Genomic DNA, 57,671 nt, shown 5'->3' with positions numbered 1-57,671 from the left:
GGATAAAAAGATCACAGCCATCTTTCAACCTCATTTGTACACACGCACACGCGATTTCTACGAGGATTTCGCAGATAGTTTATCTCTGCTTGACGAGGTCATCCTCACAGATATTTATCCGGCACGCGAAACTCCCATACCGGGTGTAAGCAGCCGCCTTATCTACGACAACCTTCGCCCGGGAATTGAAAAGAGCTTGTGTAAGAAAGAAGAGATACCGGGTCTGCTAAGAACAAAACAGATTGAAGTTTTGATTACTTTGGGAGCCGGAGACATAGACAATTATGTACCCGAAATAGTAAATGAACTGACAAAGGGACAAGAAAATAAAGAAGTGAGTTCATAAGACGAAGGAAGAATGAAGAGTCCGGAAACAAATGGTGCAACTTGTACTCGCAGCCAACTCTTCAGAACGCATTAGCTTATTGAAAAAACAAAAACGAGAAAAATAATGGTCAAGAGAATCCTTCTATTCATTGTCATATTAGCGCTTATGGCTTATTTAGGTATAGCCGTGACTGCTTTCAACCGCAAACCTGTCCATCAGACCTGCCGCGATATGGAGTTGGTCATCAAGGATACGGCCTATGCTGGTTTTATAACAAAAGGAGAGTTACAAGGAATCCTTGAACGCAAAGGCATTTATCCCATCGGGAAACAGATGAAAAGCATTTCCACCAAATCGCTGGAGCGCGAATTGGGCAAACACCCGTTAATTGACGAAGCGGAATGCTATAAAACCCCCAGCGGAAAGGTATGTGTGGAAGTAACGCAACGAATCCCCATCCTTCGTGTAATGAGCGCGAACGGCGAAAATTACTACATAGACAACAAAGGAAAAATCATGCCGTTGGAAGCGAAATGCGTCGCCCATTTGGCAATTGTGACCGGAAATGTAGAAAAGTCGTTTGCAATGAGGGATTTATATAAGTTTGGTGTATTTTTGCAAAACAATAAGTTCTGGGATGCACAGATAGAACAAATAAATGTTCTGCCCAACCACGGAATCGAATTGGTGCCCCGTGTAGGCGACCATCTAATTTATCTCGGAAAAATGGAGAACTTTGAGAACAAACTGGACAGGCTGAAGATATTCTATGAAAAAGGTCTCAACCAAGTAGGGTGGAACAAGTATTCACGCATCAATCTGGAGTTTGGCAATCAAATCATTTGCACCAAAAGAGAATGATTAACAACCGGCGAGAAGCATCAGCGACAGGATGTATCGCCGCAATGAGCTTATTTGAATATTATAAAAAATAAATATAGACATGGCAACAACAGAATTTATCGCCGCCATTGAGCTGGGTTCATCGAAGATAGCCGGTGTGGCTGGAAAAAAGAACAGCGACGGAAGCATGCAAGTGCTGGCTTATGCTCAGGAAGATTCTTCAACTTTTATCCGCAAAGGCATAATCTTCAACTTAGATAAGACGGCGCAGAGCCTTACTTCCATCATCAACAGGCTGGAAAGCGAGTTGAAGAACTCGATTGCCAAAGTGTATGTAGGCATTGGAGGACAGTCTATCCGCACCGTTCGCAATGTGGTAAGCCGCGATCTGGAAGAAGAAACGGTCATTTCGGAAAAGATTATAAGCGGTATAGGTGATGAGAATATTTCGGTTCCGTTAGTGGATATGGAGGTGCTGGAAGTGGCTCCGCAAGAATATAAAATAGGGAATAATCTTCAAGCCAATCCTGTCGGCGTAGTGGGAAGCCATATCGAAGGGCGTTTCCTCAATATTGTTGCCCGCGCTTCTTTGCGAAAGAATTTAGAACATTGCTTCCGGCAGGCGAAGATAGAAATCGCCGAACAGCTCGTATCGCCTCTGGTTACCGCCAACGCGGTGTTGACCGAAAGCGAACGCCGTTCGGGCTGCGCCCTTGTCGATTTCGGAGCGGATACCACTACGATCTCCGTGTACAAGAACAACATTCTCCGTTTTCTCACCGTATTGCCTTTGGGAGGAAACAGTATTACGAGGGACATCACAACCTTACAGATAGAGGAAGAGGAAGCCGAACGGTTGAAAAAGACTTACGGAGACGCTCTATACGAAGAAGAGAATGAAGAGCAGCCGGCTGTTTGCAAGCTGGAAGACGAAAGCCGGACAATCACGGTGAGCCAACTGAACGAAATCATCGGGGCGCGGGCTGAAGAAATCATCTCGAATGTCTGGAATCAAATCCAGCTTTCCGGCTACGAAGACAAGCTGTTGGCAGGACTTGTTATCACAGGAGGCGCCATAAATCTGAAGAATCTTGACGAAATGCTGCGCAAGCGTAGCAAGATAGATAAAATACGCGTAGCCAAACTTCCACGCAACACGGTTCATGCGTATGGCGAAATCTTGAAAAAAGACGGTTCGCAAAACACCTTGTTCGGTCTTCTGTTCGAAGGAAACCAAAACTGCTGCCTTATGGAAACCGTACAGCCCGAAGCGGTCAGGGCAAACACTCACCCTGGTCTGAAAATCGATGGACAAGCCGGCAAAGAACAAACCGGCGACATGTTTGAAGACGATCTGGAACTACAAGAGCAAACCAGACAAGCCAAATTGAAGCGCGAACAAGAAGAGAAAGCCGCTAAAGCTGCTGCTAAAGAAGAGGAGAGAAAGCGCAAAGAGAGAGAGAGAGAGGAGAAAGAAGCCAGAAAAAAAGCGGCAGGCCCAAGCTGGATTCAGCGCAAAATAGACGCCATCACCAAAGACTTCTTTGAAGATGATAAAATGAACTAAATGTGATAAAACAATAACAAATTAAGATATGGACGAGATAGTACAATTCGATTTCCCGACCGATTCACCTAAAATCATCAAAGTAATCGGTGTAGGTGGAGGTGGAGGTAATGCCGTAAACCACATGTACCGGGAAGGCATACACGACGTAACGTTCGTTCTCTGCAATACCGACAATCAGGCATTGGCGGAATCGCCCGTTCCGGTGAAACTACAACTGGGACGCAACATAACGCAAGGATTAGGAGCGGGCAACCGCCCCGAACGTGCGCGCGACGCTGCCGAAGAAAGCATCGAAGATATCAGGGCATTACTGAACGACGGTACTAAAATGGTATTCATCACTGCCGGTATGGGAGGCGGGACCGGTACGGGAGCGGCTCCTGTCATCGCACGTGTAGCCAAAGAAATGGATATTCTCACCGTAGGCATCGTAACCATACCCTTTATCTTCGAGGGTGAAAAGAAAATCATTCAGGCTTTGGACGGAGTGGAACGCATCGCCCGGCACGTCGACGCCTTGTTGGTAATCAACAACGAGCGTCTGCGCGAAATCTATGCCGACCTTACCTTTATGAACGCGTTCGGCAAGGCGGATGACACACTTTCTATCGCCGCCAAAAGCATTGCCGAAATCATTACCATGCGCGGTACGGTGAATCTCGACTTCGCCGATGTGAAAACGATTCTCAAAGACGGTGGCGTAGCCATCATGAGCACCGGATTCGGAGAAGGCGAAAACCGGGTGACGAAAGCCATCGACGATGCTTTGCATTCGCCGCTGCTGAACAATAACGACATCTTCAACGCAAAGAAAGTGATGCTCAACGTATCGTTCTGTCCGTCGTCGGAATTGATGATGGAGGAAATGAACGAGATACACGAATTCATGAGCAAATTCCGAGAGGGTGTGGAAGTGATATGGGGTGTGGCCATGGACAATGCGCTGGAGACGAAAGTAAAGATTACCGTACTGGCTACCGGGTTCGGCGTAGAAGACGTGCCCGGTATGGACAGCCTGCACGAAGCGCGCAGTCAGGAAGAAGAGGAACGCCAAATGCAACTCGAAGAGGAGAAAGAGAAGAACAAAGAGCGCATTCGCAGAGCCTACGGTGAAAGCGCCGGCGGTATCGGAAGCAGAAACATCCGCAAGCGCCGCCACGTTTATCTGTTCAACAGCGAGGATATGGACAATGAAGACATCATCGCCATGGTGGAAGATTCGCCCGCTTATCTGCGCGACAAAACGACACTCACCAAAATAAAGACGAAAGCAGCCATCGAAGAAGAAGCGGCTGCCGAAGATGCTGTAGATAATGATGGAATCATAACGTTCTAACAAAACCGATACAAATATGGACTTATTCGACCGAGTCAGCGAAGACATTAAAAACGCAATGAAAGCTAAGGACAAAGTAGCTTTGGAAACTTTGAGAAATGTAAAGAAGTTCTTCATCGAAGCGAAAACCGCTCCGGGAGCAAACGATTCGTTGACAGACGATGCTGCCTTGAAGATTATCCAGAAACTGGTTAAGCAAGGAAAAGATGCCGCCGAAATCTACAAAGGGCAGGCTCGCCAGGATCTGGCAGACGCCGAATTGGCGCAAGTGGCCGTTATGGAAGCCTATCTGCCCAAACAGCTTTCGGCAGAAGAGTTGGAAGCCGCACTGAAAGAAATCATTGCCGAAACCGGCGCCATCGGCGGCAAAGATATGGGGAAAGTGATGGGAGTGGCTTCGAAGAAACTCGCAGGCATAGCCGAAGGCCGTGCCATATCCGCCAAAGTAAAAGAACTGTTGGGATAACTGAAACTCCTTATCTATAAAGCTTTAAAAGTGAAGCGATGTGAAATCGCCCTGCTGTTGGGGTAACCGAGACTTCTTATTTATAAAGCCGCTTCAGCGTCAGGAATTTGTTCCATACGCATAATTGGAACTGCTTCATGCTTATTTATAAAGCCGTTTCAGCGAATGCTCCTGACGCTGAAACGACTTTTATGCTTCTTTCATCTCACAAGCCTGTTTATTCTTATAGCTTTCAGCTAAAGCCTCAATATCTTATCATATTGCAATCCGGCAGGTTTCTTATCTGATTCCACAGATGTTTTTTCTCACCGTGGTATACATATATACTCAGCATGGTAGGCATATATAGTCATCATGGGTAACCATATATAGCCACCACGGTAGCCATATATAGCCACCACGGTAGCCATATATAGCCACCACGGTAGCCATATATAGCCACCACGGTGGGCATATATAGTCAGCGCGGTGGGCATACATTAATAGATACGACGGTCTCTGCTTCATCCCGGAAGTGGAAAGAACTATCGTTCACAATAGGTCTGCAATCAGGAACAGTATCCCATGATAAAGCATTGATACTGAGCAATCCGTTTCTTATGTATCAAAGGGCGGAGGAATTAACGGAACCATATAATCATTGCCTTTAGGCGCTCTTATAAGAACTTGGTTAGGTATGATGGTAGCACCTGTATATATCGACAACGATTGTTCGGCGGATAAACACCACTCATTGCCGTAGCGTTCATCGGCATACCGGGCGATAAAATTCCAAAACGAAGCATACCATGCCGTACTGTCACCCGGCATTACTCTTGGGTCGGTAACCACGTACCAGCCTTTTATGATGGGTTTGAGAAAATGATTATCAACCAATCTTTTTATGTGTGTCCGGGATAAGTCACTATTTCTAATTATCGTAAAATCATTACCCTGTTGCACTTGTTTCAGCGCATCCAAAGAAGATGCTGACAGTTCTGCTATCGTTGCCATAATCTTGATCCTTTTATGTGTTACACGAATACTCGGCTGCTGTGAAACACGAATAAAACACATTTGTATTACACGAATATTATGGAAATATAGTCAGATATAATTGGAAAACAAATAAAGTAAACTTAAATGAGGAATAGCAATTAACTGAGTCAACTTTAAACAGGCATTGTAATAACAGCAGTCAACTAAAATCAGGATAACGGAACAAGTGAAAAAGTAGGGCAAGATATATGTATATATAGCTTGCAACTAAATTGTAGAACTAAACAAGGCTCTTGCAGCAATATTATAAAAGATGAAGCGAACTCATCGCCTTGTCAGAAGAAACGCATGGTACTTTTTACCTCATGCGGCCAAACCATAATTGGCGCGTAGGGAGGGATCTGCGACCAAGCGGGAAAGCATCGCCCGTCAAATATCCGCCGGGCGGTTCAATCAAACAGTTCTTTAAGGATACAGCTATAATTAGACCTATAGAAGAAACGACATGTTCTACTAATATAGATAAGTGCGATCATCTCTTACCATAATTATACATATAGAAAAACTATCAAAGGCGGTTCAATCAAACAGCTCTTTAAGCACCTATCTCCGTCAAATGCGCTTAGAGCCGAGATTCGAACCGGTTCAATCGAACAGCTCTTTAAGCACCTCCAGCGATTTCAATACGGGAAAATCTGGCAGATGTAACCGATAATAGTCATTGATGATAGTCAGACAGCGGGTTCTTTCAACGCGGTTCATGGCGAAAAGGTGCATCGTGTCGTAATTCATACGCATCAGCCGCAACACGCGTGCCGACTCTTCGGGAGATATGTACGACGCATGCAAACGGGGGCGGGTGGATGTGAAACAAGCATTCAGCAGGTCGAAATAATCGCCCGGACGATAGTTTTCCAAATTCGGATAAAACCCCAAAAAGCGTGAAAGCCGCATAAGAAACACCAGATGGAAGTTGGCAAAGCCTTGCCTGCACTCATCCAACCAAACCACCGAATGCTGCAAGTAGGCGAACAACGGTTTATTTTCCGCCTCCTCACGCACCGCCCTATAAAGGAATTCGGCAAGAAAGAGGGCGATGGAGGATTTATACGGATCATAAGGAAGCGACGAAAAAGGATAGAAAGACTTGGCTTCTTTCATCCGGTACAAGGTAGCGTTGGGACGATAGTCGGCTTCGAACTCGATAAGAGACAAAGGCTGGAACAACACCGCCTTCACCGCAGCTTTCCGCGAACGCGGAACAGGCACAAGGAAGGAGGTCCTGCCCGACAACTCCGTGTACATGTCTACAATAACGGAATTATCGTTGTACTTCAACGTATGGAGCACTATGCCTTTTGACTTTTGGAGCATATCGTTCGTTTCAGGTTTCAACAACAAATGTACATAAAAATCTCGATCCGAAAGAGAATTAAAAGAAACATGCTTGTTCAAAAACCCGACAGTCCTTGTCGAACACAGCAGACGCACTTTCGAATCCACATATGTTCAAAGGTTGAAAACCCAGACAGTGCTGCCGAACACAGCAGACACATTTCCGAATCCACACATGTTCAAAGGTTGAAAACCCAGACAGTGCTGCCGAACACAGCAGACACATTTCCGAATCCACACATGTTCAAAGGTTGAAAACCCAGACAAGCCTCTGTCAAATATAGCTGCCCGTTGTCTTAAGGTCGTGAATGCCCTGTTTACCCCCCCTACAGTCCCTGTCACCCCCCTTGAAAGGGCACGGATTCATCAAAAGCATATTCTTTTAAGACTGTCTATGGCATTTGAAATGAAACTTTCTGCCAAAGATTACCAATAATTGCCTGAGGATAAATTTAGGAGTCGGCTACATCGTTTGAAATGAAACTTTCTACCAAGAATCACAGCAACACCTATGTTGTTGTAATACTGCCGATAACATCTAAAATGAAGAGAGGGCAGCGAAGACTTGCAAAAACAAACATGTCGCGTCATGGCAAGTAACGGAATAAAAAGGGCAAAACACGAAACAGATATCTGACTGAATATCAGATACAAATTAAAACAAGGGAAAGAAAAGAAAAAGAAATGCACAAAAAATATTCGAGAAACATTTGTCAGTTTCAAAAAAGTTCCTACCTTTGCATCCGAAATCGAGAAACAAACACAGATTCAAGAGCGCAAAACTGCAGAAATGCAAAAATAGAATGGCCCGTTCGTCTATCGGTTAGGACGCAAGATTTTCATTCTTGAAAGGGGGGTTCGATTCCCCCACGGGCTACAATTTATAAAGAATAAAAAAACTAAAAATAGATTAGTCGAAATGGCAAATCACAAATCATCACTGAAAAGAATCAGACAGGAAAAAACAAGAAGACTTCACAACAGATATTATGGCAAGACCATGAGAAATGCTGTTAGGAAGCTTCGCGCAACGACAGATAAAGACGAGGCGGTTGCAATGTTTCCGAGCGTCACCAAGATGCTGGATAAATTGGCTAAGAGAAACATCATTCATAAGAACAAAGCCAACAACTTGAAATCCAAGCTGGCCATCCACATCAACAAGCTTGCTTAAGAAAACAAGAAGGAAGAATTAAAAACAATTCCACATATCATCAGGTCGAACTTATAGTTCGGCCTTTCTTGCATATACCATATACAGGAAGTAATCTTCCGGCGGATAAGATTTTCACGAACATAAACTGCCAAGGAAGCAACCGATTCAAAGAAAACCGGATTCGCTTCGAAAACATATCGACCGCCAGCATTCCCCATTCTTTATTTTTCACTTTTTATTCTTTACCGACTGAATATTTTTCACTATATTTGCTCTGTTATTAAAGTTAGAAAGACAATTATGAGCGAAGAACAAATCACTCCCAATAACGGAGCTTATTCGGCGGATAGTATCCAAGTATTGGAAGGTCTTGAAGCAGTAAGAAAACGCCCGGCGATGTACATCGGAGACATCAGCGTAAAGGGACTTCACCACTTGGTATACGAAATCGTAGACAACTCCATCGACGAAGCGCTGGCCGGATATTGCGACCACATCGAAGTAACCATCAACGAAGATAATTCAATCACCGTACAGGACAATGGGCGCGGAATCCCGGTAGACTATCACGAAAAAGAGAAAAAGTCGGCATTGGAAGTAGCGATGACCGTGCTGCACGCCGGAGGAAAGTTCGACAAAGGATCATACAAAGTATCCGGAGGTCTGCACGGCGTAGGTATGTCTTGCGTAAACGCCCTTTCGACACACATGATCACTCAGGTGTTCCGCGACGGAAAGATCTATCAGCAGGAATATGAAATAGGCAAGCCGCTTTATACCGTAAAGGAAGTCGGGACAACTACCGAAACAGGTACGCGCCAACAATTCTGGCCCGACACGACAATCTTCACCGAGACGGTGTACGACTACAAAATACTTGCTTCACGCCTGCGCGAACTGGCTTATCTGAATGCCGGCATCCGCATCTCTTTGACCGACCGCCGCGTGGTAAACGAGGACGGAAGTTTCAAAAACGAGAACTTCTATTCAGAAGAGGGACTGAGAGAGTTCGTTCGTTTTATCGAGTCTTCGCGCGAACATTTAATTAATGACGTGATTTATCTGAACACCGAGAAACAAGGCGTTCCCATCGAAATAGCAATCATGTACAACACGGGATTCTCCGAAAACGTACACTCGTATGTCAACAACATCAACACCATCGAAGGAGGAACACACCTATCCGGATTCCGCCGCGCGCTGACCCGCACACTGAAGAAGTATGCCGAAGACAGCAAGATGCTTGAAAAAGTGAAAGTGGAGATTGCCGGAGACGACTTCCGTGAAGGACTGACAGCCGTTATTTCGGTAAAGGTGGCGGAACCTCAGTTCGAAGGACAGACCAAAACGAAGCTGGGAAACAGCGAAGTGATGGGAGCGGTAGATCAGGCGGTAGGCGAAGCCCTCACTTACTATCTGGAAGAACATCCGAAAGAAGCAAAGATCATTGTAGACAAAGTGATTCTGGCTGCTACGGCACGTCATGCGGCACGTAAGGCACGTGAAATGGTACAGCGCAAATCGCCGATGTCGGGAGGCGGACTTCCCGGTAAGCTCGCCGACTGTTCGGACAAAGATCCGCAAAAATGTGAGCTGTTCCTCGTCGAGGGAGACTCCGCCGGAGGTACGGCCAAACAAGGGCGAAACCGTATGTTTCAAGCCATCCTTCCGTTGCGCGGTAAGATTCTGAATGTGGAAAAAGCAATGTATCACAAAGCTTTGGAGAGCGAAGAGATACGTAATATATACACCGCGTTGGGTGTCACCATCGGAACGGAGGAAGATAGCAAAGAGGCGAATATCGAAAAACTGCGTTATCACAAAATTATTATCATGACCGATGCCGACGTCGATGGTTCGCACATCGACACGCTGATTATGACATTCTTCTTCCGGTATATGCCGCAGATTATCCAAAACGGATATTTATATATCGCTACTCCCCCGCTCTATCTTTGTAAAAAAGGCAAGACGGAAGAGTATTGCTGGACGGATGCGCAACGTCAGAAATTCATCGACACTTACGGAGGCGGCTCTGAAAACGCTATCCATACGCAGCGTTACAAAGGTTTGGGTGAGATGAACGCCCAACAGTTATGGGAAACGACCATGGACCCGGAAAACCGTATGTTGAAACAAGTAAGCATCGACAATGCGGCGGAAGCCGATTATGTATTCTCCATGTTGATGGGCGAAGATGTTGGGCCACGCCGTGAATTTATCGAAGAAAATGCAACGTATGCAAATATCGACGCATAATTTTAATCACACGTTTTTATAAACCAACCTCGCATCTTACAGCGAAGAAGCGCCGGCTCGAAAGTTTCCCTTTCGTAGCCGGCGCTCTCTGTTTCATTCTACAGGAACGATTTATGCGTAGTCCCCACTAATATTCCGCTGAACTCAGAAATAGACAGTGGCTTTAAATTTTTCCCAGAAGCAGAGTTTAATAGACCGCTACATTTTGATTCCCGAATAAAACAGAATTTGAGATTAAAGATAGTTTTGCCTTTTCAGTTCCTCAACAGCCTGTTCGAGTTCCCTGTACCATGCCTCGCCAAACTTACGGATCAACGGTTCTTTTAAGAACTTATAGACAGGCAGATTCTCTTTCTTTCCCAGCAGCACGGCTGCCTTGCACACATCCCAACGATGATAGTTCACTGCCTTATACGGACCGTAATCTCCGATGCGGATAGGGTAAAGATGGCATGACACAGGTTTATAAAAGTCGGTCTTACCTTCTCTGAAAGCCTTCTCAATGGTGCAATAGCAGCACCCTTTCTCATCGTAGGCAGTAAATACGCAATCTTTACGATTTACGATAGAAGTCACCAAATCGCCTTCTTCATCGGTATACACCACACCTTGTTTCTCAATCACGGCACGGGCTTCCGGCGCAAGCTCATCCCACACGATGGGCAGCACTTCCTCCAACTTTTGCACTTCATCGAGTTCTACCGGTGCGCCGGCATCGCCTTCAATGCAACATTCCCCCTTGCAGACTTCTAAGTTGCAAAGAAACTTCTCGCGCAACACATCCAAGCTGACCACTACATCATCTATCTGAATCATAAACTCCTCAATCTTTTTTAGAGGTGCAAATTTACAAAGATTTCAGCAAATACTTGTCTTTAAAGGGATATTTCCATGCAGGCGAAACTGATCATGAAAAAGAAAACCTTCATATTGCTGTTATTATCGGGAACATTGTCTTGCCAAGCGCAAGCCTGGAAAACATTGAAATCGGTATTAGGGAAAAGCATCGAATTAAGGAGCAACAAAGAAGCCTTGTTTAACAAGAAGCTAAAAACGAACGAGCAAGTAAAGCGAAAAGAGAATTATTTGGAGGTATCCGGAGTTCGTTGCAGTTTTTATAGGACGAGTAAGCGGACAAAAATCCGGCAATGGGAAACATATCCGGAGTCCCTTGCAGTTTTATAGAACGAGCAAGCGGGCAAAAATCCGGCAATGGTAGACATCTTAGGAGTAGGTTGCGGTTTTATAGGACGAGTAAGCGAACAAAAATCCAGCAATGGTGGACATCTTAGGAGCCGATTGCGGTTTTTATTGCGCCTGCGAACGAGGTAAAATAGCCGCCTCATTAGAGTTGAAGCCTCATCACGGCATTCCGTATGCTGCCAAGAATGCACACGATTTGAGCTACAAAACCGCTTGGGTGGAAGGCGTTCAGGGAGATGGCATCGGCGAAAACCTGATTTACTGCTTTCCTCCCACCAATCCGCGTATCATCAAAGTTATCGTGATAAAAGGATACAGCAAATCCGACGAGACATGGCGAAACAACTCGCGAGTAAAACAACGAACACGCCATTATCATCAGCGAAGGCAACCGCTGGTATGGCAAAAGAACTCGCGGGTGAAACTGCTGAAAATGTATGTCGACTACAAACCGTATGCCTTGCTTCACTTGGCGGCCAGAAAAGCAACAGGATTGGACCTGACGAAGATAACACATAAAACAATGCGACACTTTACCGTTTTTTCCAGACGTAAAGTGTCGCACATGTATTTATCTGCTTATCGGTCGCGCGTTGTCGGACCGACGACATGCCATTGCAGATGATTAGCCGATCAGTACCTTACCGCTCATTTCGGCAGGAACGGGCAGCCCCATAATCTTCAGGATAGTAGGAGCCACATCAGCCAGACGACCATTGGCCACCTTAGCTCCCTTGTTCGCTTCAGTCACATAAATACACGGAACCGGATTCAGAGAGTGAGCCGTGTTCGGAGTTCCGTCTTCATTCAGCGCATGGTCGGCATTACCATGGTCGGCAATGATGATAGCCTCATAATCCTGAGCTTTCGCCGCTTCGATCACATCTTTCACGCAGGCATCCACGGCAATCACAGCTTTCTCGATGGCTTCGTACACACCCGTATGCCCCACCATATCACCATTGGCAAAGTTCACCACAATGAAGTCGTATTTATTTTCATTGATGGCAGCCACCAATTTATCTTTCACCTCGTAGGCACTCATCTCAGGCTTCAAGTCATAAGTAGCCACTTTCGGAGAAGGAACGAGGATACGATCTTCTCCTTCGTACGGAGTTTCCCGGCCGCCGTTGAAGAAGAACGTCACGTGAGCGTATTTCTCCGTTTCGGCAATATGAAGTTGTTTCAATCCTTTGGAAGAGAGATATTCTCCCAACGTGTTGTCCACATTTTCTTTGTCGAACAGCACATGCAAACCCTTGAAAGAAGCGTCGTACGGAGTCATGCAGTAATACTGCAAGCCCGGAACAATGCGCATGCCCGCATCGGGCATGTCCTGTTGTGTAAGCACTACGGTCAGCTCTTTCGCACGGTCGTTACGATAGTTGAAGAAGATCACAACATCGCCTTCCTTAATGGTTCCGTCGAAGCCTGCATTCACTATCGGTTTGATGAACTCATCGGTCACGCCTTCGTCGTAAGACTCTTGCATAGCCTGTGCCATATTCATCGCTTTCTTTCCTATGCCGTTCACCAGCAAGTCGTAAGCCTCTTTCACTCGCTCCCAACGCTTGTCGCGGTCCATCGCGTAGTAGCGGCCGATGATAGAAGCAATCTTGCCTGCCGACTTGTCGCAGTGCGCCGACAGCTCCTCGATAAATCCCTTTCCGCTCTTCGGGTCTGTATCGCGACCGTCCATAAAGCAGTGAATAAATGTATTGTTAATGCCATATTCCTTCGCAATATCGCAAAGCTTGAACAGATGATCCAGCGAACTGTGCACCCCGCCGTCGGAAGTCAATCCCATGAAGTGAACACTCTTTCCTTTTTCTTTCGCATAAGAGAAAGCGGATACGATACCCGGATTCTTCAAAATGCTGTTATCCGCACAAGCACGATTGATTTTCACCAAATCCTGATAAACCACGCGTCCGGCACCGATATTCAGATGTCCTACCTCCGAGTTTCCCATCTGCCCGTCGGGCAAACCAACGTTCTCGCCGCTTGCCTGAAGTTGCGAGTTAGGATAAGTCTTCATCAGATAGTCCCAATAAGGGGTGGGAGTGTTGGAGATTACATCATCCTTCTTCCCGTCGCCTAATCCCCATCCGTCGAGGATCATTAATAGAGCTTTTTTACTCATAGCTATTTAAATGTTTGATTTATACTCTTGATTTTCCGACTGCAAAGGTACAAAAAGTTGAGAACGTAATAGGTTAACCCATGTTAAGAAACAGAGCATTACCGATATAAGTCTTTCGGTTGACGAATGGCGATAGGTTCTTAAAAAGAGCAGGCTTTGAATAGTGGATAATTCGCACTAATCGGAAATCAAACTTCAACAGCACGTTCTCTCAATGCAAGACTCAAGATAAGCGGAGCATCTGGAGATCGGAAATCAAGTTTCAACAGCGCGCTCTTTCAATGCAGAACCCAAGATAGGCGGAGCATTTGGGAATCGGAAATCAAGCTTCAACTGCACGTTCTTTCAATGCAGAACCAAAGATAAGCGGAGCATTTGGGAATCGGAAATCAAGCCTCAACTGCACGTGCTTTCAATGCAGAACCCAAGATAGGCGGAGCATTTGAGGATCAGAAATCAAGCCTCAACTGTACGTCCCCCAACAGATTGAAAGTCATTCTGTGATAGGGAGTCGCTCCCCGCTCGGCAATGGCGGCACGATGCTTGGAAGTAGGATAGCCTTTGTTGTGATTCCAGTCGTAAAACGGATATTCTTCGTGAAGGCGGTTCATGTAATCGTCGCGATACGTTTTCGCCAGCACGGAAGCGGCAGCGATGGAAAGAAACTTCCCATCGCCTTTCACCACCGTGGTATGCGGAATATCAGGATATTTATCGAACCGATTTCCGTCGACGAGCAGATGCTGCGGACGAACCGCAAGCGCGTCGACAGCACGGTGCATAGCCAGAAAAGAGGCACGCAGGATATTGATTTTGTCAATCTCTCCGGGAGTCACTACCCCCACCGCCCAAGCGACTGCCTCGCGCTGTATCACCTCACGCAACGCATACCGCTGCTTTTCGGTCAACTGCTTCGAATCGTTCAACAATTCGTTCCGGAAATCCTTCGGAAGTATGACTGCGGCGGCATACACCGCTCCTGCCAGACATCCCCTTCCCGCTTCATCGCAACCGGCCTCTATCAAGTTCTCATTTAAATATGATAATAACATGCCTCGTTCGTTTTCAACCGGGTGCAAAGATATGAAAAAAAATCACGAATGCTTAGAACAAACTCCAAGCAACGGTTAGTCCTGCCATTACGATAGCTACCATGCTCATCAGCTTGATAAGGATGTTCAGACTGGGACCGGAAGTATCCTTAAACGGGTCGCCTACGGTATCGCCCACTACATTGGCTTTGTGCACCTCGCTGCCCTTACCTCCGAAGTTTCCTTCTTCCACGTATTTCTTCGCATTGTCCCACGCACCGCCTGCGTTGGCCATGAAGATAGCCAGCACGAAACCGCTGCTCAGTCCGCCGATAAGCAATCCCAACACGCCGGGAACACCGAAGATCAGTCCCGTCAGAATGGGAGCGATAATCGCGATAAGCGAAGGAACTACCATTTCACGCTGCGCTCCCTTGGTGGAAATTGCCACGCAACGCTCGTAGTCGGGCTCCGTTTCGCCGGTGAGGATTCCTTTTATCTCGCGGAACTGCCGCCGCACTTCATCCACCATGTGTCCTGCCGCACGTCCTACGGCATTCATGGTCAGCCCGCAGAAGAGGAACGCCATCATCGAACCGAGGAACATTCCTGCCAACACTTTCGGATTCATCAGGTTCACTTCATAGTAATTCATAAAGTCGATGAACGTAGCTTTCGCTACGGGAATGGTTTCTCCGCCGGGGAACGTAAGGTCGACGCTACCGAGGCGGTTGAGTCCGATACGTATCTCTTCGACGTAAGAAGCCAACAATGCCAGTCCCGTAAGCGCAGCCGAGCCGATGGCAAAGCCTTTGCCTGTGGCTGCCGTCGTGTTTCCAAGCGAATCGAGCGCATCGGTACGTTTGCGCACCTCCTCGCCCAACCCGGACATTTCGGCATTTCCACCCGCATTGTCGGCTATCGGTCCGTAAGCGTCGGTAGCCAGCGTAATGCCCAGCGTAGAAAGCATGCCCACAGCGGCAATGCCGATTCCGTAAAGTCCCATTCCCACATTGGCAAAGTCGCCTCCCGAAGCCAGCAGATAAGAAGCGATGATACCTGCCACGACGGCTATCACGGGAATGGCCGTAGAGAGCATCCCCAGACCGACACCGGAGATGATTACGGTAGCCGGACCGGTCTTGCCGCTTTCACTCAGTTTCTTCGTGGGAGTATACGACTGGGAGGTATAATACTCCGTAGACCGCCCGATGATGATACCCACCAATAGGCCGACCACTACCGAGCAGGAGATCCATACCCAATTGTCGAGCCGGAGCAACCAAAGAATCAGGAAAGTGGCGACTACAATCAGCGCCGAACTCAAATTCGTACCCCACGCCAACGAACCCAACAGGTCTTTCATCGTGGCGTTCTCTTTGGTGCGCACGGAGAAGATTCCGATGATGGAAAGCAAGATTCCCACCGCAGCAATCAGCATCGGGGCAATCACCGCCTTAAATTGCATCACCGTGTCTTCGGAGTGGATGAAGGCGGCAGCCCCCAACGCGGCGGTTGCCAATATAGAACCGCAATACGACTCGTACAGATCGGCGCCCATGCCTGCCACATCGCCCACATTGTCGCCCACATTATCGGCAATCGTTGCCGGATTGCGCGGATCGTCTTCCGGAATACCGACCTCCACCTTTCCCACCAAGTCGGCGCCCACATCGGCGGCCTTCGTATAGATACCTCCGCCCACACGGGCAAAGAGCGCTTGCGTGGAAGCTCCCATGCCGAACGTCAGCATCGTGGTGGTAATCACACACAGCTTATGGGTGGGCGACAGCGCATCGGCGGGAATCACCGCGTTGAGCAGCAGATACCAAAAAGAAATATCGAGTAGTCCCAGACCGACTACGACCAATCCCATCACCGCCCCGCTGCGAAAAGCGATTCTCAGTCCGGCATTCAACGAGTTTCGGGCTGCATTGGCAGTGCGCGCCGAAGCGTACGTTGCCGTCTTCATTCCCAGAAAGCCCGAAAGCCCGGAGAAGAATCCGCCCGTGAGGAATGCCACGGGAACCCATGCGTTCTGCACATGGAAGCCGTAAGCCATAATCGAAAACAGTATTACCAATCCCAAGAAAACATAAGCCACAATCTTATATTGCTGCTTCAGATAAGACATCGCCCCTTTGCGCACCGCCACTGCAATCTTCACCATTTGAGGAGTACCCTCGCTCTCTTTCATCATCTGCTTATGGAAATAATACGCAAAGCAAAGCGCCAGTACGGATGCGACCGGAACAATCCAAAAAAGAAAACCGTCCATAGAATTAAAATTAATAGGTTTAACGATGCCTAAAAGTAAGCAAGCCCGGTGAAAAAAGCAAGGGAAAAGAAGGATAAATCAGTCCGCACCCCGCGATAATCTTACGTCCGCCGCCGGAACATGCCTCGACGGAGCCTTGCATTTGTAAACAAATAATGAAGCGGCAGATTTCCCCCGCGCTCTCCGCCTCCCCGATACCGGGACATGCCCTACAACCGCTTGTAGAGCCGTTTTGCCGAGGTGCCTACCTTGACATGGTCGAGGTGCCCGACTCGACATCGTCAAGGTGCCTACCTCGACATGGTCAAGAGTCCGATCTCGGCATCCTCGAGAGTCCGATGTCGACATTCCCTCCTCCGGCGGAAACTTGTCCCCTCCCCGTCTGTACGAAATGTTTACCATTTCCGCTTCCCTGTCGGATGCTTCCCTATGTCAGGCACGGCTTTGAAAAAATATCGGCGGAAACACGCTCCGAAGCAGTCCGACCACAGTGACGGACTGAGATACCCTTAGTGACGGACCGTGGTATCCTCAGTGACGGACCGTAGTATCCTCAGTGACGGACTGTGTACACCTCTCTCCCGACTGCCTGTTTTTGCGATCCGCCTCCGGGTTCATTTCCATGATTTGGGGGATTATCCGCCGGTTGTTCACCGATAGGAATAATCCCCTCTCATCAAGCAATCAAGTGCCTTCCGGCAACCGTCCCTCCCGGCAGCCTTCCTTCCGGCGACTTTTCCCTCATGATGGGCTGTTTCCCTTTCGGCGTGCCATCCCTCCCCGGCTGCCGGTTCCCCTCCCGACAGCCTTCCCTCCCCATCCGCCGCTCCGGTGCCAACCCCCTTCGGCACCGGGCGACGATGTTTCTTTGTGCGTCCCTTGCAGGGAAGCCCCCGCGGAGAAGAGACTCCCCTACGGAGGAGAAGTTCCCGATCAAGGAGAGGATCCCCGCGAAACCTCTACCTTGCGAAACCTCCTCCTCGTGGAACTTCCCTCCTCAGCGAAATTCTCCCCTCCCTGCGGAATCCCCCCGCCACGAGCGAGGGGAACATCGACAAATTCCAGCGGGCGAGACGGGCATGCGCCGCTTTTGCTTATTCATCGGAGAACAGGCGCACGGAATAGCCATATTCAGAATTTTCAGTATTACCTGTACTTATGCCAATAGTGAATATCCTCATGGCATAGGCATATGTTGCGGCACCGGAATACGGCGTCGTTGCCGACCAATATAGCCCTCTTTCGCCCCTTAATACAAGCTTACCTGCGGATGTCGACGGGATGGCAGGATCGATTCGACCGGAGAACATGGCAAATTCACGAGTAATGGTCTCGGAAGCATGAGCGTTCCACCAAGATTCGCGGGCAATCACCGTCTTTAAATCGGGCAAAGGGACTATGTTGCCCACGTAAACGCACTGAACCTTCAAACGAGCCGTATTACCACTACCCAGCCGCTGGTAACGATAAGCGCAAGCCATAGAGTTATCAGGGGCAGGAGGGAAATCAGGATAGGGTATAAACGACCCCTGCTTGAAACGCAAAGCATAACCGATGCCATTTCCGGTGGAAAAATAATCATCTCTGACAGACAATTTAATGCCACAAAACTCCAACTGCACTTCTCTATTAGGTAGAAACTGAGCTTCACCAAAATAAATACTAGTGCCATGAAAGGTCGCTACAGCATGCCACTCATGAATGGAAGGCAAATGGTATCCTTTACCTTGGCCGGAAGTGAAGAAAGCATCTTCAAAGAGTTTCTTTGTATTAGGATTGTAAGTAGCTTGATGAAAACCTTTACAAACATACCAATTGTAATAACCGCTCTGATCGGCATCGTGATTCGTCGCCCAACGGAGGTTGCCATCAGTCTGGGCGGCAGTGACGGGAGGAACAGGACCGCCCGGGGGGTAAATCCCCGAAAAGGAAGCGCCATACTGGAAACCGCCGGCCAAGTTATACTCCGCCACGTATTCGAGCGGCAACTTCCAAATCTGCTCCACATTCACTTTCGTGTACAGCCGTCCGGCGCGCACTTCCAAATAACCTTTATTTCTTCCGGCCCCATTGGTAATCGCCTGCAGGGTGGTATTCGCGTTCGCCGAGCCGCTTACCGTGCTCGGACTTAACCAACCTCCCGCAGGCACTTCTGTACCATTATTGTTGAACGGCCACACACGAAATCCGCCCGCAACGTTGGTCAGCACCTCTACCTTGTTGTCCGTGCTCGCAGTGGTGTGAGCTCCTTTGAGCGCCATCGCCGTGCGCGATACGGCAAGGAAGCCTTGATTGTTGAACGTTACGTCGGTGTATGCCTCGTCTATCACGTGCGTTTGGACGGTAATATTCGGGTTGGTCAGTATCTCGGAAGTGTTGACGGCTTCCTCCCGCGAGCCATAGCCCGGCCCCTTCACCTCCTTGATGGTGAATACGTAGCGGTGATTACGCAGAATGGGCATGGGCGTGCCCTTGGTGTAGGGAGCCGTGCCGCCACCCTTCACACCGTCCCAAGTGAAGTCGATGGAATACCACGTTTTCCTTCCTTTGTATTTGGACCAAAGCACGATACGAGGGCGGGTGATATTATCGTAGACGAGGGCGGGAGCTCCTGAGATGGGCTGCTCGTACAGGTAGTAAGTGTGATGCGGGCTGCTCCAATCGATAAACACAAGACTGGTCGCATTTTGGCTGCCGGGAGCCGAACTCAACCCCGAGGCGGGCAACGTAGGCGAAAGGTAGCCGCTGCCGCCGCCACCAGCTCCGGCGTCGACACCGTAAACCGCAGGGTCTACATACACAGTGCCGTTCCACGCCACGTTGACGAAATCTATTCTGTCGATCACGAAGTCCGGCGAGGTCTCCTGATTCACGAAGTCCACCCGCGCCATCGAGCGGATAAGCCCCATCGTGCCGGGGAATACTTTCGATACGCCCGCCTCGATACTGATGCCGCCCGCAGGGGCGTACTCACCGTACATGGGGATGGTCTTGTCCGGACCGAACCCGAGGTTGCCGTAACGCCCGAAGGTCTGCACATTCCGCAGGTCGGTGTAGGAAGAGCCGGGAGTACCGGAAGTGCCGGCGGTGATGCCGGCGGCGGTCAGTTCCGTATGGGCGTTCGCCACCAATGCCAGGCGAGAGTATTCTCCCGCAGGGATGCTCGTCGTGAGCCTCGCCTCGCCCGGAGTACCCGTGCCGTGAAGCGAAGTAGCCGGAACCGTGAGCATGGCGGCAACACGCTCCGTGCCGGATACGTTGCGGAACAGCAGCACGTCGATTTCGCTTATCTGCTCCTCATGCACGCCCGCCCGCGTTTCGGAGGCGGAGCGGAAGCCCGGAATCATCAGCGTGAGAGTCGCCTCAGCAGGCGGGGCAGGCGGCGTAGGGAGAGAACCCTTGCCCGAGTCGTCGCTGCAAGACAGGGCCAGCAGCACGATACAGATTGCAATGAAATACTGTTTCATGATTCTTGTGTATTTAGGGGGTTAAAAAATAAGTTACGCAAGCAATGGGGCAAACGCAAACGTCCCCGGCAGGGATGCAGGGATCCCCGCCGAGGACGGTAATATGAGGCGACGTACCCGCGACAGCTTCGCGCGCGTACGTCAAAAAGTCTACATGTGTGTGTGTTATACAAATATCCGAAACCGCCAAATGCCGACGGTTAAAAGAAGTGAAAGGTTTACAATTCGGATACAGAGTTATATACATTATATATAGGTATAACATGTTACAAACAACACGCCTCCCTCAGCACACGAGGCAAAAACCGGAGGCGGGGAAGCACATACGAGAACAAAGGTAAGAATATTTCACTATATGCAGCAAAGCATTACACTTTTTTAACGGCACAGGCGACTGCAGCAGGTCAGAATGCACCCAACATGCGACTCACCCGTTCGATTCCGGCTACAAGCGCATCTACTTCTTCTTTGGTATTATACAGTCCGAACGAAGCCCTGACTGTTCCTTCTATGCCCAACCGCTGCATCAATGGCTGTGCACAGTGATGCCCCGTGCGGACGGCAATCCCGAGGCGGTCGAGCAATGTCCCCAAGTCGAAGTGATGAATATCCCCCACCAGAAAAGAAATCACCGCGCCGCGATCGGCTGCTTCGCCGAAAATACGCATGCCGGGAATCTCTTTCAGTCGGCGCAAGGCATACCGGGTGAGTTCGTGCTCATAAGCCGCCACCTGTTCCATGCCGATGGCGGAGACGTAATCGAGTGCTTTGGCAAGACCTGTCGTACCGATATAGTCGGGCGTACCTGCTTCGAACTTGAAAGGCAGCTCGTTGAACGTGGTTTTCTCGAAAGAGACATGCTGAATCATCTCTCCTCCTCCCTGATAGGGCGGCAGGCGGTCGAGCCACTCTTCTTTGCCGTAAAGCACTCCGACACCCGTCGGCGCATAAACCTTATGACCGGAGAATACCAGAAAATCGGCATCCAGCTCCTGCACATCCACCGCCGTGTGAGGGATGGACTGCGCGGCATCTACGAGGAAAGGCACTCCGTGCGCATGGGCGGTGGCAATCATCTCTTTGATGGGGTTCACCGTTCCCAGCACATTCGATACATGAACAACGCTGACAAGCTTTGTCCGCTCGGTAAAAAGCTTGTCATACTCGTCGAGTAGCAGCTCGCCCCGATCGTTCATCGGAATCACCTTGAGGGCAATCCCCCTACGGGCAGCGAGCAATTGCCAGGGAACGATGTTGCTGTGATGCTCCATCACCGAAACAATCACTTCATCGCCCTCGCGCATACACTCATCGCCAAAGCTCGAAGCGAGCAGGTTGATGCTCTCGGTCGTTCCGCGCGTGAAAATCACCTCGTTGGTACTGCGCGCATTGATGAACTTCCGCACCGTCTCGCGCGAGGCTTCGTGAAGCTCGGTGGCCTGCTGCGAGAGGTAGTGCACTCCACGATGCACGTTCGCATTGACGGAGTAGTATTCGTCCACTATCGAATCCACCACCACACGCGGTTTCTGTGTCGTAGCGCCGTTATCCAGATAGACCAGCGGCTTGCCGTATATTTCCCGGCTCAGTATCGGAAAGTCTTCACGTATTTTTTGTATATCGTACATCTTGATTATGCTTTGGAAAGGAACCTTAAAATTTGAATTAGACAGATATTACTTACAGATAGCGCATCCCTGACATTTGTTCAATTCGCCGCGGAAACGTTTCTCCACCAGCAGGTGCAGGCGTTCTTTGAGAGGATCCAGACGAATCTTGTCGATCACCTCATTGACAAATGCGAACATCAGCAACAGACGCGCTTCTTTCTCGGCAATGCCACGGGCACGCATGTAGAACAGGGCATTCTCGTCGAGTTGCCCTACGGTGGCTCCGTGCGAACACTTCACATCGTCGGCGTAAATCTCCAGCTGGGGCTGCGTGTACATACGGGCTTCGCGCGTGACGCAAAGATTGCGGTTCGTCTGTTGCGAAGCGGTATGCTGTGCTCCGGGACGTACCAGCACCAACCCGGTAAAAGCTCCGACCGACTGTTCGTCGAGCACATATTTGAAAAGCTCATTACTGGTGCAGTTGGGCACTGCATGGTCGATCACCGTATGGTTATCCACATGCTGGTTCTTGTCCGTAATCGCCATGCCGCAAAGGTTGATTTCGGCTCCTTCGCCCGCTAATACCACTTCGGTCGTATTGCGGGTGGTTCCGTTATGCAACGTCATACCATTCAGCAACACACTGCTGTTTGCTTCTTGTCTCACATACAGGTTGCTAATACGCACCGTGCTTGTATGCGTTTCCTCAAGTTCATACATGTCGAATACCGTATTCTCACCGGCAAACACTTCAATCACTTGAGTAGCCAGAAAATTTACATTGTCCATGGCATGGTCGCAGATCAGGAGACGTGCCTGCGCCCCTTCCTCAAGGACAACCAGCACCCGGCGGTTGACCATAAAATCGACATCGCCGCGAAGAATGTTCACCAACTGGATGGGCTTCTCCACCACCACGTTCTTGGGAACGTAAAAGAAGACTCCGTCTTGTGCAAAGGCGGTGTTGAAAGCGGTTATTCCGTCTTTCGCAGTATCAGCCAGCTGCCCGTAGTATTTCTTCACCAGTTCGGGATACTGCTGCGCCGCTTCTCTCAGGCTGCCGAAAATCACTCCCTCAGGCAAATGATGCTTGGGCAACGATTTACCGTAAAACGCGTCGTTCACCACGAAATACAAAGCCGTACTCATATTGGGCACATCGCACTTAAACACTTCGTAGGGGTTTACCGGGATATCCAACCGGTTGAGATTCAAGCCGAAGTCGGGCTCAAAGCATTTGCTTACATCCGTATATTTATATTTCTCCACTTTACGAGCAGGGAATCCGATCCGTTCGAAATCGGCGAAAGCGGCAGCCCTCGGCGCATTCAGCACATCGGCGCTATGCTTGCATATCATGGCTTCGGTATGTGTGAAGAGATCGATATATTGTTGTTCTGCGTTCATCATCATTCTCCTAACTCTTTCTTAATCCAGTCGTACCCCTTTTCTTCAAGTTCCAAAGCCAGCTCCGGACCGGCGGTCTTCACGATGCGCCCTTTATAAAGCACATGAACGATATCGGGCTTGATATAGTCGAGCAAGCGTTGGTAGTGAGTTATCACAATGGTGCTTGTTTCGGGAGTCTTCAGTTTGTTCACGCCTTCGGCTACAATACGGAGCGCGTCGATATCCAAACCGGAATCGGTCTCGTCGAGAATGCTCAGGCGCGGCTCGAGCATCGCCATCTGGAATATCTCGTTCCGTTTCTTTTCCCCGCCCGAAAAGCCCTCGTTCACCGAACGGTTGGCCAGTTTGTTGTCCAACTCCACCACGGCGCGCTTCTCACGCATCAGTTTCAGGAACTCGCTGGCGGAGAGTGCCGGCAGACCTTTATACTTTCGCTGTTCGTTCACGGCGGTACGCATAAAGTTCACCATGCTCACCCCCGGTATCTCCACCGGATACTGAAAGCTAAGAAAGATACCTTCGTGGCTACGGTCTTCGGGCGACAGTTCCAGTAAATCCTTACCGTAAAAGCTTACCGTTCCCTTCGTCACTTCGAAAGTGGGGTTGCCTACCAGCACCGAAGAAAGCGTACTTTTTCCCGATCCGTTCGGTCCCATGATGGCATGCACTTCGCCCGGTTTCACCGTAAGGGTAATTCCCTTTAATATTTCTTTGCCGTTAATGCCGGCATGCAAATCTTTTATTTCTAACATAGTCTATTTATCTAATTTTATCTGTTTCTTATTCAAAACTATCTGCCGAAAATCCAGTCGAAAATCGTATCTCCATCCCCTTGTGTCAAAGTAAAAGGAAAATCTATCTTCAGTCCGAAGTTCAAACCGTTCCGAAATCCCTTGGCACGTATATAGTCGGTACGAACAGGGGCGAAAGACCGGTCTTCCACAGTATGGTTTGCACCTAATCCCATACGGAACTGATATTCGACAGTAAGCATGAGACACGATAGCAAAGGTATCTCCAACCCTATGCCCGGCATCAGAGAAAGACGAGGCGACTTCAGATCATAATGCTCCTGACGTTTCAGCTCGCTCCTCTCGGTAATCATATTATAATGGAAATGTTCGATCACTCCGCTTTCTGTCCGGGAGCCGAAATTCCATGCTGCGGAAAGTCCACCGTATGCCTGCACCCAGAAGTGCTCGGGAAACATATAGTAGCGTCCGCCAAGCTCCAGTTGTGTAAGATTCTTCTGCACAGAGGAAGTCAGATCAATCTCCTCACTCAGATAACCCGCCTTGAGCGAAAACCGGCTTTCGGGCAGATAGTACTCGACCCCCAACGCTGCGGTAAATCCGGTTGACGACTTGTGATGCGACGGATGCTGTGAAAGCACAGATATTGCCGGGCCAATCGTTCCCTGAAAACTCCATCTGCGTTCACTCTCCGTATAGCGTTGCGCGCGAACCGATCCGAAAGAAAGCAGCAACACCAACAACCAACCTATCCGTTGTCCGTTCATTTCTCTTCTTCGATTTTGTTTATCCTACACTACCCTCCAGCGAGATGCTGAGCAATTTTTGCGCTTCTACCGCAAACTCCATAGGCAGTTTGTTCAACACTTCTTTCGCATATCCATTTACAATCAGGCCGATGGCATCTTCGGTCGAAATGCCGCGCTGATTGCAGTAAAACACCTGATCTTCGCTAATCTTGCTGGTAGTGGCCTCGTGCTCTATCACAGCCGTTTCATTATGGATGTCCATATACGGGAAAGTATGCGCTCCACACTTATCGCCCAGCAGCAACGAGTCGCACTGACTGTAGTTACGGGCATTGTCGGCTTTCTCCGACACACGCACCAAGCCCCGGTAAGAGTTCTCGCTGTGTCCGGCGGAAATACCTTTGCTCACAATTGTGCTGCGGGTATTCTTCCCCAAGTGAATCATTTTGGTACCCGTATCCGCCTGCTGATAGTTGTTCGTCACCGCCACCGAGTAAAATTCCGCTGTCGAATTGTCTCCGGTCAGAATGCAGGAAGGATACTTCCAAGTAATGGCGGATCCCGTTTCTACCTGTGTCCAAGAGAGTTTACTGTCCACACCTTTGCAGTTGCCGCGCTTCGTGACGAAGTTGTATACGCCGCCTTTGCCTTCGGCATCCCCCGGATACCAGTTCTGAACCGTACTGTATTTCACTTCCGCACGGTCGTGCACCACAATCTCCACAATGGCGGCATGCAACTGGTTCTCATCGCGCATGGGAGCCGTGCATCCCTCCAGATAAGAAACATAAGAATCGTCGTCCGCCACAATGAGCGTGCGTTCGAACTGCCCGGTGTTACGGGCATTGATGCGGAAGTAAGTGGAAAGTTCCATCGGACAGCGAACACCCTTAGGAACATAGACGAAGGATCCGTCGGAGAACACTGCAGAATTCAATGCAGCAAAGAAATTGTCGCGATAGCCGACTACCGAGCCCATGTATTTTCTGACAAGGTCGGGATGTTCGCGTACCGCTTCGCTGAATGAGCAGAAGATGATTCCCTTCTCCATCAACGTCTCTTTGAAAGTGGTCTTTACAGATACGGAGTCCATAACTGCATCCACAGCCATCCCGCTCAACGCCATCTGCTCTTCCAGAGGAATACCTAACTTATTGAATGTCTTGATTAACTCAGGATCTACTTCATCCATGCTCTTCGGACCCTCTTTCTTCTTCGTGGGGTCGGCATAGTACGAAATAGCCTGATAGTCTATCTCAGGAATACGGAGATGCGCCCATGTGGGAATCTCCAGCGTCAGCCAATGCCGGTACGCTTTCAAACGAAACTCGAGCAACCACTCGGGTTCGTTCTTCTTCGACGAAATGAGCCTGATCACGTCTTCATTCAGCCCTCGCTCGATGATTTCGGTGTGCACATCGGTTGTAAAGCCGTACTTGTACTTCTCATTCGTAAGTTCTTTTACATATTTATTGGGTTCTTCTTGTTGCATCTTTATGTTCTAATATATATTGTTCTGTCATATTTTTGGCGGCAGGGAAAAATATTTTTCCGAATCTTTCCATTGGATAGTATAACGCAGACTCTTTCTTTTTTGTTGCACCGATTAACTTATTATCACCATCGATATACTCGATTACAAAGATCATAAGGCTGACCAGAAGCATGTATTTTATCGCTCCCAACCCGCTTCCCAGCCAACGGTTCAGCCATCCTAAGGAAACAGCCTCCAACGCTCTTGTCAGCAACGAAGCCACCAACGAGAAGAGCAGCGGTACAGCTATCCAAATAATGACAAAAGCCAAAACCTGAGCCACCGTCATAGAATCTGTCAGTGCAGGACATAAGCGTTCCGCCAAAGCCTGATACAGCGCCCTTGCAGCCAATAATCCTACTATCAGCCCGAGAATGGAAGCCAATTGCCGGATGAATCCTTTCATCAGTCCGGTCACTACTCCTATACCTATAAAGAAAAGGATGATTATGTCAATTGTAGTCATTACCGCTGTGTTATATCGATTGATAAAGAATTCAGAAGAGTAAGGGATAAAAAGAAAGTGGCAAGGTGGTGTTCTGCAAACAGTACCACATTACCACCCTTTATCCTTACAGATAAGTATGTTGCCACAACAGCATCAAGCCATACAGCAGCAACTTATCTCTTTTCTCGTTACAAAGTCTGCTTCACTTCAATTTCCTCGAAGGTCTCGATAACATCTCCTACCTTCATATCGTTGCAGTTTACCAGACTGATACCGCATTCGAAGTTCGTGCCGACTTCTTTCACATCGTCTTTAAAACGTTTCAACGCATTGATGTTCCCTGTGAAGATAACGATACCGTCGCGAATCAAACGAGCCTTGTCGCTGCGCTTTACCTTTCCGGTCTTCACCATCGCTCCGGCTACAATACCCACCTTGGTGATATTGAATACCTCGCGAACCTCTATCGTAGCAGTCACCTGTTCTTTCAACTCAGGCGCCAACATACCTTCCATAGCCGACTTCACTTCCTCGATGGCATCGTAGATTACCGAGTACTTACGGATGTCTACTCCATCCTGCTCTGCCATCTTGGCGGCTGCGGTGGAAGGACGCACTTGGAATCCTACGATAATCGCATCGGAAGCGGCAGCCAGAGAAACATCCGATTCGGAAATCTGACCCACTCCCTTGTGAATCACATTCACCTGAATCTGCTCTGTAGACAATTTGATCAACGAGTCGCTCAACGCCTCAACCGATCCATCCACGTCACCCTTCACGATGATGTTCAATTCCTGGAAGTTACCCAAAGCGATACGACGGCCAAGCTCATCGAGAGTCAGAATCTTCTGTGTACGCAATCCTTGCTCACGAGCCAGCTGCTCACGCTTATTCGTAATTTCACGAGCTTCCTGGTCGGTCTCTACTACATGGAACGTATCACCGGCTGCCGGCGCTCCGTTCAATCCGAGAATCAGTGCCGGAGCAGACGGTCCCGCTTCTTTCACACGTTGGTTGCGTTCGTTGAACATAGCCTTCACACGTCCGTAGCTTGTTCCCGCCAGAACGATATCGCCTACTTTCAGCGTACCGTTCGACACCAGAACTGTCGCTACATATCCGCGTCCCTTATCCAACGAAGACTCGATGATAGAACCCGTGGCGTTACGGTCAGGGTTCGCTTTCAACTCAAGCATTTCAGCTTCCAGCAATACCTTTTCCATCAGTTCCGCCACACCCAGGCCTTGTTTGGCTGAAATGTCCTGCGACTGATATTTACCTCCCCATTCCTCCACAAGGAAGTTCATGTTCGCAAGCTCTTCTTTAATCTTGTCGGGATTGGCGGTCGGCTTATCCACCTTATTGATAGCAAACACAATAGGCACACCGGCAGCCATTGCATGATTGATCGCTTCTTTGGTTTGCGGCATCACGCTGTCGTCTGCAGCCACAATGATAATAGCGATATCCGTCACCTTGGCTCCACGGGCACGCATGGCAGTAAACGCTTCGTGCCCCGGAGTATCGAGGAAGGTTATACGGCGCCCGTCTTCCAACTTCACATTGTAAGCTCCGATGTGCTGCGTGATACCTCCCGCTTCACCCGCAATTACATTTGCCTTGCGAATGTAGTCGAGCAATGAAGTTTTACCATGGTCGACGTGTCCCATCACTGTAACGATAGGCGCACGCGGTTGCAAATCTTCCGGGGCGTCTTCTTCTTCAACAATGGCCTGCGCCACTTCCGCACTGATATATTCCGTCTTGAAACCGAACTCTTCGGCCACGATATTGATTGTTTCGGCATCCAGACGCTGATTGATAGAAACCATGATTCCGATACTCATGCAAGTAGCGATAACCTGATTGACAGAGATATCCATCATAGTTGCCAGTTCGTTGGCCGTTACAAACTCCGTCAGCTTCAGCACCTTGCTTTCCGCCATTTCCTGATCTTCCAATTCCTGCATACGGCTGGAAGCCATTTCGCGTTTCTCCTTGCGATATTTGGAAGCCTTGTTCTTTCCTTTAGTCGTAAGGCGTGCCAATGTTTCTTTCACTTGTTTTGCTACATCCTCTTCACTGACCTCCTGCTTGATAATCGGTTTCTTAAAGCGGTCTTTGCCATGGCTCTTCTTGCCACTGCCTTGTCCGTTAGTCTTTCCTTGTCCCGAACCTCTCGAACCTCCGAAATGAGAAGTAGCCACGTTGTCCACATCCACTTTTTCTTTATTGATGCGATTCCGTTTCTTCTTACTTCCCCCAGCCTCAGCATCCTTTCCGCCTTTCGACAATTTCGTGTCTTCCCGGCGAATCTCCTTGATGATGGCTTCTTTCATCTGTTTTTTCTGATCCTGGCGGATTTTCTCTTTCTCTTCCCGTTCCTTACGCTTCTCTTCTTTCGATTTTTTCTTCGGCCGGGTGGACTGGTTCAACGCTGCCAAGTCTATTTGACCGATAACATTGATCTTTGCACCCAGTTCCGGCTGATGGATTTTGAAGATTCCGTCATTCTTTGAATCTGCTTCTCCAGAAACGGGTTCACCCGAATCGGCAGCCTTCCCGTCTTCTTTAGCCTGGTCTTTCTCTACCTCTACAGGCGAGGCTTCTACTTTTGGTTCCTCTTTACTCATTTCTTTCACCACATTCACTACTTCCGCCGGCTTGGTTTCCTCTTGCTCTTGCATTATCACCTCGTCTTTTACAACGAGCTCTGCAACTTCTTCTTTTTCTTCTTTCTTCACCTCAACCCTTGCTTCGTGTTGTCCAACTTCAGGCTGTTCTTTCTTTTCCGGCTCTTTTTCTATCTTCCGACCTCCTAAATTGTCTAAATCAATCTTTCCGACAGGTTTAAACTTCGGGCGAGCTTCTTCGGGAACAACTGTCTTAATCACATCATCCGCCTTCGGCTTCTCCGATTTTTTTTCAAATCCCTCAATAGATACCGACGCTTTATTGCGATCCTTATTCTGACGTTCCTGAATGAAACGCTCCGATTCAAGTCTAAGATTTTTATCTGTGCTAAACTCTTTGACGAGTATAGCGTATTGCTCCTCACTAATTTTGGTATTAGGATTAGCCTCTACGGAATACCCTTTCTTCTGCAGGAACTCAACTACCGTTGAAATTCCTACATTTAAATCTCTTGTAACTTTGTTTAACCTTATCGTCATATCTTAAATTTAATAATTAAATGGAGCCGGATTGTTTTTTATTTACGAAACAGTAAATGTTACTATTCCTCAAACTCCGATTTCAAAATACGAATAACCTCGTCTACCGTTTCTTCTTCCAGATCCGTTTTTTCAATCAACATCTCACGAGGCGCGTTCAACACCGCTTTCGCCGTATCTATTCCAATAGACTTAATGGAATCAATCACCCATCCGTCAATCTCATCCCTGAATTCATCGAGATAGATATCTTCATCCTGCACGCTCTCATCCAGCTCGCGGAACACGTCGATGGTGTATTCGGTCAGCATACTCGCCAGCTTAATATTCAATCCGCCCTTACCGATGGCAAGCGACACTTCTTCCGGCTTTAGAAACACTTCTGCCTTTCTCTCTTCTTCGTTCAAACGGATAGAAGATATTTTAGCCGGACTCAAAGCGCGTTGGATAAACAACGAAATATTCGACGTATAATTAATTACATCAATGTTTTCATTACGCAGCTCACGAACGATTCCGTGAATACGACTACCCTTTACACCGACACAAGCCCCTACCGGATCTATTCTGTCGTCGTAAGATTCGACCGCTATTTTGGCACGTTCACCGGGCATGCGGGCTATCTTCTTGATGGTAATCAACCCGTCGTTAATCTCGGGCACTTCCAATTCGAACAACCGTTGAAGAAAGACCGGAGAAGTACGAGACAAAATAATCTTCGGATTGTTGTTTTTATTATCCACTCGCGCTACTACGGCACGCGCCATTTCCCCCTTACGGTAAAAATCGCTCGGAATCTGTTCGGCTTTAGGCAGTAACAATTCATTGCCTTCATCATCCAGAAGCAGAATCTCTTTTTTCCATATCTGGTATACTTCCGCATTGATAATGGTTCCTACCTTATCTATATACTTATTATAAAGACTATCTTTTTCCAGCTCCAGAATTTTGGAAGCCAACGTCTGACGAAGATTAAGGATGGCGCGACGCCCGAACTTGGCAAAGATAACCTCGTCAGTTACCTCCTCGCCCACTTCGTACGAGGCGTCGATTTCGCGCGCTTCGGTAAGCGAGATTTGCATATTGGGGTTTGTCAGTTCCTCGTCCGCCACAACTTCACGGTTACGCCATATTTCAAAATCCCCCTTGTCCGGGTTTACGATTACGTCGTAATTTTCATCGGTGCCAAACATTTTCGCGATTACACTACGGAACGACTCTTCGAGCACGCTCACCATTGTAGTTCTATCGATATTCTTCAATTCTTTAAATTCCGAAAATGTGTCAATCAAGCTGATTGTCTCTTCTTTTTTGGCCATAACTATTTAAAACTAATTAAGTATTTAGTGTATTTTATTTGCTCGTAAGTGAAAGTTTCATCCTCCTCCACTATCTTTGGACGTTTCGCTCCTTCAGGTTTCACTTTCTTCTGAACCCCTAATGTGAATTTTTCTTCATCAGCTTCTTTCAGCACTCCGGCCAACTTGCGTCCGTCTTTTGTTAAGACTTCCACCTCTTGCCCGATATGGATATAATACTGCTGCAACACTTTAAAAGGCTGTCCGATTCCGGCCGAGCCCACTTCCAATTCATAATCTTCCTCTTCGCGGTTCAGCTTCGATTCGATGTAGCGGCTAAGCTCCACGCAGTCTTCAATCCAAACGCCTTCGGCATGGTCGATCTCAACCACAATTTTGTCATCAGGGCTTACGGTCACTTCCACCAGAAAGTAATCTTTTCCCTCCAGCCATTCTTCAACAATTTGAGATACAGTTTTCTTTTCTATCATTTATTTGCAATATAAGAACAAAAAAAGGAGCTTAATTGCCCCTCCACCTTTCATCCGTTTTCGGTTGCAAAGATATAAATAATCTATTCGACTACAAAACATTAAATAAAAAAAGTATGATTTAACGCCCCGATATTCGTATCTTTACACCCTAATCTTAAAAAAGAGCGATTATGGCGCACAGACTCAATACAAATAAACAGTTTATGATAGGCAACGGCATTCTGGCTTTCGCCGTCATCTTCGTTGTGGTAATCTTTGTGTATATGAGCCTGCGATTGCAAAGAAACAAACAAGCAGAACGATATTTCATCGAAACGTATACCATCAGCCTGACCAAAGGATTTGCCGGAGATTCCATTTCGTTATTTGTCAACGACAGTCTCATCGACAGCCGCAGGATGACCGATGAGCCGTACTTCATAAAGCTCGGACGGTTTGCCGAACAAAGTGCGTTGCTCATCGTAGACAACCGGACGGACGAGGTTTCCACGTTCGACCTGAGTGAAAAAGGAGGCGTTTACCGTTTCGAAAAAGATGAAGACGGCATCAAGCAGTTGGCACAATAGATTTCCCGACTACCGTCCGGGCTAAGAGACGTGCTGCCATACCTCCGTAACCGATCGTTACACCTCCGCCCGATATTGCTTCAACTCTTCACGCAAAGAAAAGGCTTTACCTTCCGTCAATTCGTCGAGCAACCGCCAGAAGCGGTCGCCATGATTCATTTCACGCGTATGGCAAAGTTCGTGAAGCAGTACATAGTCTACAAGATGAACGGGCAGAAGGAGCAGGAAGCAGGAGAGGTTGATGCTCTTACGTGCCGAACAACTCCCCCAACGCCCACGGCCGGAACCGATTCGCACATTGCTGTATGAAAGTTCGTTCTGTCGGGCGAGCCGGTCCAAGCGCGGGGGAAGGATGTTGCGCGCATTTTTCTTCAACGAACCTTCAATTACCTTACGCAGCCAGTATTGCAGTTTTTCATTCGCAAAGTCCGTATTACGAGGACAGACAATTTCCATGCAACCCGGCTTCAAATTGGCAAAAAAACGGTCCGTATCGCCCGATATCAAAGAGAGCTGAAAGAAATCCGTATTGATCTTGTAATCCAGATCAACAGACGGACGGGAGATCCGCCTGCGGGAAATAACCAGACGTCCGCGCAACTCCTCCACCGCCCGCGTTACCTCCTTCATGGAGATACCGGGAGGGACAGAAACATAAACGGCATCGCTCTTCGTGCGGAACACGATTTTCCGCGCCCTCGGATGAGTACGTATAACCAAACGTCCTATCTCTTTGTCTTCTACAACTACATTCATGTGTATTTACTCCACCAACCAGTTCTGTAAAAAAGGAATATTTCATACAAAGATATATACCCGGCGGAGATTAGCAAATTGCAAAGCGAGAAACTTCAAAGGCCGGTCCCATAGATCAACATAAACAAAACCGGGTCATTCTGCCATACGGGCCAAGACGACATACGCAAGACAGCCTCCGTGAGTCATTTATCATTTCTATTCTATTTCTCCCGTATAACGATTGTCTATAAAACAAAATTATTTACCTTTGCCGGCAAACCAAATCATATCGCATCATGAAAAGCCTACGTACCTGCCATGCCGTATTTCTGATATTCATGCTAATCGGCATACCGGCAACCTTATCCGCACAAGCCCCCTTACTGGAAAAGCTGAATGAGGTTTCTGCCATAACCGAAATCAAGCCTCTGGAGTCTGACGAATTTTCCGAGAAGTATGTAACCTATTTCACTCAACCCTTGAGCCATAAGTCTCCGGAGAAAGGCAGCTTCCGTCAAAGAGTTATTGTGGCTCATGCCGGGTTCGACCGCCCTACGGTAATCGTGACCGAAGGATATGCCGCAGAGTATGCTCTCCACTCTAAATATCGCGCAGAACTATCGAAGTTGCTAAATGCCAATATGATATTCGTGGAGTATCGCTATTTTTCGGAGTCCACTCCCGAACCTAAAGACTGGCAATACCTGACGGCGGAAAACTCTGCTGACGATCTGCATGCCGTTACTTCTGCTTTCAAGAAGATATATCCGGGCAAATGGATTGCTACCGGCATCAGCAAAGGGGGGCAGACCACCCTGCTATACCGCACTTTCTATCCGGACGATGTAGACATCTCCGTCCCCTATGTAGCTCCTCTCTGTTATGCGGCGGAAGACGGAAGACACGAGCCCTTTCTCAGAAAGATCTCCACGCCCGAAAAACGCAAACTGGTTGAAGACTTCCAGATGGAAGCGCTGAAGCGAAAACCTGCACTGCTCCCTCTCTTCAAGCAATATTGTATGGAAAAAGGCTATCAGTTCCGCGTCTCTATCGAAGAGATATACGACTATTCGGTGCTGGAATACGCCTTTGCCCTTTGGCAATGGGGAGCTCCCGTTGAAAGCATCCCTGCTCCGGATGCTACCGATGACGAGATCTTGACACATTTGCTGAACATCAGCAATCCCGACTATTTCATGAAGAACAGTCCTGCCGCCTCTTTTTTCGTACAAGCAGCACGCGAATTGGGGTATTACGGCTACGATATCCGCCCATTCAAAAAACTTCTTTCCATCAGGTCAAGCAAGGGATATTTGCATCGCCTGATGCTTCCGGAAGAGTTGAGGAGAATGCCTTTCGACAAGACGCTAAGCAAGAAAATCACCCGGTTCTTAAAGAAGAATGACCCGAAAATGATATTTATTTACGGTGAAAATGATCCGTGGACAGCAGCAGGAGTAACCCGGCTGAAAAAAAAGAATAACATACACGTGTTTGTAGAACCGGGCGGAAGCCATAGAGCGCGCATCGGAACCCTACCGGAAGAGGAGAAAGAAAAAGTGATGACGCTCATCAACGGATGGCTGAATCTATAGCCATCGCCACGCACGGCTTCGCCGAGCGAAGCCGAGTGCTTCGTATGCAGGCGGGAAAACAAGTTCCTTACGGCTCAGAAGGCAACCGGATGATGATAACAGAAGCAATGTAGAAATAAGAAACCGGAAGCAATATGCTCAAAATTGCAATCATAGATAACTACGATTCCTTTACTTACAACCTGCTCCATATGGTAAAAGAAGCAGGAGCAACAGCAGAGGTTCTATACAACGACCGATTCTCGCTCAAGGACCTCGAAGTGTACGACAAAATCATCCTTTCTCCGGGTCCGGGCATTCCCGAAGAAGCCGGATTGCTTACGGATGTCATCCGTGCCTATGCCGGAAAGAAGCCCATACTCGGGGTCTGTCTGGGCGAACAAGCCATCGGAGAAGTATTTGGCGGAAAACTCACAAAGCTAAGCAATGTCTTCCATGGAGTGCAAACCACCGTAAGAATTAAAGGTGAGCAACCGGAAATCAACAGCGAATGCTTCAAAAAAGGAATAACAATAGAAGAAGACTATATTTTCCGTGGACTTCCCGAAGAATTCCCGGTCGGCAGATACCACTCTTGGGTAGTGGATACAATGGGTTTCCCTAAGGAGTTGGCTGTTACTGCCATCAGCCCCGAAGGACAAATCATGGCATTAAAACATCTGAATTACGACATCCGAGGCATTCAGTTTCATCCGGAGTCGGTATTGACACCGGACGGTAAAACGATTCTCAGAAACTGGCTGGAAGCGATATGACGGAAGCCTTTGGCTAATTCCCTGTTCTTACTATCAATACGGGGCGATGAAGGCTGTATAACCCCGTCGTTTCAACCATAAAGAATGGTCTGCAGAAAAGGCTCAGCATATACTATCGAACATGCCTCGAATGGGGCACACACGGCATTATACACAAAGTAGAAGACTCAGTATATACTATCGGATATACTCGAAAAGAGTGTCTGCCTGTTCAAAACAAAGTGTGCCTCTGCGGCGATCATAAGATTTTTCCGCCTAAAATTTTCTGCAATGCAACTTTTCCTCTGTCTGCTACGTCTAATAAATATGTCATGGGGTAAGCAATCAGAGAGACGACGCCCAATGTCCTTGTTTTCTTTCCCGGATAAACGTTACTATTATATATAAACCCATAAAAACCAACGAAATGAAAACATTATCCTCAAGTGTGGTGATGTCTGTATTGCTGCTGACATCGTTCACAATCGCCCACGCACAGACGAACCGCGTAGTAGCCAGCAAAAACTATGTGACCCAAAAAGTGGACGTAGACCGTTTCAATGCCATTCAATTACTGGGAAGCGCCGACATCGTATACCGGCAGGCTGCTTCCACCGAAGTGGAGATCTACGGTTCCGACAACATCGTCCCGCTGCTGGAGGCATATACCAGCGGAGGCGCACTGATCGTAAAATTCAAGAAAAACACCCGTATCATCAATAGGGGGAAGCTCATCGTCAAGGTTTCTTCACCCGAACTGAACAAGATTACCGTCAACGGTTCGGGAGACATCAAACTGACCAACGGCATACGGACAAACAAAAACATAGATGTTACCGTCAACGGATCGGGCGACATAGGCGGAGAAGGCTTCCAATGCGAAGCGATGACCATCTCCGTCAGAGGGTCGGGCGATATCAAGCTGCAAAAGATACAAAGCAAGACATGCGTTGTGAGCATAGCCGGATCGGGCGATGTGACTCTCAGCGGACAAACGGGCGAAGCGAAATACCGCATCGCAGGTTCCGGAGACATCTCAGCTTCCGGTCTGAGGGCAGTCAACACATCGGCTAGCGTCTCCGGTTCGGGCGATATAGAGTGTCATGCCGACAAGAAATTGACAGTACGTGTTTCCGGTAGCGGAAGCGTGGCTTACAAAGGTAATCCCGAAGAGATAGACGCTCCGCGCAAAAAGATACGAAAGCTGTAACAAGACCGGAGCATATCGTCCTTACATATAATTATGGTGTGCCTTCATAAACTTACCCAAGAATAGGGCAACGTTCCTAAGCTTGGGTAAGATTTAAATGATTCTATTGGGAAAAACAGCTCAACAAAGATGGAGAAAGCAACCAGTCTTCCGGTCAGACTATCGCAAGCCCAACATCATCACCTCGCTGGAATGATGGAGAAAGCAACCGGTCTTCCGGTCAGACTATCTCTATGCCTTGCTCTTTGCACAGTTGAAGCCCCAAGTCTTTCAACTTGAACTTCTGGATTTTCCCGCTTCCCGTCATCGGAAACTCTTTGACGAAGAACACATATTTCGGAATCTTGTATCGGGCGATCTTGTTCCGACAAAAATCGCGTACATCGCTCTCATGCATCTCCACCCCTTCATGCAGAATGATGAACGCGCCTACCGCTTCGCCGTATTTCCGCGAAGGGATGCCTGCCACCTGCACGTCTTTTATACCTTCGAGCCTATAAAGAAACTCTTCTATTTCGCGGGGATAGATATTCTCGCCGCCACGGATAATCATGTCTTTGATGCGCCCCGTGATCCGGTAATTGCCGTCGGCATCTTTAATTCCGATATCGCCCGAATGGAGGAAGCCGTTTTCATCAATCACCTCCGCCGTTGCCTCCGGATTTTTATAATAGCCTTTCATCGTATTATATCCCCGGCTGCACATTTCTCCCGGCATACCCGGCGGACACTCCTTGCCCGTTTCGGGATCGATCACTTTCACTTCGGTAAACTCAAAATCTCTCCCCACCGTATGGCAACGCACATCAAACGAATCGTCGATACGGGTAGCTGTCATACCGGGCGATGCCTCCGTAAGCCCGTACACGCTGGTTACTTTCATATACATTTTTTCTTCCACCTGCTTCATCAGCTCTACGGGACATAGCGCGCCCGCCATGATTCCGGTGCGAAGGGAAGACATATCGAACAAGCCGAACATGGGGTGATGAAGCTCGGCGATAAACATGGTGGGCACTCCGTAGAGAGCCGTACACCGCTCTTTATGGATGGAAGCCAACACAAGCAACGGGTCGAACCGCTCTACCATCACTTGCATGCAACCGTGTGTCAGGCAGTTCATGGTGGCGAGCACCACTCCGAAGCAATGAAACAGCGGAACGCAACAGCATAGCCTGTCGTCGGCGGTAAACTTCATGTGTTCGCCGGTGAGGTATCCGTTGTTCGTTATATTATAATGAGTCAGCATCACCCCTTTCGGGAAACCTGTGGTACCCGATGTGTACTGCATGTTCACCACATCGTGGCAGTCCACCCGCGCTTTCAATTCATTCAGGCGGTCGTCGGCAACGTTGTTCCCCAACAGCAGCAGCTCCGATGTGTTGAACATTCCCCGATGCTTTTCCTGACCGATATAAACCACGTGGCGCATGTGCGGAAAACGCTCGCTCTTGAGATGTCCGCGTTCACAGGTTTTGAGTTCGGGAAGCATGGCGTACGTCATCTCCACGAAGTCGCTGTCCTTTTCGCCGTTTACGATGCAAAGCGTGTGCATGTCGGAATGATGGCAAAGATATTCCAGTTCCGATTGTTTGTAATTGGTGTTGACCGTGACGCAAACCGCCCCTATCTTGGCGCAGGCGTACAGCAGAGTCAGCCAATCGGGAACGTTGGCCGCCCAGATACCCACGCGAGTACCCCGCTCCACACCGATAGCGACAAGTCCTTTCGCCATATCGTCTACGCGACGGTTAAACCGGCTCCAAGTAAAACGAAGATTACGATCGGAATACACGATGTATTCCCGATCGGGAGTCTCTTCGGCCCAGTGTTCAAGCCACTGGCCGAGAGTGCGTTCGAATAGTTGCATGAAAAAAAAGATTTGTGGTTAGCAATAAGCAAAACAGACGAGCGGCGAGCGTTGAATCGACAGACAGCGCGCCGCCGGCCATCACACCGGCGTGTAAATAACCGCCAGTATCTTCGCTCCCTTTCCCTCGTAAGCATGTACGTGGTGAGGAACAATCGAATCGTAATAGATGCTGTCTCCTTCTTCCAACAGATAGGTTTCCTTCCCGTAGCTTATCTCCATCGTGCCCTCCATCACCATGATGAATTCTTCGCCCTCGTGCGAAGAAAGCACGAAGTCGCTATCTTTCATAGGCATCACATCGATGATGAAAGGTTCCATGTGACGGTCGGCTTTCGATTTCGAGAGCGAATGATACTCCATGTGCTTGCGGGAGTGGATGGCGTTATTGGAAAAACTGATTGCGTCTTTGGCTTCTTTCTTGCGACATACCACGGGACCGACTTCATCCTGATCGTCGAGGAAAGTACCCAGCCGCACACCCAGTACACGAGCAATTTTAATAAGCGGCGCCAGAGACGGGATATCGATATTCTCTTCGATACGCTTTATTTGTTCGACAGCCAGACCGGAACGCTCGGACAGCTCTTCTCTCGTGATCGATTTATCTTCACGAAGGGCTTTGATCTTCTCTCCTACAATCTTACTTGCATCCATATTGAAAGTATTTTAAGTGCTATATTGACAAATTATAATTATATTAACCGCAAAAATAGCAAAATATTTATACCGACCCAATGATAGTCCTTAAAAAATGCAGTTACTCTTCTTTTCGCATACTGAATTCGCAACCGCAATATTGCTGGTTGTAGAATTGATATTCCTTGATGATGGAGATACGCCGTTCGCTTAATCCGCCCTTTCGCCAGTTTTGTTTCCAATAAGTGACGTCGGGATACTTTTCGCAGGCATAGCGCCCTGCTTCTTCTATCTGTTCGAGGCTTTTCCAACGGCTCGAAGCAAGCGTAGTGGCAATGACCCCGAAGCCATGCTCGTGAGCATAGCGGGCGGTTTCGAGCAGGCGCATCTTGAAGCACCTCAGGCAGCGTCCTCCTCGTTCCGGCTCCTGCTCCATCCCTTTCATCCGGCAACGCCATGCTTCGTGGTCGTAGTCTCCGTCCACTATTTCGAGTCCCAGCGAGCGGGCATAGCGGCTGCACTCTTCTTTCCTTATTATATATTCCTCTTCCGGATAGATGTTGGGGTTGAAGTAGAAGATAACCGGAGTAATTCCGTTTTGCATCAGGCATTCGATGATGGCCGAAGAGCAAGGGGCGCAACACGTATGCAGCAGCACGCGGGTTGCTCCGCCGGGAACTTCCAACTGAAACTTTTTCTTCATACGGCAAAGTTAACGGATATTTATGATTAACGCCAATACTTGGGGAAATAAAAAAAGAGGGTGTGCTTCCAATCAGCAGACCCTCCGTTTAACCTTTCAGTGTAAGTAAAATTACTTACGCAAACCGAGCTCTTTGATGATGGAACGATATCTTTCGATATCTTTAGCCTTCAAGTAATCGAGCAAGCGACGACGCTTACCTACCAACATTGTCAAAGCCCTTTCTGTACTATAATCTTTTCTGTTGAGCTTCATGTGCTCAGTCAGGTGAGAAATACGGTATGAAAACAAAGCTATCTGCGCCTCAGCCGAGCCAGTATCAGTGTTAGACTTTCCGTACTTTCCGAAGATTTCTTGCTTTTTAGCTGCGTCTAAATACATAATTTTTTAGAAGTTTGATATATAAATTATTCTTATTGAGCGTGCAAAGATATGTATTATCTTTATATCTCACAACGTTTTATCCGAAAAAAACAAAGCGATAGCACTATTTATGCACCTATTTTCGTACCTTTGCCGACAAATAATAGGTATTATATGCAAAATATTAGGAACATTGCAATCATTGCCCATGTGGACCATGGGAAAACAACGTTGGTTGACAAGATGCTTTTGGCCGGAAATCTGTTCCGCAGCAATCAGAACAGCGGCGAGCTTATTTTGGACAACAACGATCTGGAACGCGAACGCGGGATAACGATTCTCTCCAAAAATGTATCCATCAGTTACAACGGTACTAAAATCAATATCATCGACACTCCGGGACACAGCGACTTCGGCGGCGAAGTAGAACGCGTGCTGAATATGGCCGACGGATGTATATTATTGGTAGACGCTTTCGAAGGGCCCATGCCGCAGACGCGTTTCGTTCTGCAAAAGGCTCTGGAAATAGGATTAAAGCCCATTGTGGTGGTGAATAAGGTAGATAAACCGAACTGTCGTCCGGAAGAGGTGTACGAGATGGTGTTCGACCTGATGTTCAGCCTCAACGCTACGGAAGAACAGCTTGATTTCCCGGTGATTTACGGTTCGGCAAAAAACAACTGGATGAGCACCGACTGGCAGAAGCCTACGGATAGCATCGCTCCGCTGCTCGACTGCATCATCGAAAACATACCTGCTCCCGAAAAGCTCGAAGGAACTCCGCAAATGCTGATCACTTCGCTCGACTACTCTTCGTATACCGGACGCATCGCCATCGGGCGCGTGCATCGGGGCACCCTGAAGGAGGGGATGAACGTATCGCTTGTGAAGCGAGACGGGAGCATCGTTAAAAGCAAAATCAAAGAGCTTCACGTATTCGAAGGCTTGGGACGGGTGAAGACGGCGGAGGTTTCATCGGGCGACTTGTGCGCGCTGGTAGGTATCGACGGGTTCGAAATCGGCGACACCGTATGCGATTTCGAACGGCCGGAGGCATTGCCGCCCATCGCCATCGACGAGCCGACGATGAGCATGCTGTTCACCATCAACGATTCGCCGTTCTTCGGCAAAGACGGCAAGTTTGTCACCTCACGCCATATACACGACCGTCTTACGAAGGAACTCGACAAGAATCTGGCGCTCCGCGTCAAAAAGAGCGAAGAGGACGGAAAATGGATTGTATCGGGACGCGGCGTGCTTCACCTCTCGGTACTCATCGAAACCATGCGCCGCGAGGGATACGAGCTGCAAGTGGGACAGCCGCAAGTGATCTACAAAGAAATAAACGGCGTGAAGTGCGAGCCGATAGAAGAGCTCACCATCAACGTACCCGAAGAGTATTCGAGCAAAATCATCGATATGGTGACCCGCCGAAAGGGTGAAATGGTGAAAATGGAGAATACGGGCGAACGCATCAACCTCGAGTTCGACATGCCCTCGCGCGGCATCATCGGATTGCGTACCAACGTGCTGACAGCCTCCGCAGGCGAGGCAATCATGGCCCACCGCTTCAAAGAATATCAGCCGTACAAAGGGGAGATCGAACGCCGCACCAACGGCTCGATGATTGCGATGGAGGGCGGAACGGCTTTCGCGTATGCCATCGACAAGCTGCAAGACCGGGGCAAGTTCTTCATCTTCCCGCAGGAAGACGTGTATGCCGGTCAGGTGGTAGGCGAACACTCGCACGACAACGATCTGGTGATCAACGTAACCAAATCGAAGAAGCTGACCAACATGCGCGCCTCCGGCTCCGACGATAAGGCACGCCTGATTCCTCCCGTACAGTTCTCGCTTGAGGAGGCGCTGGAGTACATCAAGGAAGACGAGTACGTAGAGGTTACTCCGAAGGCAATGCGCATGCGCAAGGTAATTCTGGACGAGATCGAGCGCAAGCGCGCCAACAAATCGTAGGCCGAAGCGCTCAGATACAAACACCACGGCAAGCCCTGCTTACGGGACATTCTGCGAGAATCGCAGTGCAATGTCCCCGAAGCAGGGCTTGTCTCATTCCGCCGATGGCGAGCAAGCACAGATTCCCCGTATCGGAGCTTTAGTTTCCCACTGGGGAAACTTTTGTGTCCCATTGGGGAAACTTTTGTGTCCCGCTGGGGAAACTTTTGTGTCCCATAAGGGAAACTAATGAAACTATATATCGTCACCCTCCTCAGCATCTTTGGCTACCTCTTTCCGCCTTGTTGGCAAGCGGGTTTACTTTACAGCCTGCCGATACCGGAGGCAGCCTGCGGGAGAAATCACCGTTTACATATATCCAACCTCCCCAGAAGCAGCATGCTCATGAATTAAGGAACAGATTTAAAACCGTCCGTATGCGCAGCGTGAAAACAAAGCGTATGAACCGGTTGCGAACGCTTGTCTAACCGACTGGTTTTCAAAACCGGCATACAGTATATGACAGAAAACAGAGACTGGCGGACAGGAAGAAGGAAGTCGCGGCAAAAAACTTGCTATTCGAAGCAAAAGCAGTATATTTGCACCGTGATTTATCACATTTCTTTTTAAAAAAAAGAAAACACATCGAATTTCTTATTTCGAACCAAACAAAGCAGTTTCAAATTAAATCAAAAGCCTTATGACGAAGAATTATCGTTTTTTTCTTTCCGGAGCGTTGTGCCTCTTGCTGGTGGCGGGGTGCGGTTCCAAACAATCCTCGAAAAGCGTTTCAGAAGCAGACACGGTTCTTGACTCCGTTGAAGTGACGCAACTTTCGGAACTCACCGAAGAGATTACCCTGAACGACTCGGACGAAGATATTCAGGTCTTTACGATGAGAATCGGCAACGACCCCGACAAAAGCCATCTCACCGTTTCTTTCCCCATTACAAAGTATCGTTTCGTGAACGAATACGAACAAAATTTCTCTCAGAAATTTATCGATGAATTCAAAAACGAAGTAAAGAAATATGGAGACAATGCCACTTCGGCTTTAGACTTCAACCAACACTTCGAGATCAAATACCGGTCGGACGAACTGCTCATATTTCTCTATGCGCGCAGCACCTCTCACGGCAATAACTACGAAGATACTTTTCATGCCTCCATGTTCGACCTGAAGAACAAGAAGCGGGTGTCGCCCGCCGATTTGTTCGAAAACAACGAAGCATTCGCGGATTTCGCTTCGGAGATGAGGGGCATGGCAGAGAAAGCCGTCCGCGAAAAGTTGGACCAAAGCGACGCCTTTGCCAATGAGGAAGAACGTGAAACGGTTTGGCAGAACATGTTGGCCGATATCGAGGAAGGAACACAACCGACAGAGGAGAACTACGACGCACTGTTTTTCGACGAAAACAAACAATGGTACGTAATCTTCGACAAATATCAGATAGCCAACGGCTCGATGGGTTCGTTCACCATAAAAATCCCCCGCCCTGTTATCGACAAATATCTTAAAAAGACGTTTGCGTCTCTCTTCGTTGAATCGAAAAAAGTGGAGGAAGAGATTGTTGTCGCAACTCCTCCCCGCCCTCAACCAACCCCATCTGCAGAAGACCTGCAAGCGCCTTGTGTAGCCCTCACCTTCGACGACGGTCCGTCGGTGTACACCGCCCGCTTGCTCGACATTCTCAAAGCAGAGAACGTAAAAGCCACATTCTTCGTGCTGGGCAAATCCGCCGCCGTACAGAAACAGACCATGCGGCGCATGGCGGAAGAGGGACACAACATCGGCAACCACTCGTACGACCATAAGAACTTTGCCAAAATATCGGTAGAAGAAGCACAACGCCAGATAACGCTTACCGACGATATCGCACAGGAAATCACCGGCGGAAAACCGGGTTATTTCCGCTTTCCTTACGGGGCTTACACCAACGACAAACTGGCGCTCGTCAACCGCCCCGTCATTGCATGGAACATCGACCCGCTCGACTGGAAATACCGCGACGCCGAAAGGGTGGCAAGCGAAATGTCGAAAGCCTCGCCGAATGCCATCATCTTGGGACACGACATCCACAAAACGACTGTGGAAGCCATCCCCGCAGTCATCCGCAACCTCAAGGCAAAGGGATATCGCATTGTAACACTTGATGAACTGTTTGCCAACAAACAAATCAAGAACAACCATATTTACAACAGCGGCAAATAACCTTATTAAGGAATAAAAAGGACTATCCCCCAACCGAAACATCTCCGAACCGATGAGGCGAAAATAGAATGAGAGCAACCCATCGCATCCCCTTTCTTGATGGGAAACGATGAGTTGCTCGAAAGCTATCGTGCGGATGCAGATTGAATATTATTTTTTAATTTTCATCTTCCAATCTTTACCGACACGCACCAAACTCATTTCTTCTTTTTTCTCTTTCCCATTACCGTAAGTTGTTTTCAACTCCACGATGGCAGATTGTCCGTCTTCGGCCATCTCTTCAGAAAGCACCTCGATATTTTTAATGCCATCGTTTTTTTCAATCTGCTTGGCCCCCTTTTCTTTCAATACTGACAGAAACATCTTTTTGGCTTCTTTTACCTCGTCAGAAGATGCTTTATCTCCATAATATATACCGTCTACGAATTTTTCAAAATTCCCCGATTGCAGGTATCCGGCGTATTTTCTGGCAGCATCCGAAGGAGTACTTCCACCGGAAGCACAAGCAACGACCCATGCCATGCAAATCATTGCCAATCCCCAATAAATCACTTTCTTCATAAGTATTACATTTAAATTGATTTGTAAAAAGTTATAAATAACAACATTTATGTTTTGTTTCTCCAATTGTTTTTTCATTCAGGGTGCGGTAAACTTTCTGTTGTTTCCACACTAATAGTTAGTAATCAATACCAGTCCGTCCAAAGCGGCCACGTCCGAAGGAAACAGATAAGTTCCCGATAATCCCGGGATATTCAGTTCTATGTCAGGTTGCTTCATCCCGCCCATACCGGCCCATCGGTATACAAACCAAATTAATTCGGTACAGTACATTTTTGAAGTATCTTTCAAATTATAGGAATGATCGAAAGGAGTATGACGGTTATAAATTTCGATTGCTTTCAGAGCCGCCTTGCAGGCCAGAATCGAATCGGCACGAAAACGCATCAATGCACCCGACACGGCTTTATCGGGCGCAAAGAAATCTCCGAGCTCTTCCATTTTCACGAAATCTTCATCACCTGTTTCATCGGGTTCGCCCGGTACGGCATGAACCACTTTCCACCGATCCCGATGGCGCACCACAATACCTACATGAGAATACCGGCCTTTCCGGTCAAGCCCCAAAACCATTCGGCTTGCCATACCTGTGCCTCTCCTGAACACAATATCCCCTTCGTGTAGCAGTTCTTCAGAAACGGAACAATCGCACGGCAACTCATGGCATGAAAACAGGCATCCGATAATAAATAAGAAATAACCATATTTTATGAGAAATCCCCTATCCATGTTTATACGTTGTACTGGTTCTATGCAAACAAAGATAAGAGAGTAAATGATTAATAAGCTGTCATTCTTTCAAAAAAAGGTTTCCATTCGGACAAAAAAGAAGATTATCCGTCAAAATCGAGCTTTTTGTTTACGATAATCGGCAAAAGACATTCCAAACTCTTTTACGAAAGCGCGACGAAACGTCGACAAAGAGTTGAAGCCTGAAGATTCGGCAATTTCATTCATCGACAACGATTCATTCGCAGTTGCCAACAACTGATGCACCTTATCCATGCGATAACGATTGATATAATCGTAAAAAGTGGTATGAAGATAGGAATTTAAATAGAAAGAAAGATAAGTCCGATTAGTTCCTATCTCCGTAGCAAGTTCCGTAAGCGTCAGTTTCGGATTCAGAAACAGCTCATCCTGTAACAATGCTTTTTGCAACGATTGTACTACTCCTTCACTCAAAACAAAATTATCCGGCAACGATTCCGGAACGGCTTTATTAAAAAAGCTGTCTGCCTGCAAGAATTCATCCGCCACAATTACTTCCTGCTGTTTATTATAATAAAGGATACAGCCCCAAAGGAGTATGGAAGAAAGATAATACAGAGAATCGATGAACCACGAATTCGCTATTAAGGAATACATCCATACCGACAAGCAGAGAAACATAAAAAAGGTGACTTGACGCAGCCAACGCACGTTGATACGCTCAGTATTGGAATAATTGGTCTGAATATATCTGTTGTAGCGATTTACCGCCCCGCGAAGTATCCAAATGACTATGATAGAATAAAATATCACATAGAAATTCAACACTTCCATCCACAACTCCGAAGCTGTCAAAACATAGCCTGCGATGCAGACTAACAGAAATAATTCAATAACGACCGCTCTTTTCCAATTCATCCACCCGGGAGATAAAAGCTCAAACAAATAAAATGTGCATACGGGGACAGCCAACATATCGACCATCACCAATAAATTGGAGAAATAAGTATGCCTGACGGCTTCCGATAAATACAAGAAAAGATCTTTGACTTCTAAAAAGAACCAGAATAAAACGACATAACCCAATACTTTACGCAAACGGGAAGCTGATTTGTCTTTCAACAAATAAATACTTGCAAACAAAAAAAACAAGAAACTCATTCCATGAGTAAAATAAAACAACCGTTCGGCTAACAGCATTGCATTCATAATAAATAAAGAGAGTTTTTCATATATACCGACTAAAAGCAAATATAGATAAAAGCCTTCAGATTCTGCACCACTAAACTAAAAAGGATAAAGGGTATTATCGATTTCCCGCTTTTATTTCCAATTTCTTGCCATATTTTCCCGTAAATCGAAGAAAAATGAAACTCCGTTTATAATAAAAACCGGTGTTTGTACAACTCATGCTTACAAAGAGAGAGAGAAACCGTTTTCTCCATCACAAGGAGAAAAGGCTATTAATACAAAAGATTAGGGCAACATGCTACAAATGATTTGCAAAATAAATATAAAAGCCTTCACTTAGGTTTGAAATAAAACAGTTTTTTTCCAATTTAAAACATATCTTAGCGGATAAATATTACAAATATTATTTATTGCGAATATATTTTTAAGAAATCCAATTATACGACACATCAAATGCAAACCTCTATAGCAAAATTTACATTTATCGGCTGTTTCTCAATAAGACAACCGTAAACACGCCAATCAAAGCCTCCTTCGGATTTTAATCTTATTATACATTGGCAATATGCCCGACAGCAAATAATATATGTATCGATATTTGCTCGTCGAGATTCGAATATAAACTGACCAAACAAGCAGTTTGAATGAGGCTTACTACATCAATTGAACATATTTCTTACTATCTTAACAACTTAATTATATCAAAATGAGAGTAGCATTAATCGTTTTATTCTTGCTGGGTTCTCTTTCTACCCAGACAGTGTACGCAAAAAAGAAAAACAAAAAGACAACGCAAGACACGCTTGCCGTAAAAAAGAAGGAGCCGGAAGGCATGGCGGATTACAAAAAGGCCATCAAAGACGCCACCACGGCCAAAGGTTTGTTTACCACACATTTGAATAAAGACAACAAGCTCTACTTCGAACTGGCCGACTCTGTCTTTTCACGCTATTATATCCTTGCCAACCGCATTGCGGAAACGAGCAACACGCACGACTTCGTGTCGGGACAGATGGCTACCCGTCCGATACTGATCCGGTTTAGCAAGGACAATAATAAAGTATATATGCATCTGGTTCAGAAAGACAATACCGTATCGCCTTCCGACCCGATAGCCGTTTCTTTCAGTCGCAACTTTGCGGACCCTGTTTTGAAAGCTTTCAAGATAGCAGGCAAGAACGGGAACAATGTGTTGATTGATGTTACTCCTTTTTTTGGCGGAAACGAAACTTCAATCAGCCCCATCAAGCCGGACAGTCCCGTCGCCAAACTGCTGGGCGGACCGAAATCTTTGAAAGGAAGCTTTGTTGCCGACGCGTCGGGCATCACTGGAGTGAAAACTTTCCCCAAGAATATCGAAATCAAGAGTATGCTTTCTTTCAACCTGACTCCGCTCAATCAGCCTTATACGGTCATGATGCATCGTTCGCTGTTCGTTTTACCCGACAATCCGATGAAAGTGAGATTGCAGGATAATCGCGTCGGCTTTTTCAACTCGGGGAAAAAGCACTTTACTTCGGATAAAGATAAAATCGTAGAACGGTCATACATTCATCGCTGGAGGCTTGAGCCCAGAGAAGAAGACAAAGAGAAATATTTCAACGGTGAGTTGGTAGAACCGGCCAAACCGATCGTGTTTTATGTAGACACGGCTTTTCCGCAGAAATGGAGAGCAACAGTGAAGCAAGGCATCGAAGACTGGAACAGCGCTTTTGAAGCGGCAGGGTTCAAGAATGCAATCAAAGCAATGGACTATCCGAAAAACGATCCTTCGTTCGACCCCGACGATATGCGATACAGCTGTGTGAAGTATGCCGTAACGGGCATTGCCAATGCAATGGGGCCCAGCCACGTTGATCCGCGCACAGGCGAAATATTAACCGCAGATGTAATCTGGTATCACAATGTAGTGTCACTGCTTCACAACTGGCGGTTCACACAAACCGCAGCCGTAGACGCGAGAGCCCGAAAAGCCGTGTTCGACGATGAGCTGATGAGCGAATCGATGCGTTATGTAGCTGCGCACGAAATAGGGCACACGCTGGGATTGATGCACAATATGGGTGCCAGCTATTCGTTTCCTGTCGATTCGCTCCGCAACCCTTCATTCACTCAGAAGTACGGAACCACGCCAAGTATCATGGACTATGCGCGAAACAACTTCATCGCCCAACCCGGAGACTTCGAGAAAGGGGTACGGCTGACTCCTCCGGTCTTGGGAGTATACGATATCTATGCCATCAATTGGGGGTATCGTTTGATAAAAGGCGCTGCAACGCCGGAAGAGGAAAAAGCGACGCTGAATGCATGGATCAAAGAAAAACAACACGACAGGATGTATGAGTTCGGCGCTCAACAAGTGTTCGGTACCATCGACCCGACAGCGCAGTCGGAAGACTTGGGCAACGACCATATCAAAGCCGGGGATTATGCCATCAGCAACCTGAAGATCATCATGAAGAATCTTGAGAAGTGGACTTACCGCGAAGGGGATACATACAACGATGTAGAAACCATCTATCAGGAAGTGGTCAAACAGTATGCCCGCCACCTTCGCCACGCAATGCCGTATATCGGCGGAGTACGCTTCCGGGAAATCAGACAGGGAGAAGAGGGCTATGCCAAAAACTATGTCGACAAGCAAGCACAAAAAGCCGCGTTGGTATGGTTGGTCAATCAGGCACGCACCTATAACAGCTGGCTGACTCCCCAAGCCTTGATTGCCAAACTGGGGCTGGACAGCAATATCAACAACAAACTGCAACAATCCGTTATCGGTGCCTTGTTCAGTTCTTCTTCGCTCTTCCGCATCCTTGAAGGCGAAAAGGTTGACCCGACCAAGAATTATACATTGGAACAATACCTGAACGATGCGGTGAACGAGGTATTCAAACCGACTCTTCAAGGGAAACAGCTGACGGAAGAAGATCTCAACTTACAGTCGGCAGCCATTGCTTTACTGATAAAGAACAGCGGACTAAACGCTTCGGAGAAAAAGGGAATCAGCATTATGGCAGCCTATCAGGAAGTGTTGGAAGCTGCCGACGAGCCGGCCCTTCCTTGCAGCCATTCGCATGAAGACCATTCGTTTACCCGTATCAACTTCGGATTGCCGACACTCCCTGCAGAAGTACAAGGTCCGCTTATGACAGGACAGCTGAAAAGAATCAGCCAACTGTACAAGCAACGGAAAGCAACGACTGCACACAAGGCAACCAGAGAATTCTACGATTATCAGATTCTGCAAATAGACAAATTGTTTAAACTATAAAATCAGGCTGAAAGAATGAAAAGAGTGACCTCTCTATTATTATTCTTTGCTTCGTTGCTGCTCTCGGTAGCAGCAACGGCACAAGACTTTTCGGTGAAAGGAAAAGTGACTGACGCAACCGGACAGCCGGTTATCGGCGCCAACATAAAGGTGAAAGAAGCTCAGACCGGTGTAATTACGGACATGGATGGCAACTTCATCATATCCGTACCCGCCAAACACAAGGAGCTGATCGTATCTTTTATCGGATACAAGTCACAAACGGTCAAAGTCGCTCCCGGAATGGGAATGGTTCAGATTCAACTGAAAGAAGACGCACAAAGTCTGGATGAGATTGTAATCATCGGTTATGGAACCCAAAAGAAATCTTCACTAACCAGTTCGGTAGAAACCATTAAAAAGGAAGACTTACTACAGATGCCTACCGCCAACTTGGACGAAGCATTGAGCGGACAGGTTGCCGGACTTCAAGTTATGTCTTCAACGGGTGACCCCAGCTCAGCCAAAGAGGCGTCCATGCGCATCCGTGCCGTCAGTGGAGCACAAAATGCTCCGTTATTGGTCATTGACGGAGTTCCGCGCTTTTCGGAAAACACCTCCGGAGGAGAAGCACGCCTTTCGGATTTAAACCCTGATGACATCGAAAGCATCTCTATCCTGAAAGATGCCGCAGCCGCAGCAGTGTACGGTGTACGTGCAGCCAACGGTGTCATTCTGGTAAAAACCAAACGAGGCTCCGGCGACTCCAAAATCAGGGTCAACTACCGCGGACAATTCAACATTCAAAAAGGAACGCAATTCCCTAAATTCTTAAACAGTTATGAGTTTGCAAAACTCTACAACAGAGCCGTAGAAGGTGTGCCCAACACAGAGCCTTTCACCGATGAAGAGTTGGAGATGATCCGGACACAGTCACACCCGAATGAATTCGCCGATTCGAATATGCTCGACTATTTGAAGAAACAAGGACACTCTACCACTCATGCGATCTCCTTATCGGGAGGCAATAACTTCCTGAAATATTATATCTCCGGCGCTTATACCAATACAGTGGGCCTTTACAGCGGAGTAGGACGCGATCGGTACAACTACTCCATGAAACTGGACGCAACTTTATTGAAAGGACTGGTTCTCTCGGTCGATATGACAGGTAGCCGCTCCTCCAACAAAAACACCAGCTATACAACCATGGAGTCGGCTTATGGATTCTCTCCGGTTCAACCTTTAATATTGACCAACGGTGAATTGGCAAGCATCGATAGCAGTAACCCGCTGATTTCTGTCAGAGGGTTGGGCGGCTATGCCAAAAGCCAAACAAAGATGAATACGATTACTGCCAATCTTCAATATGAACTTCCATGGGTCAAAGGCCTTTCGGTCTATCTGAAAGGCACAGTCGACGACAATAGCATGATCCAGAAAAACTTCTATAAACCCGTCGCATTATACAAATGGGATAAAAAAACGGAAGAAATAAGCGTGGACGATAAAACCATCTATCCAAAAGCGAAAATATCTCTTCAACAAAAAGATCAGTTTGTAGATAATGTTTTAATAGAAGCCGGGATCAATTACAATCGCACTTTTTCGGGGAAACACGAAGTTTCAGGCACTCTTATCGCCAATTACCAAGATTATTCAAACCGAAACATGAATGGTACCAACCCCGACATGCCCGGTATCTATCCAGAAGTCTTAGGAACTACCCCCAACGGGCAACTCACAGGAAATGAATATAAAACCCAACGCGCGTCTCTGATAGGCAGAGCGACTTACGGATACAGAAACCGTTATTTCGTTGAAACAAGTTTCCGTGTCGACGGCTCAGCCAGGTTCCACCCGGATCATCGCTGGGGCTTCTTTCCTACAATTTCGGCTTCATGGGTATTGTCTAATGAAGCATTCTTTAAGAATTGGAGACAAAACGTACTCTCCAATCTCAAACTCAGGGCTTCTACCGGAATTTTGGGGCGCGATGGAGATATAAGCGATTATGCGTATCTTATGAATTACATGTATTCTCCACGTGAAGGATACGACATAGGCGGAACACTTCGCCCGGGAATAATCATGGCTACGGGCAGCTATCCCAATAAGGAACTTTCATGGGAAAAGAGCCGCGACTACAATATGGCTGTCGACCTGGGTTTTTGGGACAACCGCTTCGGCTTCACTTTTGAGTATTACCTGCGCTACAGAACCAATATGCTGACTTCCGCCCCCTCCTATCTATATCCTCCCTCTACCGGAGTGGGTGGAAATGTTCCGTACATGAATTTCGGAAAGGTAAAAGCATGGGGATGGGACATGACGCTCTCGCATCGCAACACAATAGATAAAGTGAAGTATGATGCTGCACTCACTCTTTCATTGGGAAGAGACAAATATCTGGATTACGGAGACGAATCGGCACAACTCGAAAATCTGCGCAGAGTGGGACATAGTACAGGCGATACATGGATGTACGAAGCTATCGGACTATTTCAGACGGAAGAGGAAATAGCAAACTATAAGCTGAAACAAGACGGGAATGACAACAAAAGCATACGCCCCGGAGATATCAAATACAAAGACCGAAATGACGACGGTAAGCTTGATGATAATGACAAAGTTGCTTTCAAAACGGCTTCTTTTCCCGATATATCGGGAAGCTTAAGGCTGGGAGTAAGATATAAAGGATTCTTTGTCAATACGCTCTTTCAAGGAGTAGGAGGATATAAGAAATATATCAGCGAATCATATACGTTAGAAAATAGCAGCTTGCAACGTTTTCAGGATTATCATCTCACAGAGACTTGGACAGAAGAAAATCGAAACGCAGCTTATCCGCGCATCAAACTTGCCAATAGCAAAGACAACAACCGGCTTAAATCTTCGTTTTGGATAAAGAATTGCAACTTTATCCGTTTGAAATCGCTGAATATCGGATATAGTTTTCCCGCTGCTGTGCTGAGCAAACTAAAAGTTACGTCTTTGAGTGTCGCCCTGCAAGGGGGCAACCTCTTTACATGGTCGAATCTGAAACACATGGATCCGGAATCTATGCGAGGATATCCTATCCAGCGTACCTACGGAATCAGTGCTAACATCGGTTTTTAATATTTGTAATTAGAAGAATTATTATGAAAATCAAAAAATACATATTAAATCTCGCCGCAATCTCTATTTTAGCCGTTGGATTCGGCGGATGCGACGGACTGTTCCGCGACGAACCCATTGACAAGCTATCGTTAGAGACGGTTTGGGGAAGTCCGCTTCTTTTAGACGAATATACACTGCCCTGGTATAGGAACATGAGTAACGGGTTTTCCGTTTTTATGCCTACAAGTTTCCTCTTCAGAGCTACAGCACGCCCGTATTATCCGTGGTTGGGTGACCAGCTTAGCGTAGGACGAACGGACTGGTTTCGTACGGCTTACGGAGATATCTTAAAAGGATTGGAAAAAACCATCACCTTGCGTGCCGGCAATTATTGGAGCAATTGCTACATGCAAATACAAAATATCAACCGGCTTTTGGAGAATCAGCACAAAATAGCCAACGGTGCTCAGAAACAACGACTTTTGGGCGAAGCACACTTCTTTCGAGGATATTACTATTACCTGCTACTGCGCCAGTTTGGCGGCGTATTGCTGATAGACCGCACATACGACCCGCTGATCGACAACAAGAAGTTCCCCAGAGCGTCTTATGAAGAGATGGTGGAGTTCATCGCCAAAGAAGCCGACCGGGCAGCCGAATTGTTAGAAGAAAGACATGCTCCGAGCGAGTTGGGACGTGTAACCAAAGGAGCGGCTCTGATGCTAAAAGGAAAAACTTATTTTTGGGCTTCGGGAGTTGCTTTTCAGAAACAGAAACTCAATTTCCTCGGATTCACCACCGACCGGTCGAACGAAATGATGACTCAAGCCGTCAATGCGTATGACGAGGTGATGAAGCTCGGATACTCGCTAAAGCCTGTCGACGGCACTTCTCAAGAGGATATAGTCAAAAGTTATCATGAAATCTTCCTGACGAAAAACAGTCAGGAATCGATACTTGAAGTCCAACATTCCAATGACGGAAACTTTGACAAGGGCTTTGGGCATAAGTTGGACAGAGAAGCCGCATCGCCTTTCTTCGGAGGAACCACGGCCGCATATACACCGACTCAAAACCATGTGGACGAATACGGCATGAGAGACGGAGCAGTATACGATCCGAAACAACCGTATCTGAACAGAGACTATCGTTTCTATGCCAATGTGCTGTACGACGGAGCTACTTATAACGGACACGTCATGGAGCTTCATTATACGATGGAGAACGGGAAAAAAGAAGCGGGCGCAGACTTGACGAAGTACGGCACCGACCGCAATGCCGGAGTAACGCAAACAGGCTACTACATGCGCAAATTCCTGAATCCGAAACAGGTGATAGACAACGACCCTACTTACGGAAGCTCACAGAATTATATCATCTGGCGATATGCCGAACTTTTGCTCGACTATGCCGAAATAGACTTCCACCAAGGTCGCACAAAAGCTGCGTTGGATAAGGTTAACGAGATACGTACACGCGCTCACATGCACAAATTAGACGCAATTACATTGGAAAACATCTTGAACGAACGGCGTGTGGAGATGGCTTTTGAAGAAACCACTTACTGGGATTTCTTCAGGCTGGGAAATGCAGTAGAAAAATTGAATGGCTCAAGCAATCCGTTAAAGAAAATGGAAATAGTGAAAGAAGAGGGTAAAGAAACAACTTACACCATTTCCAATATGAATGCAAAGCCTGAAAGTACGCGTTCGTTCAGTAGTCACCAGTATTATTATCCGATTCCTGTGGCAGAGGTAAAATACCACGAGATTCCTCAAAATCCGGAATGGGGCAGCAACCAATAATGATGCCGGACAAAACAAACAGGCTATTCTTTCTTCAACGGCAGAGAGGGTTCGAAGAAAGAAAAACATAAAAGACTGACCTTTCAACGAAAGGGGAACCGGCAAAAGATAATGGAACAGTTCCGTTTCATATATGATATTACGCTAATTCCTAAAAAAGAAGGTGTCCGTTATAATAGGATGCCTTCTTTTTTAGGAGTTAAAAAGTTTTATAAATATACAGACCGGATAATAGAATAAAGTTTCCGGATGTTGAGAACAATCAGTTCGTTTCCTATCCTATATAACTACTGTAAACAAAGGACAGCAAAGATACCTTTCTGGATCGCCATAACTCCGAAAGGAATCCTCCCTTTTGCCTGGGAATCGTATTTGCTTAAAAATATTTCCATCCTTCTAAACGTAAAATCTTTTTAAGCAAGACAGAAGTTGCGAACACTAAAAACAAACTGCCGGACTGTGAAGTATGATCCAAAGTTGTTCGTACAACTTTCAGGGTTCACTTCACAGTCCGGCAGTTTGTTTTATGCCGTACAGGCTATCCGTTTAATCTTCTCCGCGTTTCTTTCCTTTCAGCATAGAATATGCAATGGGAGAAGCAATGAACAGTGAAGACATGGTGCCGATAACAACACCGAGTATCATGGCGAACGCAAAGCTGCGGATGGAATCACCTCCAAGGATGAAGATACACAGCAGCACGATCAATGTACTCAACGAGGTGTTGATGGTACGCGCCAGTGTCGTATTCAGAGAATCGTTGAAGAGCTGACGCTCGCTACGTTTCGGATAAAGTCCGAAGAACTCGCGCACACGGTCGAAGATTACCACCTTGTCGTTGATGGAGTAACCTATAGCCGTCAAAATAGCTCCGATAAATGTCTGGTCTATTTCCAGAGAGAACGGAACAATTCCCCACAACAGCGAGTAGAAACCGATAATCATGATGGTATCGCTTGTCAGAGCCACAACAGAGCCTACACTATAAGCAATATTGCGGAAACGAAGCAGGATATACAACCCGATAGCGATCAAAGCCAACACGACAGAATAGATAGCTCCCGTCTTAATGTCGTCGGCAATGCTCGGACCTACTTTCTGCGAACTTACGATACTTCCTCCGGTATAATTATCACGGTCGATGAACGTATCCAATGTAATATTCTGAGTCAACACAGGCTTCAATGTTTCGTACAGATAAGCTTCGATTTCCGAATCTACCGTTTCGCTGTTATCATCGATGCGGTAGTTCGTACTGATGCGTACGGTCTTCTTGTCGGTACCTACAGCAATAACGCTTACGTTTGAATCACCGAACTTGCTTGAAATCAACTCGCGTATCTGTTCGGGCTGTACCGGATTCTCAAACTGCACCTTGAAATTACGTCCTCCGGTGAAGTCGATGCTCTGGCTCAAACCGCGGATGGCAAACGAACCGAAGCAAATCAGGATGAAAACACCCGCAATGATAAGCGCTTTCTTGCCGGCTCCCATAAAGTCGAAACGGGTATTTGCCATCAAGTTCTTCGAAATACCGGTGCTGAAAGTCAGGTTCAACCACTTATCTTTAGCCATGAAGTGTTCGTAAACCAGACGGGTCATAAACACGGCGGTAAAGAACGATACGAGAATACCGATGATCAACGTAGTGGCAAAACCGCGAATCGGGCCCGTACCGAAATTGAAGAGGATGATACCCGTAATGATAGACGTCAGGTTAGAGTCGAAGATAGCCGAGAAAGCGTTGGAATAACCGTCTGCCAATGCTTTTTGCAATCCCTTTCCGCTGCGGAGCTCTTCCTTGGTGCGTTCGTAGATAAGCACGTTGGCATCCACCGCCATACCGAGCGAGAGCACCATACCGGCGATTCCGGACATGGTGAGTGCCGCTTGGAACGAAGAAAGAATACCGAGTGTGAAGAAGAAGTTGAGGAACAGGGCTCCGTTAGCAATCATACCCGGAATGAAGCCGTACATGGCGCACATGTAAATCATCAGCAATACCAATGCGATGACGAACGAAATGATACCTGCGTTGATAGACTCCTGACCAAGTGACGGGCCCACGATGTCTTCCTGCACAATGCGTGCCGGGGCAGGCATCTTACCCGATTTCAGAACGTTTGCCAAGTCTTTTGCCTGCTCGGGCGTAAAATGACCGGTAATCTGAGAACGTCCGCCGGTAATCTCCGAGTTCACATTCGGAGCCGAGTATACATAATTGTCGAGCACAATAGCGATAGAACGGCCGATATTTTGTTTGGTCAGCTGGGCCCAACGACGTGCGCCGTCCGCATTCATACCCATGCTTACCGCCGGCTTTCCGAACTGGTCGTATTCATCTTTCGCGTCTGTCACCACATCGCCTTCTAACGGCGCTCTACCATTGCGTTCGGTAGATTTGATGGCATACAACTCGAATATCTGCCTCTTTTTGTCGAACTCGGCAGGAGAAACGCCCCACTTCAAGCGAAGGTCTTTCGGAAGCTGCGCCTTGATTTCATCCATCGACAGATATTTGTTAACCTCTGCCGTATCTTT

At 47.6% G+C, this 57,671-nt stretch carries 43 protein-coding genes and 1 tRNA gene (2 of these 44 running past the window's edge); 19 read left to right on the top strand and 25 right to left on the bottom strand.

The genetic code is table 11. From position 1 onward, the window contains the following. The 5 genes from murC to GGR07_RS04070 all read left to right on the top strand — a co-directional run. Positions 1-346, top strand: partial view of a UDP-N-acetylmuramate--L-alanine ligase gene (gene murC / locus GGR07_RS04090; RefSeq protein ID WP_034543063.1) — the 3' portion only. The gene continues 1,055 nt to the left of window position 1, outside the view; 346 of the gene's 1,401 nt are visible here — the last part of the coding sequence; its start codon lies off the left edge, out of view; its stop codon occupies positions 344-346. Positions 347-451: 105 nt separating this feature from the next. Further along, positions 452-1,189, top strand: coding sequence for a cell division protein FtsQ/DivIB (locus GGR07_RS04085; RefSeq protein WP_021647394.1), 738 nt, complete (start codon positions 452-454; stop codon positions 1,187-1,189). Between the two features lie 82 nt (positions 1,190-1,271). Next, positions 1,272-2,738: a cell division protein FtsA gene (ftsA, locus tag GGR07_RS04080; protein WP_034543064.1), complete on the top strand. Its 1,467-nt coding sequence runs from the start codon at positions 1,272-1,274 to the stop codon at positions 2,736-2,738. A 28-nt stretch (positions 2,739-2,766) separates the two neighbouring features. Continuing rightward, on the top strand, positions 2,767-4,077 hold the full coding sequence (ftsZ, locus tag GGR07_RS04075) for a cell division protein FtsZ (RefSeq protein WP_021647396.1): 1,311 nt from the start codon (positions 2,767-2,769) through the stop codon (positions 4,075-4,077). Positions 4,078-4,093: 16 nt separating this feature from the next. Further along, entirely contained in the window at positions 4,094-4,543 is a 450-nt protein-coding gene (locus GGR07_RS04070) for a GatB/YqeY domain-containing protein (protein ID WP_021647397.1), read from the top strand. Between the two features lie 597 nt (positions 4,544-5,140). Here the strand turns inward: GGR07_RS04070 and GGR07_RS04065 are convergent. Both GGR07_RS04065 and recO read right to left on the bottom strand, forming a co-directional pair. Next, entirely contained in the window at positions 5,141-5,536 is a 396-nt protein-coding gene (locus tag GGR07_RS04065) for a hypothetical protein (protein WP_256680554.1), read from the bottom strand. 630 nt (positions 5,537-6,166) lie between these two features. Further along, positions 6,167-6,895: a DNA repair protein RecO gene (recO, locus tag GGR07_RS04060; protein ID WP_021647400.1), complete on the bottom strand. Its 729-nt coding sequence runs from the start codon at positions 6,893-6,895 to the stop codon at positions 6,167-6,169. 826 nt (positions 6,896-7,721) lie between these two features. Here recO and GGR07_RS04055 point away from each other — a divergent pair. The 3 genes from GGR07_RS04055 to gyrB all read left to right on the top strand — a co-directional run bounded on the left by GGR07_RS04055 (position 7,722) and on the right by gyrB (position 10,331). Then, a tRNA-Glu gene (locus tag GGR07_RS04055) sits at positions 7,722-7,793 on the top strand. A 42-nt stretch (positions 7,794-7,835) separates the two neighbouring features. Continuing rightward, positions 7,836-8,090, top strand: a complete 255-nt coding sequence (rpsT, locus tag GGR07_RS04050) for a 30S ribosomal protein S20 (protein WP_021647402.1) — start codon at positions 7,836-7,838, stop codon at positions 8,088-8,090. Between the two features lie 282 nt (positions 8,091-8,372). Beyond that, positions 8,373-10,331: a DNA topoisomerase (ATP-hydrolyzing) subunit B gene (gene gyrB, locus GGR07_RS04045; RefSeq protein ID WP_021647404.1), complete on the top strand. Its 1,959-nt coding sequence runs from the start codon at positions 8,373-8,375 to the stop codon at positions 10,329-10,331. A 234-nt stretch (positions 10,332-10,565) separates the two neighbouring features. Here the strand turns inward: gyrB and GGR07_RS04040 are convergent, their stop codons facing one another. Further along, positions 10,566-11,147 (bottom strand): DUF3109 family protein, encoded by a 582-nt coding sequence (locus GGR07_RS04040; protein WP_034543066.1) that lies wholly within the window; start codon positions 11,145-11,147, stop codon positions 10,566-10,568. Positions 11,148-11,607: 460 nt separating this feature from the next. Here GGR07_RS04040 and GGR07_RS04035 point away from each other — a divergent pair, with 460 nt between their 5' ends. Continuing rightward, positions 11,608-12,159: an NADase-type glycan-binding domain-containing protein gene (locus GGR07_RS04035; protein ID WP_034543070.1), complete on the top strand. Its 552-nt coding sequence runs from the start codon at positions 11,608-11,610 to the stop codon at positions 12,157-12,159. Here GGR07_RS04035 and gpmI read toward each other — a convergent pair whose 3' ends face one another. The 13 genes from gpmI to rimP all read right to left on the bottom strand — a co-directional run bounded on the left by gpmI (position 12,160) and on the right by rimP (position 31,924). Then, a complete protein-coding gene (gene gpmI, locus GGR07_RS04030) occupies positions 12,160-13,677 on the bottom strand; it encodes a 2,3-bisphosphoglycerate-independent phosphoglycerate mutase (protein ID WP_034543071.1) in 1,518 nt (505 codons plus the stop codon). A gap of 449 nt (positions 13,678-14,126) precedes the next feature. Continuing rightward, the gene (locus GGR07_RS04025; RefSeq protein WP_021647416.1) at positions 14,127-14,729 is read right to left on the bottom strand and encodes a ribonuclease HII; all 603 of its coding nucleotides are present in this window, start codon (positions 14,727-14,729) and stop codon (positions 14,127-14,129) included. Between the two features lie 52 nt (positions 14,730-14,781). Then, a complete protein-coding gene (locus GGR07_RS04020) occupies positions 14,782-16,986 on the bottom strand; it encodes a sodium-translocating pyrophosphatase (RefSeq protein WP_034543073.1) in 2,205 nt (734 codons plus the stop codon). A gap of 1,094 nt (positions 16,987-18,080) precedes the next feature. Next, a complete protein-coding gene (locus GGR07_RS13865; protein WP_256680553.1) occupies positions 18,081-20,453 on the bottom strand; it encodes a hypothetical protein in 2,373 nt (790 codons plus the stop codon). A gap of 404 nt (positions 20,454-20,857) precedes the next feature. Next, the gene (locus tag GGR07_RS04010) at positions 20,858-22,081 is read right to left on the bottom strand and encodes an aminotransferase class V-fold PLP-dependent enzyme (RefSeq protein ID WP_034542759.1); all 1,224 of its coding nucleotides are present in this window, start codon (positions 22,079-22,081) and stop codon (positions 20,858-20,860) included. Between the two features lie 48 nt (positions 22,082-22,129). Beyond that, positions 22,130-23,473 carry a Fe-S cluster assembly protein SufD gene (gene sufD, locus GGR07_RS04005; protein ID WP_034542795.1) on the bottom strand — a complete coding sequence of 448 codons (1,344 nt, stop codon included), beginning with the start codon at positions 23,471-23,473 and terminating at the stop codon, positions 22,130-22,132. Positions 23,474-23,475: 2 nt separating this feature from the next. Further along, the gene (gene sufC, locus GGR07_RS04000) at positions 23,476-24,228 is read right to left on the bottom strand and encodes a Fe-S cluster assembly ATPase SufC (RefSeq protein WP_021646320.1); all 753 of its coding nucleotides are present in this window, start codon (positions 24,226-24,228) and stop codon (positions 23,476-23,478) included. A gap of 38 nt (positions 24,229-24,266) precedes the next feature. Next, positions 24,267-24,995 carry a hypothetical protein gene (locus GGR07_RS03995; protein ID WP_034542757.1) on the bottom strand — a complete coding sequence of 243 codons (729 nt, stop codon included), beginning with the start codon at positions 24,993-24,995 and terminating at the stop codon, positions 24,267-24,269. Positions 24,996-25,014: 19 nt separating this feature from the next. Next, complete coding sequence (gene sufB, locus GGR07_RS03990; protein WP_034542756.1) at positions 25,015-26,469, bottom strand: Fe-S cluster assembly protein SufB; 1,455 nt, start codon at positions 26,467-26,469, stop codon at positions 25,015-25,017. Then, a complete protein-coding gene (locus GGR07_RS03985; RefSeq protein ID WP_034542755.1) occupies positions 26,447-26,977 on the bottom strand; it encodes a CvpA family protein in 531 nt (176 codons plus the stop codon). The genes sufB and GGR07_RS03985 overlap by 23 nt, the downstream gene beginning before the upstream one ends. Positions 26,978-27,147: 170 nt before the next feature. Next, complete coding sequence (gene infB, locus GGR07_RS03980; protein WP_034542754.1) at positions 27,148-30,135, bottom strand: translation initiation factor IF-2; 2,988 nt, start codon at positions 30,133-30,135, stop codon at positions 27,148-27,150. A 62-nt stretch (positions 30,136-30,197) separates the two neighbouring features. Continuing rightward, positions 30,198-31,454: a transcription termination factor NusA gene (gene nusA / locus GGR07_RS03975; RefSeq protein ID WP_021646326.1), complete on the bottom strand. Its 1,257-nt coding sequence runs from the start codon at positions 31,452-31,454 to the stop codon at positions 30,198-30,200. Positions 31,455-31,456: 2 nt separating this feature from the next. Beyond that, positions 31,457-31,924 (bottom strand): ribosome assembly cofactor RimP, encoded by a 468-nt coding sequence (gene rimP, locus GGR07_RS03970; RefSeq protein WP_021646327.1) that lies wholly within the window; start codon positions 31,922-31,924, stop codon positions 31,457-31,459. Between the two features lie 173 nt (positions 31,925-32,097). Between rimP and GGR07_RS03965 the strand changes: the two genes are divergently transcribed. After that, positions 32,098-32,493 carry a hypothetical protein gene (locus tag GGR07_RS03965; protein ID WP_122056471.1) on the top strand — a complete coding sequence of 132 codons (396 nt, stop codon included), beginning with the start codon at positions 32,098-32,100 and terminating at the stop codon, positions 32,491-32,493. Positions 32,494-32,550: 57 nt separating this feature from the next. Here the strand turns inward: GGR07_RS03965 and GGR07_RS03960 are convergent, their stop codons facing one another. Next, positions 32,551-33,249, bottom strand: a complete 699-nt coding sequence (locus tag GGR07_RS03960) for a YgjP family zinc-dependent metalloprotease (protein WP_034542753.1) — start codon at positions 33,247-33,249, stop codon at positions 32,551-32,553. 278 nt (positions 33,250-33,527) lie between these two features. On the opposite strand from GGR07_RS03960, the gene GGR07_RS03955 reads away from it, so the two are divergent. The 4 genes from GGR07_RS03955 to GGR07_RS03945 all read left to right on the top strand — a co-directional run bounded on the left by GGR07_RS03955 (position 33,528) and on the right by GGR07_RS03945 (position 36,770). Next, on the top strand, positions 33,528-34,826 hold the full coding sequence (locus GGR07_RS03955; protein ID WP_034542752.1) for a S28 family serine protease: 1,299 nt from the start codon (positions 33,528-33,530) through the stop codon (positions 34,824-34,826). Continuing rightward, on the top strand, positions 34,811-34,939 hold the full coding sequence (locus GGR07_RS13860; RefSeq protein WP_256680552.1) for a hypothetical protein: 129 nt from the start codon (positions 34,811-34,813) through the stop codon (positions 34,937-34,939). Before GGR07_RS03955 ends, GGR07_RS13860 begins: the two co-directional genes overlap by 16 nt. A gap of 21 nt (positions 34,940-34,960) precedes the next feature. Beyond that, complete coding sequence (locus tag GGR07_RS03950; RefSeq protein ID WP_034542751.1) at positions 34,961-35,581, top strand: anthranilate synthase component II; 621 nt, start codon at positions 34,961-34,963, stop codon at positions 35,579-35,581. 406 nt (positions 35,582-35,987) lie between these two features. Then, positions 35,988-36,770 carry a head GIN domain-containing protein gene (locus GGR07_RS03945; protein WP_034542750.1) on the top strand — a complete coding sequence of 261 codons (783 nt, stop codon included), beginning with the start codon at positions 35,988-35,990 and terminating at the stop codon, positions 36,768-36,770. 220 nt (positions 36,771-36,990) lie between these two features. Here GGR07_RS03945 and GGR07_RS03940 read toward each other — a convergent pair whose 3' ends face one another. The 4 genes from GGR07_RS03940 to rpsO form a co-directional block, all read right to left on the bottom strand. Then, a complete protein-coding gene (locus tag GGR07_RS03940) occupies positions 36,991-38,640 on the bottom strand; it encodes an AMP-binding protein (protein WP_122056470.1) in 1,650 nt (549 codons plus the stop codon). A gap of 81 nt (positions 38,641-38,721) precedes the next feature. Further along, the gene (locus GGR07_RS03935; protein WP_021646335.1) at positions 38,722-39,297 is read right to left on the bottom strand and encodes a helix-turn-helix domain-containing protein; all 576 of its coding nucleotides are present in this window, start codon (positions 39,295-39,297) and stop codon (positions 38,722-38,724) included. Positions 39,298-39,400: 103 nt separating this feature from the next. Continuing rightward, positions 39,401-39,982, bottom strand: a complete 582-nt coding sequence (locus GGR07_RS03930) for an epoxyqueuosine reductase QueH (RefSeq protein WP_027324728.1) — start codon at positions 39,980-39,982, stop codon at positions 39,401-39,403. 111 nt (positions 39,983-40,093) lie between these two features. Continuing rightward, complete coding sequence (gene rpsO, locus GGR07_RS03925; protein ID WP_021646337.1) at positions 40,094-40,363, bottom strand: 30S ribosomal protein S15; 270 nt, start codon at positions 40,361-40,363, stop codon at positions 40,094-40,096. Positions 40,364-40,519: 156 nt separating this feature from the next. On the opposite strand from rpsO, the gene typA reads away from it, so the two are divergent. Then, positions 40,520-42,319, top strand: coding sequence for a translational GTPase TypA (gene typA, locus GGR07_RS03920; RefSeq protein WP_021646338.1), 1,800 nt, complete (start codon positions 40,520-40,522; stop codon positions 42,317-42,319). Between the two features lie 679 nt (positions 42,320-42,998). Then, entirely contained in the window at positions 42,999-44,510 is a 1,512-nt protein-coding gene (locus GGR07_RS03915) for a polysaccharide deacetylase family protein (RefSeq protein WP_122056469.1), read from the top strand. A 150-nt stretch (positions 44,511-44,660) separates the two neighbouring features. On the opposite strand, the gene GGR07_RS03910 is transcribed toward GGR07_RS03915, so the two are convergent. The 3 genes from GGR07_RS03910 to GGR07_RS03900 all read right to left on the bottom strand — a co-directional run bounded on the left by GGR07_RS03910 (position 44,661) and on the right by GGR07_RS03900 (position 46,991). After that, complete coding sequence (locus GGR07_RS03910) at positions 44,661-45,071, bottom strand: DUF4878 domain-containing protein (protein WP_051290148.1); 411 nt, start codon at positions 45,069-45,071, stop codon at positions 44,661-44,663. 111 nt (positions 45,072-45,182) lie between these two features. Then, positions 45,183-45,800, bottom strand: a complete 618-nt coding sequence (locus GGR07_RS03905) for a YiiX/YebB-like N1pC/P60 family cysteine hydrolase (protein WP_122056468.1) — start codon at positions 45,798-45,800, stop codon at positions 45,183-45,185. Between the two features lie 111 nt (positions 45,801-45,911). Further along, the gene (locus GGR07_RS03900; RefSeq protein ID WP_051990561.1) at positions 45,912-46,991 is read right to left on the bottom strand and encodes a helix-turn-helix domain-containing protein; all 1,080 of its coding nucleotides are present in this window, start codon (positions 46,989-46,991) and stop codon (positions 45,912-45,914) included. A 688-nt stretch (positions 46,992-47,679) separates the two neighbouring features. On the opposite strand from GGR07_RS03900, the gene GGR07_RS03895 reads away from it, so the two are divergent. The 3 genes from GGR07_RS03895 to GGR07_RS03885 are packed head-to-tail and all read left to right on the top strand — an operon-like array spanning position 47,680 to position 55,130. After that, the gene (locus tag GGR07_RS03895) at positions 47,680-50,244 is read left to right on the top strand and encodes a zinc-dependent metalloprotease (protein ID WP_122056467.1); all 2,565 of its coding nucleotides are present in this window, start codon (positions 47,680-47,682) and stop codon (positions 50,242-50,244) included. Between the two features lie 15 nt (positions 50,245-50,259). Beyond that, entirely contained in the window at positions 50,260-53,343 is a 3,084-nt protein-coding gene (locus GGR07_RS03890) for a SusC/RagA family TonB-linked outer membrane protein (RefSeq protein ID WP_034542749.1), read from the top strand. Positions 53,344-53,366: 23 nt separating this feature from the next. Then, positions 53,367-55,130, top strand: coding sequence for a RagB/SusD family nutrient uptake outer membrane protein (locus GGR07_RS03885; protein WP_034542748.1), 1,764 nt, complete (start codon positions 53,367-53,369; stop codon positions 55,128-55,130). Positions 55,131-55,676: 546 nt separating this feature from the next. Here GGR07_RS03885 and secDF read toward each other — a convergent pair. Next, positions 55,677-57,671 carry the 3' portion of a protein translocase subunit SecDF gene (secDF, locus tag GGR07_RS03880; protein ID WP_034542746.1) on the bottom strand. The gene runs 993 nt beyond the window's last position, so 1,995 of the gene's 2,988 nt are visible here — the last part of the coding sequence; the start codon falls outside the window, past its right edge; its stop codon occupies positions 55,677-55,679.

Source organism: Bacteroides pyogenes (assembly GCF_014196225.1).
Taxonomy (GTDB): domain Bacteria; phylum Bacteroidota; class Bacteroidia; order Bacteroidales; family Bacteroidaceae; genus Bacteroides; species Bacteroides pyogenes_A.
The sequence above is the reverse complement of the archived record's forward strand: the minus strand, read 5'-3'. Positions and strand labels throughout refer to the sequence as shown.

What these genes read in the sequence shown, in the direction of transcription:
- GGR07_RS03930 (WP_027324728.1), bottom strand. Translation starts at nt 39,982, where the DNA reads ATGAAGAAAAAGTTTCAGTTGGAAGTTCCCGGCGGAGCAACCCGCGTG.
- GGR07_RS04040 (WP_034543066.1), bottom strand. Translation starts at nt 11,147, where the DNA reads ATGATTCAGATAGATGATGTAGTGGTCAGCTTGGATGTGTTGCGCGAG.
- GGR07_RS04035 (WP_034543070.1), top strand. Translation starts at nt 11,608, where the DNA reads ATGGTGGACATCTTAGGAGCCGATTGCGGTTTTTATTGCGCCTGCGAA.
- GGR07_RS03895 (WP_122056467.1), top strand. Translation starts at nt 47,680, where the DNA reads ATGAGAGTAGCATTAATCGTTTTATTCTTGCTGGGTTCTCTTTCTACC.
- GGR07_RS03915 (WP_122056469.1), top strand. Translation starts at nt 42,999, where the DNA reads ATGACGAAGAATTATCGTTTTTTTCTTTCCGGAGCGTTGTGCCTCTTG.
- GGR07_RS04065 (WP_256680554.1), bottom strand. Translation starts at nt 5,536, where the DNA reads ATGGCAACGATAGCAGAACTGTCAGCATCTTCTTTGGATGCGCTGAAA.
- GGR07_RS13865 (WP_256680553.1), bottom strand. Translation starts at nt 20,453, where the DNA reads ATGAAACAGTATTTCATTGCAATCTGTATCGTGCTGCTGGCCCTGTCT.
- ftsA (WP_034543064.1), top strand. Translation starts at nt 1,272, where the DNA reads ATGGCAACAACAGAATTTATCGCCGCCATTGAGCTGGGTTCATCGAAG.
- GGR07_RS04010 (WP_034542759.1), bottom strand. Translation starts at nt 22,081, where the DNA reads ATGTACGATATACAAAAAATACGTGAAGACTTTCCGATACTGAGCCGG.
- infB (WP_034542754.1), bottom strand. Translation starts at nt 30,135, where the DNA reads ATGACGATAAGGTTAAACAAAGTTACAAGAGATTTAAATGTAGGAATT.
- GGR07_RS04020 (WP_034543073.1), bottom strand. Translation starts at nt 16,986, where the DNA reads ATGGACGGTTTTCTTTTTTGGATTGTTCCGGTCGCATCCGTACTGGCG.
- GGR07_RS04070 (WP_021647397.1), top strand. Translation starts at nt 4,094, where the DNA reads ATGGACTTATTCGACCGAGTCAGCGAAGACATTAAAAACGCAATGAAA.
- GGR07_RS03910 (WP_051290148.1), bottom strand. Translation starts at nt 45,071, where the DNA reads ATGAAGAAAGTGATTTATTGGGGATTGGCAATGATTTGCATGGCATGG.
- GGR07_RS03995 (WP_034542757.1), bottom strand. Translation starts at nt 24,995, where the DNA reads ATGAACGGACAACGGATAGGTTGGTTGTTGGTGTTGCTGCTTTCTTTC.
- GGR07_RS03940 (WP_122056470.1), bottom strand. Translation starts at nt 38,640, where the DNA reads ATGCAACTATTCGAACGCACTCTCGGCCAGTGGCTTGAACACTGGGCC.
- rimP (WP_021646327.1), bottom strand. Translation starts at nt 31,924, where the DNA reads ATGATAGAAAAGAAAACTGTATCTCAAATTGTTGAAGAATGGCTGGAG.
- GGR07_RS03905 (WP_122056468.1), bottom strand. Translation starts at nt 45,800, where the DNA reads ATGGATAGGGGATTTCTCATAAAATATGGTTATTTCTTATTTATTATC.
- GGR07_RS03965 (WP_122056471.1), top strand. Translation starts at nt 32,098, where the DNA reads ATGGCGCACAGACTCAATACAAATAAACAGTTTATGATAGGCAACGGC.
- GGR07_RS03960 (WP_034542753.1), bottom strand. Translation starts at nt 33,249, where the DNA reads ATGAATGTAGTTGTAGAAGACAAAGAGATAGGACGTTTGGTTATACGT.
- GGR07_RS03985 (WP_034542755.1), bottom strand. Translation starts at nt 26,977, where the DNA reads ATGACTACAATTGACATAATCATCCTTTTCTTTATAGGTATAGGAGTA.
- recO (WP_021647400.1), bottom strand. Translation starts at nt 6,895, where the DNA reads ATGCTCCAAAAGTCAAAAGGCATAGTGCTCCATACGTTGAAGTACAAC.
- typA (WP_021646338.1), top strand. Translation starts at nt 40,520, where the DNA reads ATGCAAAATATTAGGAACATTGCAATCATTGCCCATGTGGACCATGGG.
- rpsO (WP_021646337.1), bottom strand. Translation starts at nt 40,363, where the DNA reads ATGTATTTAGACGCAGCTAAAAAGCAAGAAATCTTCGGAAAGTACGGA.
- gyrB (WP_021647404.1), top strand. Translation starts at nt 8,373, where the DNA reads ATGAGCGAAGAACAAATCACTCCCAATAACGGAGCTTATTCGGCGGAT.
- gpmI (WP_034543071.1), bottom strand. Translation starts at nt 13,677, where the DNA reads ATGAGTAAAAAAGCTCTATTAATGATCCTCGACGGATGGGGATTAGGC.
- GGR07_RS04025 (WP_021647416.1), bottom strand. Translation starts at nt 14,729, where the DNA reads ATGTTATTATCATATTTAAATGAGAACTTGATAGAGGCCGGTTGCGAT.
- rpsT (WP_021647402.1), top strand. Translation starts at nt 7,836, where the DNA reads ATGGCAAATCACAAATCATCACTGAAAAGAATCAGACAGGAAAAAACA.
- sufC (WP_021646320.1), bottom strand. Translation starts at nt 24,228, where the DNA reads ATGTTAGAAATAAAAGATTTGCATGCCGGCATTAACGGCAAAGAAATA.
- nusA (WP_021646326.1), bottom strand. Translation starts at nt 31,454, where the DNA reads ATGGCCAAAAAAGAAGAGACAATCAGCTTGATTGACACATTTTCGGAA.
- GGR07_RS03950 (WP_034542751.1), top strand. Translation starts at nt 34,961, where the DNA reads ATGCTCAAAATTGCAATCATAGATAACTACGATTCCTTTACTTACAAC.
- GGR07_RS03955 (WP_034542752.1), top strand. Translation starts at nt 33,528, where the DNA reads ATGAAAAGCCTACGTACCTGCCATGCCGTATTTCTGATATTCATGCTA.
- GGR07_RS03945 (WP_034542750.1), top strand. Translation starts at nt 35,988, where the DNA reads ATGAAAACATTATCCTCAAGTGTGGTGATGTCTGTATTGCTGCTGACA.
- ftsZ (WP_021647396.1), top strand. Translation starts at nt 2,767, where the DNA reads ATGGACGAGATAGTACAATTCGATTTCCCGACCGATTCACCTAAAATC.
- GGR07_RS03900 (WP_051990561.1), bottom strand. Translation starts at nt 46,991, where the DNA reads ATGAATGCAATGCTGTTAGCCGAACGGTTGTTTTATTTTACTCATGGA.
- sufB (WP_034542756.1), bottom strand. Translation starts at nt 26,469, where the DNA reads ATGCAACAAGAAGAACCCAATAAATATGTAAAAGAACTTACGAATGAG.
- GGR07_RS04085 (WP_021647394.1), top strand. Translation starts at nt 452, where the DNA reads ATGGTCAAGAGAATCCTTCTATTCATTGTCATATTAGCGCTTATGGCT.
- GGR07_RS03890 (WP_034542749.1), top strand. Translation starts at nt 50,260, where the DNA reads ATGAAAAGAGTGACCTCTCTATTATTATTCTTTGCTTCGTTGCTGCTC.
- sufD (WP_034542795.1), bottom strand. Translation starts at nt 23,473, where the DNA reads ATGAACGCAGAACAACAATATATCGATCTCTTCACACATACCGAAGCC.
- GGR07_RS13860 (WP_256680552.1), top strand. Translation starts at nt 34,811, where the DNA reads ATGGCTGAATCTATAGCCATCGCCACGCACGGCTTCGCCGAGCGAAGC.
- GGR07_RS03885 (WP_034542748.1), top strand. Translation starts at nt 53,367, where the DNA reads ATGAAAATCAAAAAATACATATTAAATCTCGCCGCAATCTCTATTTTA.
- GGR07_RS03935 (WP_021646335.1), bottom strand. Translation starts at nt 39,297, where the DNA reads ATGGATGCAAGTAAGATTGTAGGAGAGAAGATCAAAGCCCTTCGTGAA.